A 57,671-nucleotide genomic window follows, 5' to 3' on the forward strand; every position below is an offset into this window, starting at 1 on the left:
CCGACACAGCGCCAACGGCCACCTCAGCCCGGAAGCGTTTGAGGCACAACAAGCTGCTTAAAAGCGTGTCCGAAAGTCCTGGGCAGGATCATTCTTTCACTGGCCCCATAGCCGCAATTTCAGCATAGATCATATTCACCAAGGTTCGAGCCACCCAGCCCCTCATTGAAGCGGGGATTCCCTGCATATGAAGACGCGCACCATTCTGTAAAAGATCATCAACCCTCAAGGGCGATTCATGCTCGAAAATAGCGCATGCAGCCAATACATCAACACGGTTTATCAAGCCATCAAAAATCTGCCTTTCCCTGCTGCTTTCGGCCTCGTCTTTCTTCTCAAGAAGAAGATCTCTCAAATCAGAAGGCCGAATACTCTTTGCAGCCGCAGCGGGGGAATCGGAAGCGCTTTCCGTAATCCCCAGGCGCCGCCACAACTCCATGATCGCTGATCGCAGAACGTTGATTTGACCATCTCCAAGCTTTCGCCTCCCCGTCGCTTCAATGGCTCTGACCGCGTTTTCCAGGCACCCTCTCAGACCAAAGACCTCCAATGCCAAGGGCGTTGGCTCCAGAAATCTGATCGAACATTCACCGGAAGCTCCATCTCCAAGATGCAGCGTCCTGATCCCTGATATAGCCAAGTCATCATGAAAATCGAAAATCACTACCGGCACCTTCGAACAGAACAGGTATGATGCGATAAATTTGGCTACGGTCGACTTCCCCATGCCAGATGATCCGGTGATCTCGACATGCCCGTTGGCACATAGTCCTGGAAAAAATCCCAACCCACGACCGGACAAAGCATCAATGCCGATATTAATAGGCGGAACCTGAATGGACCGAATCACCATTTCTCACCCCCACTATCGACAACGTTTGGCACAGTCTTAGCCAAGCGCCGAATTTGTGCCCCTTTAATTATCCTGATCTGCCGGTGCTTTTTCCCGTTACCATTTGCACGTAGTTTCTGGCTGAATTCAGCGAAGCGCGTAACAGCAGCTTCCAGGAGCTGCTGCCGGGCATGATCGCCCTGAACATCAACAGGAGAAGCAACATCTATGAAGTTCAACCCTGACCACTTCGATAATGTGGCAGCAAATGGCTTGTCGGTTGCGCACAGAAAACTACCTTCCCCATCCGTCACATTATCTCGCCAGTAGCAGCCAAGGTTAGTCGCCCGCTCCCCGGCTCCAGGTTTGAGCAACAGCATACCGCTGATATGGAATCCCTTGTGGTCGCTCAATTCCACAGAAAAGATAGCCACCAGAATGCAGTGAGATGCAGAGTGATGCCGAATCCCATTTGCAAACTTTTTATAAGCAGCGTCGGTATCAGCTAATGCCTTCCGCATCCTGAACTCCGGCTTCCATGACAAATCGATCAAGGCAATTTCGGCCTTATCGCACTGCCGAAAACACTGCCTGACAGGCTGCATCACGGAGTGATAACGCCGCTTGGCATTGCCCGCAGCGTTATAGCATCGCTTTCCATGAGCCTGGCTAATGACAGTCCTTCGGTAACAGTCAACGCATTCACTCATGTTGTCGACGACTTCTTTCGTCAGGGCATACCTACCTGGCCGAATATCTACCAATGCAGAAAATCTGGGACACTCAAGTAATTCCAACCATGCTTTCATGTCTGGCAGGAGGTCATACCGCCTTATGACACTGCGGTTTATTTTCAAGATCTTGACCACCGAAAAGTAATCCTTACCAGGGACCATCCGCTTACGGCCATTAGCTGACTGACTCTCTACCGCGATTTGGATATCTTCGCCGGCACGGATCTTGTCTGTTACCGCTTCCAAGTAGGAATATGCATCCAAAATTTCGCTCTGCCCATCTAGGCAAAAAGCGTTCTCCTTCGCGCTATCCCACATGTCTTGGATGGCAAGCAGCTTTCTTGCAGAACAAGCTGTCCGTCTCTGTAACGATGAGAAAACATGACTAATCACCATGATTATCTCCCGTGACGTCGGCCAAATAATCTGCCACATCTTGCGCCCGCCAGCGGGTACAGTTCCCTCCCAGCCTTATCGGCTGTGGAAATTCGGGAATAAAGTGCTTCCCGTTGCAATCAACCCAAGCCCACAGCGTGCTCACTCCGATCCCCAATTCCTCAGCCAGATCTTTGGCTGACAGCATAGTGAGGCCGGTTAGCGGCTTTGGTGCTTCACCTGCGCAAACAGATGGCGGCGCAGCAATCAATCGAGTATTCATTAAACCTCCAAAATACTGCGCCAAACGACACCATTCCCAAGGCAAAGTAATGCCATAAGAATTGTGCCTACGCTCAGCGCAGCGCAGCCAAATTCCTCAGAACGACCACAAGGTCGCAATCCAATATAATTTTGTGTTTGACTGGAAGTTCACGCTTCGCGTGAAACCAATACTAGGGAGGGCGACTTATTGCTGATGGATGCCACTTCCATTCAGGCTGCGCTGTTGAAAAGACATTAAATGTCTGTAGTGTTCTGCCAACACCGCGTTAATCAGGTGCAGGAGGACTTAGCTATCTGTGGCGATGCCAAGCCAAGAAAAAACTACTGCATTCCCAGCCACGACGTCAAGCCTTAAAAACAACGCACCCAAAAAAATCCTGAATTCAATGTACGATTTATGCAGATTCAATGATTTTTGGGGGAATTAGTTTTTTGCCGAGCGTTCATGGAAGTCTAGCCACAGCAAAATGCCTGCTCGTCTCCCTTCACAAGAAGACCAGCGGACGACTAGATAGAAAGCCGATATCACGTGATTGCTAGCACGGTCACAATGTAGTCATCTGATCGGCTAGGTGACACTCCCTGCTCTCCCACACCAAAGGGCCTGCCCCCCATCCTCTCAAAGCCATGCCCCTGGGTCGCTTATTCTGTGGATAAGCCCCTCGCCTCCCTGATCGAGCAGGTGGCACAAGGTGGCAAGAATGGTATGATCCACACCCTTCGCTGCTCTCCAAATTTGGATATAGTCAGCGAAAGAGGATTTAGGTGAATGACGACACCTTCATGCGTCAGAAATTTTACAAACCCGCTTGTTGGTACATGTGTTGGTATGAAGCAAAACCGAACTGGGATATCTTTATTTATATCAGACAGTTACGCACCCTATTTGAGTCCTCTCCTCGCACCAATTTCGAAAGGGCTCCCAAACGGGGGCCCTTTTTCGTTTCAGGCCTACCGTCACCCGTCGTTCGACACTGAGAGGTAGCTATGCTCATGACCACCGTTCGCAATCTGTTTGTCGCCAATATGCTGGCCCTGGGCCTTTTCCTGGCGCCGGTTCCCACCTATGCCGCGGATACAACCGCGAAAACGGCAGACAGCGAGATCCATCCGGCCATCGCCCAGGCCGAGGCCCAGCGGGAAAAGGAAGCCAAGCGAAAGCGTTACCTGCTCCTGTTCCCCGCCGCCGTCATCGCCATCACCGCCGGGCTGATTCTGGTCACCCGCAACAAACGCTGATCCCGCGATCCACTTACGGGGCCGCTTCTGCTGAAGCCGCTCCGTAAGCGCCGCGCCCGGCAACCCCCTGCGCGATCATCCTGCGCAAAAACGGATCCACTTCACTATCACCCACATCGGTAAAATCCGTACTGGGCCACTCCAACCAGCGCCCGAATGTCTCCGCCGCGGACCTTTTTTTCAGCGCCACCAGCTGCCAGACCTGCTCCCCGTCTGAGATTCTGGCCGGCAAGTCTGCCGCCTCCACCCACAAAACCCGGCTGACACCACGACCGTATTCAGTCACCGGACAGCCCTGCACAACCCCGGCCAGCTCGACTTCCACGGCATAACCCAGTGATGCCGGTTCCGGCCACCCAGCCACAGAGCGCCACGCCCTTGCAGTGCCCAACGCCTGCAGATCTTCGGCGGGATACCAGATGGAACGCTGAAAATGCGGAAAGGCTCGCAGCAGGGAGGCCCCACCCGCATCCCGGGACCAGACACTGATCACCGCATCCTGCTGCCATGCCACCTGCTGCGGGTCGCGATAGAAATCAACACTGTAACGCTGAGTCTGACCATAAACGTCATAGCGGGCATGCAACACCTCGCCCGAGCCCTCCAGGCAAGCAGCCTGAGCAGCTCCTGATAGCAGCAGGATGCACCCTCTGAGCAATACCGCCAACATCCCACCGCCTCCCTGACATCCAATCATTCCGACAAGCGCCCGGCCGACCGTGCCATCACAGGGCATATCAGCTTCCACAACTCACCCCGTAATAGTCGCCAGCAATAATGCGCTTGAACGAGTGAATACCCCATCGCACAGAACACCGAAACAAGGTGTCACTCAAAAAGCACAATGGATTCTTTTATCCCCACCAATTTGAACTGATCTTTTCGACAGTTTTATGTTAGCGCGCATCAATGCATTAATTGTCACTTGCCTGTCATCACTGCTCTCTAGCCTGCCTGCCAAACATTCTTGCCAGGAACCGATCATGAAGCATGCAGTCACGCCCCCCGTCGCAACCTTTCTACTTGCTCTTGTTGCAATTGCCAGCGTGAGCGGTTGCGACAATGATGGCGGCGACAGCCTGCTTCCCGAGGTAGCCGAAACACAGCGCATCGAGGTCACCAACAACGCCATTACCAATTTGGAAGCACCAATCCCTCCGCAGTGCTACACCAAAACCGAAGACCGCTTTAATCCCTGCTACACCTGCCACCAACGCTACCCGTCTGACGAGGAAAGAATGAACCGGCTGGACGATGGGGCCCTGCAGGGGGGGTATGCCTTCTCCGATGTCGGACTGAGCAACCACTGGTCCAACCTGTTTGTGGATCGTCAGCAATGGCTTGAACAAGTCAGTGATGAAGCCATCCTGGCCTGGATCAAGCAGGACAATTACCGCGACCTTCCCGCACGACTGAAAGCACAAGACTGGAAAGGCTTCGTACCGGATCTGAATAATTACGCCAACCCGCAACAAGCCTTTGATGCACAGGGTTTTGCCATGGATGGCAGTGACTGGGTCGCTTTCAACTACAAACCGTTCCCCGGCACCTTCTGGCCCACTAACGGTTCCACGGACGATGTCATCATCCGGCTACCCAAGGCATTTCGTGAATTGCGCGGCAAGGAAAATCGCGACATATATCTGCTCAATCTTTCCCTGCTGGAAATGGCTATCAAGCAGCTGGACCGCATCTCCATTCCTGCCATGGATGAAACCGTAATCAATACGGACCTGGACGGTGACGGCATGCTTGAGGAAGGCGTTCGCCAGCTACAAAAACGCGATCATTATCTGGGGGATGCCGCCGATGTCGCTCTGGCCAAACAGCAATACCCCACCGGGACAGAATTCATGCACTCGGTTCGCTATGTGGGCATCGACGACAGCGACAACATTGTCGTACCGCCGCGCATGAAGGAGCTGCGTTACATGCGAAAAATTCGTCAGCTGGATCCCTACGATGTGGACAGCCGTTATGCCCGTGAGCGCAAGGACAAGCGCCTGGGCATGCTGCCTACTTTCATCAACCATTTTGACGAAGGCATGGAAAATGGCATGGGCTGGATGGTAAGCGGCTTTATTGAAGATTATGACGGAGAGCTGCGCCCGCAGACGTTTGAAGAAAACATGCAATGCATGGGTTGCCATGCGGCAGTCGGCACCACCATCGACCAGACGTTCTCCTTTGCCCGCAAGGTCACCGGCGCAGATGGCTGGGGTTATATCAATACCCGAGACATGCAGGATGCTCCCAGCATCACCGAAACCGAGGGTGAGATTCTCAATTATCTGAAACGCGCCGGGGGCGGCAGTGAATTCCGGGAAAACCCGGAGATGTTACAGCGCTGGTACCATGCCGACGGCAGCGTCGATGTGGACAAGGTCAGGAGCGCCGATGTCTACACCCTTATTTCCCCATCACGGGAACGCGCCCTGAAACTGAACAAGGCCTATACCCATATTGTCCGCCACCAGAGCTATATCCGCGGCCGCGACGCCACCTGGCTTCCAGCGGAAAATGTGTTTGAAGAAGTGGATGCAGGTGAGCCGCCCCTACCGAGAGAGCACCAATATTATGGTTGGGATATACGCCTGAACTGGTCTGCTGGTAGTGAGACACACTCGCAAGCAGCGCCTTGAAACCGCAATAAGTCTATCGTCATTTTTTCATATTCGCTTCCCACAATCAGGGCTCTTAAATTCTCCAACCTGGTGGGAAGCCATGAACATGATGTTGAACAAGAAAGCCCTGGCGGTAGCCATCGCTGCAGCCACTCTGGCTGCCTGTGGCGGCAATGACAGCAACGATAATGCAGACAGCACCGCAGGTGCCAAAGTCACTCGCCTTGCTACTATTCCCAAAGGCGCCGAGCTGACCGGTATCGAAGTCAGCCCCAACGGTGAAGTCTTCTTTAACATCCAGCACCCCTCCGACACCTTGCCCAATGGCGAGGACAAGGCTGCAGTTGGCGCCTGGATCGGGGTAGACATCCAGAACCTGCCCACCGACCTTGAGCCGGTCAGCGTGCCCGATCCGGATTCCGTTGACGCCATGACCACACGGGTAGCCACTGGCCGCTATCAGGTTCTGGGGCGAGAGGGCGCCACCTTTGCCGGCGGCCTGCCGTTCGGTCTCGGCCACATTGTCAGTGGCGACGGCAGCAGCTCCATCAAGCAATCCAACAACCCCGACTTCAATGCCTTTATTGCCACCGATGAGGAAGGCAACAGCGGTTATCTGTTCACCGCCTGGGAAGATCGTCCCGGCGGCATGAGCCGCATGGAACTGAGCAAGGTAGACGAGGAGTGGTTCGTCAACAGTGCCATGGACATCGACTTCTCAGGGGTGAAGGGCACCATGATCAACTGTTTCGGTAGCGTCTCTCCCTGGGGCACTCCGCTGACCTCGGAAGAAAACTACGAGGCCGAAAACACCGCCCACTGGAACGACAGCAGCTACTCCGGCGGCTACCCCAGCTACGGCGATGTGCAGAAGATCCAGGACTACCTGGGCGGCACCTTCCCCAACCCATATGACTACGGCTACATCGTGGAAATCACCAACCCCACCGATGCCGCCCCGGTACCCGTGAAGCACTTCACGCTTGGCCGTGTTGCCCACGAAAACCCGATCATCATGCCCGACGAGAAGACTGTTTACCTGACGGATGACGGCGGTAACAAGGGGTTCTACAAGTTTGTTGCCGATACCGCTGGCGATCTGTCCTCGGGCACCATGTACGCCGCCAAGGCGACCCAGGACGACGAAACCGACAGCAGCATCGCCGGCTTCGATCTGGAATGGATCGAGCTTGGCTCCAGCACCAATGCCGCTCTGGAAGCCGCCATCGATGAGTACGACGGCATCGATGAAAGCGACTTCGTGACCGACGCCAACAGCTACATCACCGACCAACAGATCAACGACTGGGCCGAGAGCAAACTGGGTCAGGATCTGGACGGCATGAACGGCATTGCCGCCTCACCGTTCACCGATGACCGCGTGGCCTTCCTGGAAACCCTGAAAGCCGCCGAAGCGCTGGGCGCCACCGTCGAGTTCAACAAGATGGAAGGCATCAACATCAACTACGCAGGCGCCAAAGACGGCACCATCCCATACATGTACGTGGGGCTGACCGATATCACTGGTGCCATGACCGATGATACTGGTGATATTCAGGTCTCAAAAAACGCCTGCGGCATCATGTACCGCCTGCCGCTGGAAGCCGACTATGATGTCAGCCGCATGGACCCGGTGGTTGCCGGTGGCCCCTATGACAGCACAGCGACCGGCAGTCAGTGCTCCGACGACAATGTCTCCCGCCCGGACAACGTCTACGTACTGAACGACGGCCGTGTACTGATGGGCGAAGACACCAGCAAGCATGTCAACAACATGCTCTGGATCTACAACCCGGAAGGCGAATAACCCACGTCAAAAAGGGCGCCAGATTGGCGCCTTTTTTGGGCCGTTTTGCGGTAGCAACAGCAACATGCGCAAAGCAAAACCGGGAGAGCGGTACTGCGGGAGTGCTGCCAGCACACCAAAAACCTTGCCGCCCTTCCCACCCCGAAAACAAAAACGCCCCGCTATGCGGGGCGTTTTTGTTTTCGTGTCAGCCTCAAGCGAACGGATGACGCTTGATGATGGTCTCGACCCGATCCGGGCCGGTGGAAATGATGTCGATGGGTGCGCCAGTCACTTCCTCAATGCGCTTCAGGTAAGCCTGGGCATTGGCAGGCAAATCATCCACGGATTTCACGCCCAAGGTGGACTCACTCCAGCCCGGCAGGCTTTCGTACACCGGCTTCACTTCTTCGTAGCTGTCCGCATCCCAGGCGCAGGCCAGGGAGTTGCCATCGGCATCCTGATAACCCACGCAGATGTTTACCTCTTCCAGACCATCCAGCACGTCCAGCTTGGTCAGACACAGCCCGGAAATGGAATTAATCTGAATGGAACGCTTTAGCGCCACCGCATCAAACCAGCCACAACGACGGGCACGGCCGGTGGTGGAACCGAACTCGTGACCTTTCTCTGCCAGATAACGGCCATTCTCATCAAACAGCTCGGTGGGGAACGGGCCGCTGCCCACACGGGTGGTGTAGGCCTTGGTGATACCCAACACATAGTCCAGATACAGCGGGCCCACACCGGTACCCGTGGCAGTACCGCCAGCGGTGGTATTGGAGCTGGTCACATACGGATAGGTACCGTGGTCGATATCCAGCAGGGTGCCCTGGGCACCTTCGAACATGATGTTCTCACCACGCTCACGGGCCTCGTGCAGCACGGCGGTCACATCAGTCACCATGTCGCGCACGTCTTCACCAAATTTCAGGGTTTCATCCAGCGTCTGCTGGAAATCCACCGGCTCGGCATTGTAGTAATGGCGCAGCACAAAGTTGTGGTAATCCATCACTTCGCCCAGCTTGGCAGCAAAACGCTCACGGTGATAAATATCACCCAGACGCAGGCCGCGACGGGCGACCTTGTCTTCGTAAGCCGGACCGATACCACGACCGGTAGTGCCAATCTTTTTGGCACCACGGGCAGCTTCACGGGCCTGATCCAGTGCCACGTGCACAGGAAGAATCAGCGGGCATGACGCGGACAGGCGCAGGCGATCACGCACCGGTACACCATTCGCTTCCAGACCCGCGATTTCCTTGAGCAGGGCATCCAGGGCCAGCACCACACCGTTACCAATCAGGCATTGCACATCTTCGCGCAGAATCCCTGAAGGAATAAGGTGGAGAACGGTTTTCTTGCCGTCGATCACCAGGGTATGCCCGGCGTTGTGACCGCCCTGAAAGCGGGCCACCAGAGAAGCCTGATCGGTGAGCAGATCCACGATCTTGCCCTTGCCTTCATCACCCCACTGGGTGCCGAGAATGACTACGTTCTTACCCATGATTGCTAGCTGCCTGTCGAGTTAACGCTTACACGTGACACGTGCATTTTTCCTGACGTCAGACGGATCACTCCGCCCATGAATCAAATTTTTTGAATGACCCAGCCATTATCAGCCTGGACCAGCTTGCGCTGGCAACCGAGCACCCGCGGATCATTGTCCGCCCCCGGCAACGCCAGCACCACCCGTTCGCCCTGTTCACGCAGGGCCGCCACGGAAGCCGCAAAATCCGCATCACGCAGCGAACCTTCAGCCAGAATGCCATTGTTTTCTGCCGCCTGGACGTGGGCTGCCAGCATCTTCAGATCAGCACTGAAGCCTGTGGCGGCACGGGCCCGGCCAAACACTTCGCCGATATGATCATAGCGGCCGCCCTTGGCCAGCGGTTCACTCTGCCCCGGCAAATAGGCCGCAAAGACACAGCCGGTATGGTAGTGATAGCCACGCAGTTCACCCAGATCCAGATGCAGGTTAACGCCCTTCGCCGCCAACACCTCGACCAGTTCGGAAAGTTCAGACAGCGCCTCCAGGGCCACCGGGAAATCGCCCAGTAACGCCCGCGCCTGATCCAGCACTCGCGCATCACCGGCCAACCAGGGCAACGCCAGCAAGGCATCACCCGCCTTGGCCGGCAACTCGCATTCTTCCACGAAGCTTTCCAGTTCCACCCGCGCCTTGCGCACGTAGATATCTTCCAGCTGGTATTGCCGGGCCTCGCTCAGATCGCAGGCTTCCAGTAGTCCACGGAACAGGCCCACATGACCCAGATCCAGCACAAGGGTCTGATCAAGGCCCGCCAGTTCCAGAGTTTCCAGCAGCAGCGAGATCACTTCCAGATCGCTATCGGCACCTGCATGGCCGAACAGCTCCACACCGATCTGATAAGGAAGACGCGTGCCCCCAGCCACTGCCGGACGGGTACGCAAAGCGCTGGAGCAGTAGCACAGCCGGGTCGGTGCACTCTGGCGCAGGCTGTGGGCATCCATTCGTGCCACCTGGGGAGTAATGTCGGCACGTACCCCCATCAGACGACCGGTGAGCTGGTCAGTAATCTTGAAGGTTTCACGCTCCAGATCACGGCCTGCGCCATTGAGCAGGGATTCGAGAAACTCGATCAGCGGCGGGAATACCAGCTCGTAGCCCCAACGCTGATACAGGTCCAGCGTGCGACGACGCAATTGCTCAATCGCCCGGGCGCGGCCGGGAAGAACTTCTTCCACCCCATCGGGCAGCAGCCACTGTGCTTCCTGATTCATTCATTCACCATGTTCGGGTATTGAAAATGCCGTTGCCGGCCTTTCCACTTCGCCGTGAAGTCAGATCCTACAGACCTGCCAACAGGCCGGCGCCCAGCAACATCAGCACCAGCCCAAGAATTCTCAATGTTCGTCCGGACATTCCCGCCACCTGCAGGGCAGCCGCACGGGCACGCTCCGGGGCCAGAAACAGTGGAATGCCTTCAATGACCAACACCAGGCACAACGCCTTGATCAACAAGGAAAAATCCATCATTACTGCCAAAAACAGCCACAAAAAAACCGGGAGCATTGCCCCCGGTTGCGGCATTCTATCACGGGTTCCCGGCATCTGACAGGTTCAACATGCCTGTCCAAACCCATCGCTGACGTATCAGCAGATGGCACTTTCCGTGACTTTTCCGCGCCTCACGCTCCCGTCTTGTAGCTTGCCGCTGCTCTCTTCGCCTGTTGCGGCCGCGAAGCCGCCCATAAAAAAAGGTTCATCGCGGATTTGAGGGAATGGCTTGCAGCAAAGACCTTCCCGTAGGAGCGTCGCTCGCGGCGCGATTGCCAACGTCTTTAAATACCACAGAGAGCACATAACCCACTGAGGGGAAAAAGATTTTCTCTGTGCTTCTCTGTGGTGAAAACGCTTTTGGCCCTGGCCTCGAATCGCGCCGCGAGCGACGCTCCTACGGAAAGGGGCTGGGGGAATTAAATCGGGCTTTTCCCGCTAATCCGCGATGAACCATAAAAAAGCCCCGCAGTGCGGGGCTTTTTGTGTACCCGGGCCTGGTTACTGCCCTTTGGCACCCTTCATATAGCGGAAGAAGTCGCTGTCCGGCTCCAGAATCATCACATCTTCCGGATCCTTGAAGCTCTCCTTGTAGGCTTGCAGGCTGCGATAGAAGCGGAAGAACTCCTTGTCCTGATTGTACGCCCCGGCGTAGATGGACGCCGCGAGCGCATCACCTTCACCACGGATCGCCTGGGACTTGCGATAGGCATCCGCCAGGATCTCGGTGCGCTGACGATCGGCACCGGCGCGGATCTTCTCTGCTTCCTCGCGACCCTGGGAACGGTGTGCTGCTGCGTCACGCTGGCGCTCGGCACGCATACGGTCAAAGACTCGACCACGCACCTGTTCCGGCCAGTCCACCTGCTTCACACGGATATCCACCACTTCGATACCCAGATCTTCCATGGTGGACTTGTTAACTTCCTCCCGGACCTGATCCATCAGCGCTTCACGCTGATCAGAAGCTGAAGCGCTATCCGCAACGGCCTTGCCTTCTGCCGCATCCAGCACAGAAGCATCCAGTTTTTCGGTAGGCACCTCAGTGGTTTCACCCGTGGTGGGATCCCGGATGATAGCCTTGCCATCCTTCACCTCTTCCACATCACTTTCACCGGCGACCACCTGGAACACGGTGCGGGAAGCAAACTCGTTACGCAGCGCCTCATTCACTCGCGGATCCAGCAGCTGCCGAGCACGGTCTTCCATGATCTGCGGGTTGGAAGACCCGCCACCCACACTCACGATGTAGCGCTGAACATTGTTGATCCGCCATACCACGAAGGCATCCACGTTCAGCAGCTTTTTCTCTGCGGTCAGGAACGCCTGGGTAGGCACGTCATAAACCAGCGCCCGACCATCGACCTTGACTACCTCAGACACAAACGGCCATTTGAAATAAATGCCCGGATCCATATCGGCCAGCTTGATCCGGCTGAATTCCTTCAGCACAGCCTTCTCTGTCTGCTTCACGATATAGAAGGAGTCCAACGCCAGCAGCGCGACTACACCCACTGCCAGAAGCGCAAACCATCCACGATTATTCATTAGCGCAACCCCTGGTTCTGTGTGCTGTACAGGCTGCGGCTGCCACTGCGGCCACTGCCCCCGTCATCGGCCCCGGCACTGGAGGGCGCCCGGGAACCTGCGCTCTGCTCTGCACTTTCTGCCGCCTTGCCTGCATTCTTCTTCATCAGCTGCTCAAGCGGCAGGTAAATCAGGCTGTTGCCCTTTTCCACATCCACCAGCACCTTGCTGGTAGCGCCGAACACCTGCGTCATGGTTTCCAGATAGAGACGCTCACGGGTCACATCCGGCGCCTTGCGGTACTCGGTCAGCAGGTCGGTGAAACGATCCGCATCACCGCTGGCGCGATCCACCACCTGCTGCTTGTAGGCCTCAGCCTCTTCCGTGACCCGGCGTGCTTCGCCCCGGGCCTGGGGAATGACCGCATTGCGGTAAGCTTCGGCTTCATTGCGGAAGCGATCTTCATCTTCCTTGGCCTTGGACACATCATCAAAGGCATCACGCACGGCGTTCGGTGCCTCAGTCTTGTCGAGTACCACCTGACGCAGCACCAGACCGGTGTCGTAGCGGTTCAGGTATTCCGCCAGACGCTCGCGCACCTGCACGGGAATCGCTTCACGATTGTCCTTGAGCACATCATCCATGGACGACGCGCCCACCACATGGCGCAACGCTGAGCTGGTGGCGTGCTCCAGAATAGCTTCTGGCTGGGTCACCTTGAGCAGGAACGGACGCGGATCCAGTACCTGGTACTGCACCTGCAGGGTCACACTGACGATGTTGGTGTCTTTGGTGAGCATCTCTTCGGTGATCTCAAAGCGACGATTCTGGCCCACATCCACCTTTTCGTACTGTTCGAAAATCGGTGCCCGCCAGTTCAGGCCCGGCTCCACGATGCGATCGAACTTGCCGAAACGCAACACCACGGCGCGCTCACGCTGATCCACCTGGTACCAGCCGACAAAGCCATACACCAATGCAGCCACCACAATGGCAATCACCACTACCGGCCAGGGTGATCCTCCACCGGTACTGCCGCCGCTGCCACCGCCCTTGCTACCAAAGACGTTATTGATCTTGTCCTTGAGGTTCTTCAGGGCCTCATCAAGATCCGGCGGACCTTGGTCACCGCCACCACCCCAAGGGTCTTTCGGCTTGTTACCGCCGGGTTCATTCCACGCCATGTAGATCTCCAATCCGTTCGGGCCGCGTCGCCCTCCGGCATTTAAGTTAGCCCGCCTTCGGCGAGCGTTCTGAATTGTAGGAAGGGGCTCCTTCCCCTGCAACCAGGCCTGCTTCCTCCGCGGGCGCAGGCACAACCAATTCTTCTTCACTAAGGCCCTGCTCACGCAGCAGCCGCTCGAAATGCACACGGTTCACGTTGATACGCAGCAGCATGCTGCCATCCAATGCCGCCCGCTCGTCAAGCACCTCACCCGCTTCGTGCAGACGCGCGCGCAGGCGCCCCGCATGGGCGGGCAAGCGAACCCAGCAATCTACCCAGCCTGCCGCCAGCCGTTCGGCAATGGCGTCAAACAGCAGTTCAAATCCTGCTCCGGTTTGCGCTGAAATCCAGACCCGCCAGGGTTGACCGTGCTCATCTCGATCAATTCGCGGGGCTTCTCCCAGGTTGTCTACCTTGTTGTAGACATGCAGCACCGGCAATTGATCCCCACCAATTTCTTCCAGCACCTCGTTGACCGCTTCCACGTTGCTGTCCCGTTCTTCCGCGCTGCAGTCTGTCACATGCAGCAGCAAGGTGGCGTTAACGGTTTCTTCCAGGGTGGCACGGAAGGCCTGCACCAGGCGGTGCGGCAGATGACGGATGAACCCTACAGTATCCGCCAGAATTGCCGGGCCCACACCGGGCACCTTAACCTTGCGCAGGGTAGGATCCAGCGTAGCGAACAACTGGTCCGCCACATAGACATCGCCGGTGGTAATGGCATTGAAGAGCGTCGATTTGCCGGCATTGGTATAGCCGACCAAGGAAATCAGGGGTGTTTCCGAGCGCTGCCGCGCACGGCGGCCCTGGGCACGCTGCTTGCGGACCTTGTCCAGCCGCGATTCGATGGCGCGGATGCGATCACGCAACAGTCGCCGGTCAGTTTCCAGCTGGGTTTCACCGGGGCCACGCAGCCCGATACCGCCTTTCTGGCGTTCCAGGTGAGTCCAGCCACGCACCAGGCGAGTGGACAGGTGGCGCAGCTGCGCCAGTTCCACCTGCAACACCCCTTCATGGGTACGGGCGCGCTGGGCAAAGATATCCAGGATCAGGCCAGTGCGATCCAGCACCCGGCATTTCACCTTGCGCTCAAGATTGCGCTCCTGGGCAGGGCTCAGGGAGTGATTGAACAACACCACATCGGCATCGTGTTCCTCCACCAGCTGCGCCAGTTCATCAGTCTTGCCTGTACCGATAAACAGCGCGGGGTCGGGGCGCTCACGCTTGCCGGTAAGCTCTACCACTGGCTCCACACCACTGGAGGTCACCAGGTGGTGAAACTCGTCCAGATCTTCACGCCCCATGGCATCCGGCAAATCCAGATGCACCAGAATGGCCTTCTCTCCGGCGCCCGTGCGCGACTGTTCTGTACGATCAAATAAGTCCATAGAGACCTGATATGGGGATGAATGGGCTGATTGTAAACCAGCAAGGAGAAAAAGGCAGGAAATTGCACCTCTGATGCTTTTCACTGCGGGTGCTGGAGCCGGTCTACTGCCGTTGCGCCGCCGGGATCGGCATTGCATGTCTGTTGGCGATGTCTGCAGGCGATGCCACTCTATCAGGAGCCTGCCGCTACAGCATCATTGTCGATTCGCCCTGTTATCTGGCCCGTGCTGAACAGCAAATCCACCATAAAAAAGCCACCCGAAGGTGGCTTTTAAAGCAAAAGGGCTACGGCTTACTGATTACCGTAACTCTCTCCTGCCGGTGCAGCAGTGCCCGGGGTTCCCGCTGTCATGGCCGGGTTGCCACCTGCGCGGGGGTTACGGGCTGGCACTACGGTGGAAATCGCGTGCTTGTAGACCATCTGGCTGACGGCGTTCTTCAGCAGGACAACATATTGGTCGAACGACTCAATCTGGCCCTGCAGCTTGATGCCGTTGACCAGAAAGATTGAAACAGGAATCCGTTCCTTACGCAGTGCGTTGAGGAAAGGGTCTTGTAAAGAATGCCCCTTAGACATGGCAAGTCTCCTTGAAATAACAGTAAAAAGTGGTGCCCAGCACTTCGGGCAATCAGCGCGGTTTGGACAGTGAAACCGTCCCGAACGGTCACCGCCTGTCTGATCCGCAATCAGACAACGTTATTCGTCAACAACCCGGCATAATGGTTCCAGGTGCAGACGTATATGGGATGGCAACATCGCCTTAACAAGCCCCCACCCGTGATTCCTTGGCATTATAGACCAAATTAGCAGCAATTCGCTTCAACTAAACACAGATTTACAGATCTTCGCAAGCTGACCATACAGCGCATTGCGCTGTTGCTCATTATTACTGTCAAACCATTCCAGATTTGGCCATTTCCTTAGCCAGGTGTACTGCCTTTTAGCCAGTTGCCGGGTCGCGACCACACCTTTCTGGACCATTTCACCTTCATCATATTGGCCATCCAGGTAATCCCACACCTGCCTGTACCCCACCGCCTTGATCGCCGGCAGATCCCGGTGCACCCCAGGCAGCGTCGCCAGCATTTTCACTTCATCAACCAGACCCGTCTCCAGCATGAGGGCAAAGCGACGGGCAATCATGGCATGCAGCCAGCCACGGTCCTCAGGAGCCAGCGCCGCACTATAGACTGGCCAGGGCAAGCTGCTGAATCTGCTTAAACCATCCTCGCCCAATGTGACAGCCGTATGATGGTCAGCATGAAAGGCGGACAAAGGCCGACCTGTGAGCCGATAAACCTCCAGGGCTCGTTGCAGGCGCTGCTTGTCTGTGGGCTTAAGCCGGGCCGCCGTGTCCGGATCCACTTCCTGCAGGGCTGCATGCACCGCCGGCCAGCCTTCCCTGTCTGCCAGCGAGGCGATCTCTTCCCGCACGCCGGCATCGGCCTGCGGCAATGGCGCCAGTCCTTCCACCAACGCTTTGAAATACAGCATGGTGCCACCCACCAGCAGGGGCAGTTTGCCATTATCGTGAACTGCCTGGATCTCGCGAAGGGCATCGGCGCGAAAATCCGCCGCCGAATAGGGTTCGGTAATTTCCCGAAATCCCAGCAACCGGTGAGGGGCCAGAGCAAGTTCCTGGGGGGTTGGCCGGGCGGCACCGATATCCAGCTGCCGATAAACCAGGGCGGAATCCACATTGATGATTTCCACCGGCAGGGACTTCGCTGCCTCGATAGCCAGCGCGGTCTTGCCCGAACAGGTAGGCCCCATAAGAAGAAGGACCGGCAAGGCGCCGGCCGGCTTGCGACCGTTGTCCACCTACTGACCCCGCATGAACAGGCGATCCAGATCCTTGAGGCTCATCTGGGTCCAGGTCGGCCGGCCATGGTTGCACTGACCGGAGCGCTCGGTGGCTTCCATGTCGCGCAGCAGCGCGTTCATTTCCGGAACAGTCAGGCGACGATTGGCGCGCACGCTGCCATGACAGGCCATGGTCGACAGCAGTTCATCCAGCTTTTGCTCAATACGCTCACTGCTGCCCTGGGCCAGCAAATCCGATAACACATCGCGCACCATGCTTTCGCTGTCGCTGTTACGCAGCATGGCCGGCACTTCACGTACCACCAGGGTCTCGGGCCCGGCCCGCTCGACCACAAAGCCCAACCGGCTGAAGACCTCCGGCTGCTCCTCGGCAAAGTCCGCCTCCCGGGAGGACACCGCCAGGGACACCGGCACCAGCAGTGGCTGACTGCGTACCTTGTCATCGGACCAGCTCTGCTTGAGCCGCTCGTAGGTAATGCGCTCATGGGCGGCATGCATGTCCACCACCACCATGCCATGCTGATTTTCCGCAAGGATAAAGATGCCGTGCAGCTGCGCCACCGCATAGCCCAACGGTGGAATCGTTTCGTCTTCGCTTGCCGGAGGCATCACCGCAGGGGCCGTATCCTGCACCTGCCCCTGAACCAATGCACCATAGGCATCCGCCTGGCGCATCCCCTGCCCGTATCCGAAACTGCCAGCGGGCGGCGGCGTATAAGAACGTCCCGAGGGTGCAGACAACGACATGCTCCCCTGGCTGGGCTGAGTCATCGGCATGGAGAGATCGTCCTCCACCACCGCAGGCCCCTGATCCTGTCCGGGGCGCACTTCGGCTATGGCGCGATGCAGAGAGCTATAGAGAAAACCGTGCACCATGCGCTGCTCGCGGAAGCGGACCTCATGCTTGGTGGGATGCACGTTCACATCCACCATGGCCGGGTCCAGTTCCAGGAACAACACATACGCGGGATGACGGCCGTGGTATAGCACATCGGCGTAGGCCTGGCGCACCGCATGGCTGACCACCTTGTCGCGAATCACCCGGCCATTCACATAGAAATACTGCAGGTCCGCCTGGGAACGGGAGAACGTAGGCAGCCCCATCCAGCCATGCAGACGAATGCCGTCACGTTCCACATCCACCGGGATCGCCTGCTCCATGAACCCTTTACCACACAGCTTGGCCACGCGAGCGGCGCGCAGAGTGTCATCGAGACCGGCCGGTAGCTGATGGATCACCTTCTGGTTATGGGTCAGCCGGAAGGCAGTATTGAATTCGCTCAACGCAATGCGGCGAAACACCTCTTCCAGATGATTGAATTCGGTCTTTTCGGTACGCAGAAAACGTCGCCGGGCCGGAGTGTTGAAGAAGAGGTCACGCATGGTCACGGTGGTGCCGCGGGGATGCCCCGCCGGCGTGACAGTGGGCGCCATGTCACGCCCTTCCACCTGCACCTGCCAGCCCTCTGCTTCCCCTTCGATATTACTGGCCAAAGTCAGACGCGATACCGAACTGATGGCCGCCAGCGCTTCACCACGAAAACCCAGGGTGCCGATGGCCTCCAGATCTTCCAGACCGCGAATCTTGCTGGTGGCATGGCGCGAAAGGGCCAGAGGCAGATCATCACGCTCGATGCCGTGACCATTGTCCCTTACCCGCAACAGCTTCACCCCGCCCTGCTCCACATCCACCGTGATGGATTCGGAACCCGCGTCCAGGGCATTTTCCAATAACTCTTTCAGCACAGACGCCGGGCGCTCAACGACCTCACCGGCGGCGATCTGGTTGGCAAGGCGGGAATCCAGCAGTTGAATCTTGGACAAAACGAATCCTTTGCGACGTCATTGGGCGCCGGCACGGGTATGCCGGCGAGCCGCCTGGGGCGGGCGAAACAATCAGGAACGGGGAATCTTGAGAACCTGACCAACCATGATGCGGTCACCACGGATATCGTTGGCTGACCGTATGGATTGCTCGCTGACACTGTACAGGCGGGCGATTTCCGACAGTGTATCACCAGGCTGAATACGATACTCCTCACCGTTTTGGCGTCGTTGCGCGGCATACCAGCTGTTGGGCGCAGGGTGAGAACGAAAGTAATCATCGATCCCCGCCAGCACGGCTTTCGCCAGCTTGGTCTGGTGCGCTGAGGAGCGCAGGTTACGCTCTTCCGTGGGGTTGGAGATAAAGCCGGTTTCCACCAGGATGGAGACCATCTCCGGCTCCTTGAGCACCGCAAACCCGGCCTGTTCCACCTTGTCGCGATTACCGTGCAGCTTGGTCACCTTGCCCATTTCCTGCAGTACCTGACGCCCCAGATAGAGACTACCTGCCATGGAGCCGTTCATCTGCAGGTCCGCCAGTACACTTAACAGTGAGCTATCGTCTTCTTCCTCTTCATAGACCCCGGCAACCCGGTCTGATTCGTTGGCAATCTTTGCCAAATAGCGAGCCTTGGCACTGGTAGCACCGCGATTGGAGAGGGCAAACACCGAAGCACCATGAGCACGGGCATCGTTGAACGCATCTGCATGAATGGAAATGAACACATCCGCCTGATGGGTCTGGCGAGCGATCTTGCGACGTTCGGCCAGCGGTACGTAGTAGTCGCCGTCACGCACCATCACCGCTCGCATGCCAGCCTGATCGTTGACCAGCTTTTCCAGTTTCTTGGCGATTTGCAGCACCACGGTTTTTTCCCAGGTACCACTGGGGCCGCGGGCACCAGGATCTTCACCACCGTGACCGGCATCAATGGCCACGATCATCAGGCGCTGCTGATCCTGGGTTGTCTTTTTCACCTCCGCTGGCTTGCTCGGCTTGGTTGCCGCCGGTGCACTGGCCGTGGAGGAAGTGGAATCAGAAGAATTCGTCAATGCCTTGTCGAACAGATCGACCACCAGACGCCAACCGTGGGGCTCAATTGGCTTGAGCAGATTGGTACGCGTTCGCACACCTTCACGCATGTCAAACACGACCCGGGTCTTGTCCGCGTGTTCGCCAACCCGGATATTGGCAATGGGGCTGCTGGCGTAATCCAGTGAATTGATATCGAAATCCAGCTTGGCATCCTGCAGATCAAGCACGATACGATCCGGGTTAGCCAGTTTGTCGAGCTTGTGATCCACAGGTGCAGGCAGATCAAACACAATACGGGTGTGATCTGGAGCGCGGTGCAGACGCACCGATTCGATACTTTCTTTTGCCAGCAAGATCGGGCTGAGCAACCCGCCGGCCACCATCAGCAGCACGGGCAGAAAACATTTTTTATTGTCAGTGCGTCGCATCATAGCCCCATTCCAGGGTCGCTTTTCTTCCATGGCCGTCCACGGCCAGTGTAATGGTCAAATCCGGTGCTGGCACTATTCCTGCCCCGCGTTCCGGCCACTCCAGCAGACACAGGTCGCCAGAGGAAAAATAATCCCGCACCCCGATCAGCTCCAGTTCTTCCGGATCCGCCAGACGATACAGGTCAAAGTGATAGATATTGACGCCTTCCAGCTCGTAGGGTTCCACAATGGTATAAGTGGGACTCTTGACCGCGCCCTCATGCCCCATACCACGAAGAATACCGCGAACCAGCGTGGTTTTCCCGGCCCCCAGATCGCCTTCCAGGTACACACAGGCGCCATCCGCTTTTGTTGCAAGCAAACGGCGGGCCAGCTGGCCGCCCAGCGCCAGGGTGGCGGCTTCGTCCGGCAGATCAGCCTGTTCAACGGTCACAGGGCGTTCCTTCATTCAGATTCTCTCTACCTTCAGATTCTGTCTCAGCGCATCCATTAAATCCGTGGCCAGCAAACCACGCTCACCCTTGTCTCGGGCACAGGTATCAGCTGCACGGGCATGCACCATGGCACCATACCGGGCCGCATCATACCCGCTCAGACCCTGGGCGCGCAGCGCTGCAATCACTCCGGTCAGCACATCACCCATGCCACCGGTGGCCATGCCCGGATTGCCCTCGCGAATCAGGGCGCGACCGTCTTCACCTTGAACCAGGGTACCCAGCCCCTTGAGCAGCACCGTCCCGCCATAGCGCGCATGCAGGCTTTCCAATGCTGCAAAACGATCCTGCTGGATGCTCCCGGTATCGGCCTGCAACAAGCGCGCCGCCTCACCGGGATGCGGGGTCAGTACCCAGTCAGCCTCGCCCACGTCCTTCATTTCCGCCAGCAGATTCAGCGCATCCGCATCCACAACCAGCGGCTTGCCGCTGGCCAGAGCAAGATCCAGCAACCCCTGCCCCCAATCACTGCGGGCAAGACCGGGGCCGATGGCAATCACCGAGGCCGCTTCTATCAAAGACTGTGCCTCTTCAGGTTCGTTCACCCCCCGCGCCATCACTTCCGGCTGACGGGCAATCATCATGGCCACATGCTCTTGGCGGGTAATCAGGCTGACCTTGCCGGCCCCGCAACGTGCTGCGGCCTGTGCCGTCATAATCGGTGCGCCGGCAAAGCCGTGATCCCCGCCGATCACCAGTACATGACCAAAACGGCCCTTGTGACCATCCAGCTGTCGGGCAGGCAGGCAGGCGAACAGCCCCTGCGGTGTTGGAACATGACAACCCGCCGGCACCTGCTGATACACATCACGGGACACCTGCAGATCAAAAAACCGTACCTGCCCCGTATGGACTGGCCCCTGCCCTGTGAGCAGGCCACGTTTCAAACCGATAAAGGTGCACGTCATATCAGCCTGCAGCACCGCACCCAGCGGCATGCCGGAATCCGCACTGAGTCCGGAGGGAATATCCAGCGCCAGCCGTGGCAACGGCAGCCGATCCAGGGCAGCCAGCAGGTCCGCCGCATCGCCACGCAACGAACTTGCCAGCCCCGTGCCGAACAGCCCATCCACCAGCAGATCCACCTCCGAAGGCAAGGCCGCAAGCGACAGGGGCTGCATGGGAATCTGCAAAGCCTGGCAACGTCGTGCCATGGCCAGGGCATCGCCGCCCAGAGAGTCAGGGGCTTTGATGAAATGGATACTCGGCTGCAGCCCTGCCTCATGGGCCAGTGCCGCCACCACATAGCCATCGCCGCCGTTATTGCCGCCGCCGCACAGCACCGCAATGCGACGGGCTTCTGGCCAGCGTTCACACAGGGCATTAAAGGCGGCCTGACCGGCACGCTGCATCAACTCGGCACCGGGTGTGCCGGCAGCGATGGCCAGCCGGTCCAGCTCCCGGGTTTGCTCGGCGGTATAGAGCGCAGTTGGCAGTGCTGTCATGTTACCCTTCGCCTCTGACGTATCGCGGCACCGTTTTCACAACAGGCACCGCGTGTATTTTCCGCATTATACCCACGGCCACCCACCATTCAGAAACCCATGGACCTGCATCAGCTCAAGGACAAAATCCAGCAATGGGGCCGCGAACTCGGTTTCCAGCAGATTGGTATTGCCGATACGGACCTGCAGGCCGCCGAGGCAGATCTGAAAGCCTGGCTGAAAAAGGGCTATCAGGGCCAGATGGAATGGATGGCCGCCCATGGCAACAAACGCTATCGTCCTGCCGAGCTGGAGCCCGGCACGCTGAGAGTCATTTCCGCACGCATGGATTATCTGCCACCCGATACCGCGCCGGTAAAAATGCTGCAAGAGAAAGACAAGGCCTACGTTTCCCGTTACGCCCTTGGCCGTGATTACCACAAGCTGATCCGCAAGCGGCTGGCTACCCTGGCGGCAAGAATCCGCGCCGAAGTGGGGGACAGCGAGTTGGCCCGGGCCTTTGTGGACAGCGCGCCAGTGATGGAAAAACCGCTGGCGGCCAAAGCCGGGCTCGGCTGGCAGGGCAAGCATACCCTGGTACTGAATCGGGAAGCGGGAAGCTGGTTTTTCCTTGGCGAAATCTACACCGATATTCCCCTGCCCGTGGACGAGCCCGGTGAAGATCACTGCGGCAAGTGCAAGGCCTGCATCACCGTCTGCCCCACCGACGCCATCGTGGCACCCTATGAGCTGGATGCCCGCCGCTGCATTTCCTACCTGACCATTGAGCATGACGGCAGTATCCCTGAGGACCTGCGCCCCGGTATCGGCAATCGCATCTTCGGCTGCGACGACTGCCAACTGATGTGCCCCTGGAACCGCTACGCACGCCACACCGGGGAAGCGGATTTCCACCCTCGCCATGGACTGGGCGACAGTGATCTGGTGACACTGTTTGGCTGGAGTGAAGAAGCATTTCTGGAACGCACTGCCGGGTCGGCGATTCGTCGGGCAGGCTATGCAAAGTGGCTTAGGAATATCGCCGTGGCCCTGGGCAATACACCCACCTCAGACGACGTCATCGAGGCCTTGAAGGACAGACTCGATTACCCGGACGAGACCGTGCGCGAGCATGTGCAGTGGGCGCTGGAACAACACATCCCACCCCAACCGTAGGAGCGTCGCTCGCGGCGCGATCACCCACCCCCGGAAAAGCAGATTTACCCCAGAAGTCAAAGACCTCACCGAGGAAAAGAAAGGGTTTTCTCTGTGCCTCTGTGTGCTCTGTGGTGAAAGGACTTTTGATCCTGGTGTTTTATCGCGCCGCCAGCCACGCTCCTACGGCGAAGATTTTGCATGCCGCGTGTTGCGTATCGCGTGCAACCATTAGCAATCAATAAAATGCTCGCGGTAATACTTCAGCTCGGCAATGGATTCGCGAATGTCATCCAGCGCCAGGTGCTTGCCTTCCTTTTTGAAGCCAGCAAGGATTTCCGGCTTCCAGCGACGGGCCAGCTCCTTGAGGGTAGACACATCCAGGTTGCGGTAATGGAAGAAAGCTTCCAGCTCCTGCATGTAGTTGGCCAGGAAACGACGGTCCTGGCAGATGCTGTTGCCGCACATGGGCGACATGCCTGGCTCCACATATTCCTTGAGGAAATCCAGAGTCTGGGCCTGGGCCTGCATTTCACTGATTCGGCTTTCCTGCACCCGTTTCACCAGCCCGGAATTGTTGTGATGTTCCGTGTTCCACTCGTCCATGCCGTCCAGAAGCTCGTTACTCTGATGCACCGCCAGCATCGGCCCTTCCGCCAACACATTAAGCTGGGCATCGGTGACAATAGTGGCGATTTCGATAATGCGATCGTTCTCCGGACTCAGGCCGGTCATTTCCAGATCGATCCAGATCAGATTATTGCGCTTGTCGGTCATGGGCGGCTCATCTCTTCGCTACGCGGTGTGTATCAGCGCATGGTAGCATGATGACACCTGAATACCGGAAGATACCGACACCACTGTGGCCAAACGTAACCTGAACCGACGCCAGCGCTGGCGCATTGAAAAGATCCAGGCGGAAAAACGTGAGCGCGCCCAGCGCCGCAATGATCAGCTGGAAGACCTGGTAGCCGATGACCTGGGTGACGAACAGACCGGCATCATCACCGCCCACTTTGGCCAGCAGGTGCAGGTGGAAAGCGCCGATGGCGAAAACCGCCGCTGCCACTTCCGCGCCACCCTGGAACAGCTGGTGGTGGGCGACCGGGTGATCTGGCAACCGCCCAAGAGTGAAGGGCTGGGCGTGGTGGTTGCCATCGAGCCCCGTGACACCGTACTCAAACGCCCGGATCCCTATGGCAACCTGAAACCGGTGGCCGCCAACGTGGAGCAGATGCTGGTGGTATTTGCACCGCTACCCACCCCCTCCAGCACCCTGTTGGACCGCTATCTGGTGGCCGCGGAATTGTCCGACATCCCAGCCACCCTGGTGCTCAACAAGGCAGATCTGATCGACGACGAGTTGCGCCCTTTCATTAATGAAATGAAAGCCATGTATGAACATCTGAATTACCCGGTGCTGGAAGTAAGCGCCCATGACCGTGACGGACTGGCGCCGCTGCACGACATTCTCAAGGGCAAGATCAGTGTGTTCGTGGGGCAATCCGGGGTCGGCAAGTCTTCCCTGGTGAACGCCGTACTACCTGAAGCGGAGCTAGACGTGGGCGACCTGTCCGCCAACTCCGGTTTGGGCCAGCACACTACCGTCACCGCCCGCCTGTTTCACCTGCCCACCGGCGGCGAACTGATCGACTCCCCGGGCATCCGTGAATTTGGCCTCTGGCACATCAGTGAGGACGAACTGCTGCACGGCTACCGGGAGCTGTCGGAACTCGCTGGCCACTGCAAATTCCGCAACTGCTCACACCGTAACGAACCCGGCTGCGCCTTCCTGGAAGCCGCCGAGAGCGGCGCCATCAGTGAAGAACGGCTGGACAACTTCTACCAGATCGCGGATACGCTGGATGAGGAAGGGCGTGAGCGATACTCCTGACGACAATGGATAATTGATAATTGATAATTGATAATGAAGTCCGCCGACGACCACCGATGTGGTTATCCATTGTCAATTATCCATTATCAATTGCCTTTTATGCTGCCTCTACTGCTCGAACCCGCCGAACTCGCCAGGCACCTTGATGACGACAAGCTGCTGATCATTGATCTGAGCAAGCCCACCATCTACGTGCAGGCCCATGTGCCCGGCGCGATTCATCTGGATTTCAAGCGCCTGCAGAGTGGTGCACAGCCCGCGCCAGGCATGATCCCGGACGACGATGCGCTCAGCGACCTGTTTTCCAGCCTGGGGCTGACCCCAGACACCCATGTGGTGGCCTACGATGACGAAGGCGGCGGCTGGGCCGGGCGCCTGCTATGGACCCTGGATGCCATTGGCCACAAGAAGTACAGCTATCTGAACGGTGGCATCCATGCCTGGCTGGCGGAAGGCCACCCCACCAGCAGCGAGGCCCCGCAACCGGAGCCCAGCGATTATGAGGTGGGCGAACACGACCCGCTCACTGAAGTAGACCTGGACTATCTGCTGGCTCACTACCAGGACAGCGACCTGGCCCTGTGGGATTCGCGCTCCGAAGAGGAGTTCGCCGGGGTGCGAGCCTTTGCCCAGAAAGCTGGCCATATTCCCGGCGCCATCCATTATGAATGGACCGATGCCATGGATCGCGGCAACAACCTGCGCCTGCGACCTCTGGACGAGATCCGTGCCGAACTGGAGGCCCGTGGCATCACTCCGGACAAGGAAGTGATCTGTCACTGCCAGACCCATCACCGCTCCAGCTTTTCCTGGCTGGTGGGCAAGATTCTCGGCTACCCTCGCCTGCGCGGCTATGCAGGCTCCTGGGCTGAATGGGGCAACCACCCGGACACCCCTGTAGCAAAACCGGACGCGTGAGGTTTACGCGTCGGACGTCTGACGCGTAAATTCAGCCGCCAAAAAGGTACCGCTTCCGCCCCAATCCACTAACCACACGAGACTTCACCCGTGAGCCTACGCGACAAGCTTTTCGTCATTCTCCAGTATCTGGTGCCCCAGCACGGCCTCTCCCGTCTGGTGGGCATGCTGGCGCGCAGTGAAGTGCCATGGATCAAAACCACCTTCATTAATGTGTTCATGAAACGGTTCGGTATTGATCTGTCTGAAGCCGAAATCCAGGACCCGGATCAGTTCCCCACCTTCAACGCCTTCTTTACCCGTGCACTGAAAGGCGATGCCCGCCCGCTGGAAGCAGATGCGGTAAACGACATTGCCGGACCAGCCGATGGCGCCGTCAGCCAGCTGGGGGCAATCCGCGCCAATCAGGTCTTCCAGGCCAAGGGGCATGACTACTCCCTGTACGATCTGGTGGGCGGCGACAGCGCTTTGGCCAGCGAATTCACTAACGGCCAGTTCGCCACCATTTATCTGTCTCCTCGGGATTATCACCGCGTGCACATGCCATTTACCGGCACCCTGCGCGAAACCCGCTACGTACCCGGCGACCTGTTCTCCGTGAACGAAGCGACGGCCAATGGCGTGCCCAATTTGTTCGCCCGCAACGAACGCCTCGTCTGCATCTTCGATACCGACAACGGCCCCATGGCGGTGATTCTGGTGGGCGCCATGATCGTGGCCGGCATCGAAACCGTGTTCTCTGGCCAGGTCTGCCCCCTGCCCCGTGAAGTCCAGACCACCGACTACCAGCGCACCCAACCGATTACCCTGCAAAAGGGCGACGAGCTCGGCCGCTTCCTGCTCGGATCCACCGTGGTATTGTTGTTCCCGGAAGGTAAGGCCAACTTCGAGAGCGAGCTCAAAGCCGGCAGCGTCGTGCGAGTCAAAGGCAAACTGGGCAGCTATATCTAAGCGCCACAACATCCCGCTACAGGGCAATGACCTGTCCTGCAGCGGGTATCTTCTACGCCGTCAGCCAATGTCGATACGGCGACTGCGTCACACTTTTTCTTGCATACAATGACCGGCCAATTGGACAACGCCGGTATGCCCCATGCTGACCGAGACCCTGCAGCAGAAAACCCGCCCCTGGCGACAGCGCCTGAGAAACGGTCACGCCCGCCTGTTCGCCTCCGAGCAACTGAGCCAGGCGGAGCAGACGCCTTACGACACTCTGTTCGACGACGATCTGGTCAAGCTGCGCTACTACCCGCCCCTGCAGGAAAAGGCCATTCCGCTCAGCGATGGCACCATCATGCCGGTGAACCAGACCAGCCAGCGCACTCCGCTGGTGCTGGTGGCACCGCTGGCTGTGAACATGCTGATCTACGACCTGTTCCCGCAACGCAGCCTGGTGCGCTACCTGCGTGCCAGAGGCTTCGAGCTGTACATGGTGGATTGGGGTCGCCCCGGCAAGCATCACAACCACCTGAGCCTGAGCAGCTACTTTGCCGACTACCTGCCCAAGCTGCTGGTGCAGGTCCGCCAGCACAGCGGCAAACAGAAGCTTAGCCTCCATGGCTGGAGCTTCGGCGGGCTGTTCAGTCTGTGCTACACCGCCGTGAGCAATGACCCTGACATCGAGAATCTGGTTCTGGTCGGTACTCCCTGTGACTACCATCGCAATGGTGCCCTCGGTGCCCAGTACCGCCGTCTGAGTCGTCAAGCCAAATGGATTCGCAACAACACCGGCCTGCGTATTCACGATGTGCCGGCCAGGCTGTTGCGCTCTCCAGGCTGGATGAACAGCCTCGCCTTCAAGCTGACCAACCCGGTGGGTAGCCTGCAGGGCTACATGAATCTGGTGAAGAATCTGCATGACCGCGAATTCGTCACCGCCCACGCCACCAACGGCGCCTTCCTGGATGACATGGTTGCCTACCCCGGCGGCGTGATTCAGGACATCGTGCGCTACCTGTGGACGGATAATGTGGTGGCCAGTGGCAACCTGCCCATGGAAAACAGCGAGGGACACCTGAGCCAGGTCACCGCCAATGTACTCAACATCACCGGCGCCAACGACCCCATCGTGACCCGCGACTGCAGCCACGCCATGGATGCACTGATCCGCAGCAAGGACAAAACCTTCATCACCATCGACGGCGGTCACATGGGCATTCTCGGCAGTACCACGGCCCAGAAACAGAGTTGGGGAAGTATTGCAGACTGGTTGATCGCGAGAGACTAGCTGCAACGTGGATCTGTGCCCGAAGCAGCCAGCACAAAAAAGCCGCGCCCAGACATGGGCGCGGCTTTTTTGTGGTTTTCGCGACGGCGGCGCGAAAGACGGATCTCTCCATACCTTGCACTTCCAGGCTGAGAAAGCGAGTGACGAGAACCTGATCCCTCTCCCAGGCTCGAATCGCTTGTGGGCAAGCTCCTTCAGCGGGACCAGCTGATGCCGCCTTCATTGTCATCTGTCCGTCACACCTGAAATCTAGGCTGATCCTTCATGTTATGGATAACAGCCCAGAACGGACATGTCTCGCCATCTGATTCTTTTTCCCTGCAGTCATATGGGCAATCTGCTGATCGCATTGCCACATCTCAAAGCCATGCTGGATGCACACCCTCAGGCCCTGCTGGTCACCAATATCCGCTACCGCGAGCTGGTGGAGCAGAGTCTGCCCGAGGAAGAACGACTCCTGTTTTACCCGGAGCCTGCGCTGGCGGCCTCGCAACCCCTTCTGCGGCGCGCCATCAGCTATCTCGGTTTTGTTCGCGCACTGAGACGGTTTTCAGCAGAGGTGGTGGTGGATATAGAAGGAGAGCAAAAGTCCGCAACTTTGACACGGCTGAGCGGTGCGCCAAAACGCATCGGGCCACCCCGTCGTCATGGCCGCTGGTTTTATAACGTCCTTTGCGAAACCAACTGGTCCGCACATCGCTGGCTTGGCTATGCAAGCCTGAGCCAACCAGCAGCCCAAGCGCCTGCCAGCTACCTCCCACTCACCACCAGTGATGCCGGAGAGGAAGAAATGCGCCAGGCCACGGTTTCGCTACCCGCAGGGCCGCGCGTGCTGATTCATGCGGGCGCCACCAAGACTTACAAGATGTGGCACCCGGAACAATTTGCCAGCCTCTGCCAGCGCCTGCGCCGCATGGATTGCATTCCCATACTGATCGGCGCGGGACGGAAAGACCGTGCCCAGATTGATCGCGTGCAGAGTTTTCTGTGCGAACCCGTGAGCGACCTCTGCGACCAACTCAGCCTGTCAGCCATGGTGGCATTAATGAAAAGCAGCCAGGGCTATGTGGGAAACGACAGCGGCCCCATGCACCTTGCCGCCGCCTGTGGACTACCCACCGTGGCCCTGTTCGGCCCCACCGATGATACGCTCTGGGCCCCGCTCTGCGACACCGCCCGGGTGCTGCGCTGGCAAGCTTGCAACCCGGCCTGCGAACGCAACAGCTGTGCCCTGGACAGCTACCCCTGCCTGCAAAGCATCACGGTAGATCAGATACTGGACCAGCTGGCTGAACTGGGAGTCCTGCCTGAGCCCACCATAATACCGATCCACAGAGCACGGTTTTAGGAATCGCCCCCTCTTTCACGCTGACAGGACCACCCCTTTCCGCAGGAGCCTGGCTGCAGGCAAGGACCCACTGCAGCAGAAACCCTGTTTTCAGGCGAAAAAAGGCCGCAAGGTTTCCCTTGCGGCCTCCCTGACAGTCCGGACCAGTTCAGAACAGGTCCAGCAGCCCGGCCAGCAATCCAGTGATTGGCGAGAGCAGATCCAGCAGCGGATCCAGAGGACTGAGAACACGCTCATCCAGCTGCTGGGTCACTTCACGCACCACCACCAGCAAGGTCGATGAGAGGGCATCACCTGGCAGTGTCACGTAGTCTTCGGCACCAGGAATCTGGTTTAGCAGCAGAACATCCCCCACCAGAGCCTGCAGAGTGGCGGCCACGGTACCGACCAATTGCTCGCCGGTGGCAGAGGTGTCCAGCAACACCAGTTGCTCAAGGGTATTGGCAAGGCCAAGGGTGACAGTAGACAGTACCGTGGTCAGGCCAGCAAAGACCGGCACCTCTTCTGGCACCTGCTCTTCAATGCCGTCCACGATGTTATCCAGATTACGGGCCAGCGCCACCAGCGGCGCCGCAATAAAGGCAATATCCGCTGTGGTATCACCCTGGCCGGCACCAATCCCCCCGTTGCCGAAACCGTCCGCGAACGCATCAAAGGCATCCCCCAACTGGTTGAAGGGCTCCGGCAGGTCGCTGGTGTCGATGGCCTGCAATTGCTCGGAGGCCGCCAGCACAGCTTCCACGGACTGGCTCATGTCACTGGTGTTTCCGGACAGAATGGCGGCGGTTGCCGCATCCAGCGCATTGAAGAGGATGTCAGTACCCGCCAGCATCTGGTCGAATACCTGCCGCTGATCTTCCGGCAGGCCAGCCCCAGCTTCAGTAAAGCCGGCGACCAGCGTTTCCCGCAGCTCCTTGAGCGGGCCGGTGAAGCCGGCATCGAACCCTTCCGGCAGAGGCAACGGCAAGGCATACCCCCCTAGGTTCTGGCCGGAGAAATCGTTACCGCCGGCCATCATTGTCATCAGCTGCTTTTCAAAGCAGTGCGAAAATGCTGGCTGAAGCTGGCCATCCACCATGACACCCAGGCCTTCCGCCTCGGGGTCCACGGTATAGGCCTCCACGCACAGCCTGGCCGGCGCCATGGTTACCGGGTTGGCCTCGGCGGCTTTCATCCAGAAGAAGCCGTACGTGTCACCTTGCTGATAACGGGCAGCGTTGCGTTCGGTATCGGCCAGCGAGCGGGTCTTGCCGGCTGCACCGCTGATGATGAATTCGGTGCGGCCACAGGACGGTACTGCATTCAGTACTTGCAGGTCGTGGTCGTGGCCGGCGAACAGGAAGTCCGCCTGATCACACACCGCCTCCTCCATGAATGCCTTCCAGCGCTCACCGGCAAGCACTGGCAGCAACTCACCAGGGACACCGTCATAGTTGCCCGCATTGCCGTGGGAACCGTTGGACAGATACGGGTGATGGGACATGGCAATCTTGAAGACTGCATCGGAGCTGCCCAGTGCATTCACCGCCCAGTTGCGCTGATCAATCCCGTAGGTGTGATAGGCATAGGCCAGATCGGGGTCGGCAAAACCACCTGCGATGGGGTTGGAATCCAGCGCAAAGAAATCCACCAGCGGACGCGGATTGGTAGTCGTGGTTCCGGCACTATGCTGATAGTAACGATCCGGCATGTTCCAGCGGCTGGACAACTTGCCGTCGAAGTAGGTGTAGTCCACCTGGAATTCACCACGGGCATTACCGGCACCGTCACCGCCCACATAGGCGGTGTTGTCGTGGTTGCCCAGCACCATGTAGAAAGGCAACTGTACCGGCTCAAATGGTTTCTCGAATTTTTCCTCGAACTGGGGATCATCCACGCTGGTCACGCCGGACTCGTAGATATTATCCCCCAGGCCCACTACCAGATCGCAGCCCGGGAAGGCCATGTCATCAAAGAATTCATCCTTGTTTTCGCAGACCAGGGCAATGGCTTCACCTACCGCATACTGACCCGCAGAGCCGCTGCCGGAATCACCGATAACCACAAAGCGAAGCGCCGCCGGGGGATTGACGCCTTCATTACCCCCATCCGGATCGACCGGTTGATTCGGGGTCGGGGTATTACCGGAAGACGCAGCTCCCCCGGATGAACTGCCACTGCCGCCACCACAGGCGGTCAACGTGATCGCCGCAACCAGCGGCAATAATTTCCAGGGGGACATCATGACAATACCTCGTTACCGGATACGGAATTCAGGGGAAGGGCTGGATTGTTAAGGGCGGTGCGCAGCGTTCTTGGCCATGACACTGGGCCGTCTTCAACAATGCGACTGTCGCCGCTGTTCACGGCCACCACCTTGGTCTTGCTGGTATCAATCTGGCCGCGCAAATCATAGGACTCGATGCTCTGGGCATAGTAGAACTCGGCCTGGGTGCGCTGGCGGGTCACATCCACCAGGATGAAACCGCGGGACTTGGCTTCCACATAACGAATATGCGGATTCACTACCGGAATCAGAACGCCAGCCAGTTCTGCTGCGCCGTCAGGAAAACCCGGACTGGTCACTGCCGGGGTCACGAATTCGGCCGCCAACGGCTTGTCGAACAGGTCGCCCAACAGGGAGGAGGGGTTGCGATAGATTTCCGTGGCCCAGGAGGTGTGGATATCACCGGTCAGCACCACCACGTTATCGATATCGTTATCGTCAATGTGATTGAGTATCTTCAGACGATCCGCCGCGTAGCCATCCCACTGATCCATGTTGATGGCGGACAAATTGCTGCGCAGCTGTGCCTGATCTTCAGTGAGGCTGGGCAGTTCGGCAATGTTGAGCTGCCCAAACATGACCTGCTGACCAATGAAGCGCCACTGCGCCGTGGACTGACTGAGGGAATCGAGCAGGAAGTCCATTTGTTCGGCACTGATCAGATGGCGATTTTCGCTGTTGCGCGCAGGATCCAGCGGTACGCCTAGCTGCTCATCACGGCCTTCCAGGCGAGTATCCAGCATGGTGAGATCGATCAGATCGCCGAACTGGAATTGCCGGTAAATCACACTGAAATTTCCCGGCTCACGGGGACGGATCGGCAGCCACTCGAAATAGGCCTGCTGGGCCACCGCCTTGCGCGCCTCCCAGTCACCCTCGGTGAGCGGCTGATGGTTCCCGGCACCATCACGATAACTGTTGTCCGTAGACTCATGATCATCCCAGACCGCAATCATTGGAAACTGCTGATGTACGGCCTGCAGATCTTCGTCGGTCTTGTACTGGGCATGACGCAGCCGGTAATCCGTGAGGGAAACCATTTCCTGGGGTGGCAGCGGATCGCGCTCGGGGAAATCACCGTATTCGCCCGGACCGTACTCATACAGATAGTCCCCAAGGTGAAGGACAAAATCCAGGTCGGAACGCTGGGCCACCGCGCGATACACGGAGAAAAAACCATAGGGATAGTTGGCGCAGGACACCACCGCGAAGCGTGCCCGATCGATAAAGTTGTCTGACTCGGGGAAGGTGCGGGTCCGCCCCACCGGTGAGGTCTGGGTACCGACAGAGAACTGATAGTAATACCAGCGATCCGCTTGCAGACCCTCGGCATCCACTTTCACGCAGTAGTCGCGCGCGGCGGTTGCCGTTGCTGTGTAGACCGCCACCGTTTGTGACATGGCCTGATCCGTTGCCACAGTGAGCCGCACCGGAATGTCACCGTCTTCCGCCGGGGTAACTCGGGTCCAGAGTATCACCCGGTCCGACAATGGATCACCGGAGGCCACTCCATGGACAAAAGTCACCGAGGGCACCACAGATTCTGGCAGATCATCAGGTAGGTTGGGGGTTCGCACTGCAGGTGTACCAGCTGGTGCGGCAGAAGAGCTGCTGCCACCGCAGCCCGCCAGCGCCAGGCCTCCCCCAACACCCAGAGCCTTGATCAGCCCCCGTCGTTTGCTGTCCATGAATTCCCCCTGAAAATTAAACGCCATGCTTATGCATGGGTTTTAATTTTGAGCAGGAAATTGCACTCGGACAGTGGGGCTTGAGTAGTGGCACTGTAGTGCTATGTTGCCGCCTGTAACCGCCCAGTTAAAGATGACGACCGCATGACGCTACGATGAAACGCTCTTGTTATTTTCTGCAGCAAACGGCTCAGATAATGGCAAAGGCCCCCGGGAGATGCCGGCGCAACGTCAGCAGGTTCTCTTCCTTTACCTCCATCTGCCCAAAACAGTTGGCCATGGTGCCCGCATACCGCAGGCCATCCTTTTCAATGGCTTCCGCCGTCAACAGTGCATGATTGATACAGCCAAGCTTCATGCCCACCACCTGAATCACCGGCACATCCAGTTCCTTGGCAAGGGCTGACAGCATCTCACGATCGTTCAACGGCACCCGCCAGCCCCCCGCCCCTTCGATAAGGATCAAATCTGCCGGGTGGGCATTCAGCGCCCCGCGCACATAACCCGTCAGACGCGCCAGGGTAATCGTCCTGCCTTCCTGCTCGGCCGCAATATGCGGCGCCACCGGCGCTTTCAGCGCTACCGGATTCACCACGTCATAAGGCAACGTCACTGAACTCGCTGCCATCAACTGCAGGGCATCATCGTTACGCCACCCCTCAGCAGTTTCCTCACAGCCCGCGGCAACCGGTTTGAGTCCGTAACAGCTCAACCCGGCTTCCCGGGCCCGCTCCAGCAAACGACAACTGACCCAGGTCTTGCCGACTTCGGTGTCGGTACCGGTGACGAAGAAGATACCTTTCAGGGCGGGGAGTTGGGGTTTCTGTTCTGTCATGTTTGCATCGTCGTTGTTGCGGGGGTCATACCCCCTTTGTCATCAGTGCGTTTCGAGTGACGAGTTACTGTGTTTTTTCCGCTTCCAGGAACAACACATTCCACGTAAGCGGCAATCCCTGTTCCGTTCTTTTCTTCTCGTATTCTTCCACCATCGCCTGCCATGCGTTCTTGCCGGTAAGGCCTGACGCACCACTGACATGATCGGCACCCGTGGCTTTAAGCCGTCGGGCAATGGCTTTGACGGAATCGTAATACTCCACCATTACCTGCTGCTGCAGCTCGGCATCCACGAAGCCGACTTGCAGCGCCGCGTCCTGCCACTCCGTAAAGGAAGGCAGTGCATTCACATGGGGGCGGCGGTTCACTGCCTGCCAGCTCTGCTGCAACTCTTTCAGGGACCCTGCCAGTGGCAGCGCGAGAAGCAATCGACCGCCAGGACTCAGCACCCGGGCAATTTCTTTCAGCACCGTACGCGGGTCACACCACTGCAAGGCAAAACAACTGAATACCAGCCCCTGACTCCCGTCGGCCAAGGGCAGCTGCTCCGCGTCCGCACATAAAGGCCGATAATCCTGGTTCAACCTGCCGCGCTCAGCGGCTTCACTCAACATGGCGCGGGACAAATCCACGGCCTGCCACTGTGCATTCGGCAACGCCTGCTGCTGGGCACGGGCGAAGGGCGCCGTGGCACAGCCCAGATCCAGCGCCGCACTCACTGGCAGCGTCTGCGGCAACCGCTGCACCAGAGAACGGCCCACCGCCAGCTGCAGGAGGGCATGCTCATCATAGCTCCGTGCGGCGCGACTGAAATGGTCGCTGACGGCATGCTTGTCGGGCGAGGGGCTTACCATCTCAGCCGACCAGCTGATGTTCGCGATAGAAGTCATAGACTGCTCGGGTAAAGGTCTCCGGGGCCGACAGGAAAGGCACATGGGCCACCTGTTCAATCAGGGCAGTGCGACCGTTTTGGATCAAAGGCTCGCTGGCGGCCATGGCCGCCGCCGGGACAATATGATCGTTCTCACCAAACACCATCAGCACCGGCATGGCCAATGTCGACAGCACAACGCGCAGATCCGCATCACGGAGAATGTTGAGCCCACCACGCAGCGCTTTCGGTGCCGGCAGTCCGCAAAAATAGAGAATCTCCTTGAGACGAGCGGTGTCCTCGCGCATGGCCGCACTCCCTTTACAGTTCAACGCCAGAAAACGCACCAGGGTGCCCTCCTGGTCTTCATCAAACATTTCGGCAAACTTGCCAAGAATTTCCGGTTTCATGGCGGCGTCCCAGTTCTCCCCCGTGGTAAAACGTGGCGAGGCAGCCACCGTCACCACAGACTTCACCCTTTCAGGGGCTTTCCCGGCCATGGCCAGCGCCACCAGCCCTCCCAGGGACCAGCCCAGCAAGTGGGCGTGCCCGGGCATGATCGACAGCACTTCATCGGCAAGAAAATCCAGAGAGTAATCCGCCCCCGGTAACGGACTCTGGCCCATACCCGGCAGGTCCACCACCGTTACCCGGAAGCGCTCCAGCAAGGCAGGCACGATGTCATCGAAGACAATGGCATGCAGGCCCCAGCCATGAATCAGAACGATGTCCTGCGCCTCGGCATCATCGACACCAGTGGCTTTATAGGTGTTGTGAAAGGGGATCAACTTAGGCATTCGGGTTCCCTTGATCAGACCTCTGACATCAGAGGCCTGATGACAAAAACAAACAACATAATCGGGCTCTAGTGGCTGGCGTCAGACGTTTGAGTTCCTGTTTCTGATCGCAGCCAAGGCCGCCAGCAACGCATCCACATCGTCAGGATCATGGGCCGCCGACAATGTCACCCGCAAACGCGCTTCGCCTTCCGGAACGGTAGGCGGGCGAATGGCAGTAATCAGAAAACCTTTTTCCCTGAGCGCCCCGCTGAGCGCCATGGCATCCTCATCGCGGCCAATCAGCAGTGGCTGAATAGGCGTCTGAGATGGCATCAGGCTGTAGCCAAGTTCACTGGCCCCATGGCGAAAATGCTTGATCAAATCTGCCAGTTTTTCCCGGCGCCCATTTTCCTGCTGTGCCTTTTTCAGGCTCACCAGAGTGGCCGCTGCCACAGCTGCCGGCATGGCGGTGGTGTAAATAAAGGTACGGGCGAACTGTATCAGGGTTTCGATCAACTCAGTGCTGCCGGCCACAAAGGCACCGCCGGTGCCAAGGCCTTTACCGAGGGTCCCCATAAGAATCTGCGTTCGATCGTTCACGCCCTGGGCGAACAGGGAACCGCGGCCCTTTTCATCCAACACCCCAATGCCATGGGCATCATCCACCATCAGCCAGGCATCGTTGTGCTCGCACACATCCGCAAGCGCCGCCAGCGGGGCCTCATCGCCATCCATGCTGAAGACCCCATCGACCACTACCAGCTTGCGGCGGGCATCGCTGCGTTGCAGCAGGCGATGCAGGGAGTCGGCATCGTTATGGGCAAAACGCCGGAAGCGGGCACCGCTGAGCAGACCACCATCCAGCAGAGAGGCATGATTGAGGCGATCTTCAAATACCGCATCCGCCTTTCCCAGCAACGCGGACATGACGCCCAGGTTGGCCATGTACCCGGTGGAAAACAGCAACGCCCGTTCCCGACCGGTATGCTCGGCAAGTGCCTCTTCCAGGTCTTGATGAGGACGCTGATGGCCGCACACCAGATGGGAGGCACCACTGCCTGCCCCCCACTCACCGGCGGCCTTCTGAAAGGCCTCAATGACGTCACCGTCATTGGCCAGGCCCAGATAGTCATTACTGCAGAAGTTCAGATAATTCCTGCCATCAAGACGCGCATGGCGGCCACAGGGGCTGTCCATGACCAGCGGCTGGCGAAAACGATGCTGGCGGCGACGCGCCGCCAGATCCTCGGTCAGATCAAAGCCCATGAGCCATCAATGCTCGGTGGTAGCAGGACGACCCGTATCCTTGTCGAGCACGTGTTTGGCAGAACGCTTGTCCATCGCGTTATAGAACAGGCCTGCTTCCTCGGCTTCCTGCTCGGCCACCTGAGCCTTGATAGCTTCCTCATGGGCTTCATCGGACGCCTCGTGACGAGGATCCAGCGGGTGGATTCCCAAACGCTTGAACAGCAACTGGTCGTGGTTGGCTTCCGGGTTGTCGGTGGTCAGCAAACGCTCGCCATAGAAGATGGAGTTTGCACCCGCCATGAAACACAGGGCCTGGGCTTCGTCGTTCATTTCCTGACGACCCGCAGAGAGACGCACGTAGGACTCCGGCATGAGGATACGGGCCACGGCCACGGTACGGACAAACTCGAAGGGATCAAGATCGTCCACATCGGCCAGCGGAGTACCTTCGATCTTCACCAGCATGTTGATGGGCACGGATTCAGGGTGATGCGGCAGGTTGGCCAGCTGCTGCAGCAGGCCGACACGGTCATCACGTTCCTCACCCATGCCGACAATGCCGCCACAGCACACTTTCATGCCCGCATCGCGCACATTGGACAGGGTACTCAGTCGATCGTTATAGGTACGGGTGGTGATCACCTTGCCGTAGTATTCCGGCGAGGTATCCAGGTTGTGGTTGTAGTAATCGAGACCGGCATCGGCCAGGGCGTCCGCCTGGCCTTTGTCGAGCATGCCCAGAGTCATGCAGGTTTCCATGCCCAGCCCTTTCACCTGCCGAATCATGTCCAGCACATAGGGCATGTCGCGGTCGCGGGGGCTGCGCCAGGCGGCGCCCATGCAGAAGCGGGATGCGCCCTTGTCACGGGCCGCCTTGGCCTCTTCCACCACCCGCGCGACTTCCAGCAGCTTTTCCTTTTCCAGCTCGGTGTTGTAATGGCCGGACTGGGAGCAATACTTGCAGTCTTCCGGGCAGGCACCGGTCTTAATGGACAGCAGCGTACTCACCTGCACCGCATTGGGATCGAAATGGGCCCGATGAATGCTGGCAGCCTGAAACAGCAAGTCGTTGAACGGCAATGCGAACAGCGCTTCGATCTCACTGCGTTTCCAGTCATGGCGTACAGCCATTTCAGCCTGAAGCGATTGGGCGGTGCTGGCGGTGGCGGGCATGCTTGTCTCCTTGATTCGAGCCTAGAAGGCTAGGGAGCACCATGCCACCTGTCAACCTCAGCAAAGCAACAAAAGTTTACCGATGCCTATTTTTTGATCAACCCGAGCAATGCCTGCTGTGCGGCTCCCGCCACGGCAACCTGGTTTGCCTCCCCTGCCAGACCCTGCTCCAGCCCATACAGGAAGCCCAATGCCGCTGCGGCCTGCCCTTCAGTGGCGCCGATCCGCAACGCCACCAGCCCGATGACCCGCCGCTTTGCGGCCGCTGCATCCGCCAACCACCTGGCTTCTCTGCCAGCACAGCCCTGTATCCGTATCAGTTTCCGCTGAACCTGCTGATTCAGGGCTTTAAACATCATGGCAAGCTGGTCAACGAGAGAGCCCTGCAGCAGCTGATCGGCGCGGCCTCCCTACCCTGGCCGGACTGCGATCAACTGTGTCCGCTGCCAGTACACTGGCAACGCCGCTGGCGCAGGGGGTTTGATCAGAGCGAACGCCTGGCCAACCTGCTTGGTCGCCGCTGGCAGCGACCGGTGATCCGTGCCCTGGTACGTCACCGGGCAACCCCGCACCAACAAGGACTGACCCGCAAGCAGCGCCAGCGCAATCTGCGCCACGCCTTTCGATGCCAGGCAGACGTACAAGACCTCAACCTGGTGCTGGTGGATGATGTCATGACCACTGGCAGCACCGCCCGGGCAGCCAGCCAGGCGTTGCTGGATGCAGGAGCAGCCTCCGTCAGGGTGTGGTGCCTTGCAAGAACCCTGTAGTTTCGTATGCCGCCAAACAGGCCATTGCGCATCACGAGTGATGAAAGCCTCACTCACTGTAGGCATAATGGCGACTTGTTCACGGAGGGATACCCATGAAAACAATAATAACCATGATACTCACACTCGCCCTGCTCAGCAGCGGCGCACAGGCAGAAGATCTCTACAAGGGCGTTAACCTGATCCGGGGCACGGTTGTGTCCGTGGGCCGCGTTGATCCCACCGAAGACATTGATACCGGTTTTTTTGTAGATGCCAACTACAGCAGTGTGGCCCTGAACGGTGGCGTTTCCACCAAGAAATTTGGTGACTCACCACTGCGTGCGGACAGCCGCGATGACTTTTCCGAGGCCGACGGAGAAAGGGTGAACAACGCCTACTTCGGTATCGGGTTCAGCCGCATCATTCAGATTCAATACGGCTACGGCAACCATGGTGATCTGATTCGCTTCCGCTCCGATTTCAATTTCCGCTCGGTGATGGACTTCCTGTCCGGAACACATACCCCCAAGGACAGACTGACGCTGGGCGATCGCATCACCTTTACCATCGCCGCCGAGCAATACCAGGACAGCGAAGAAGAAATCTTCGACAATGCCACCTGGGGCATTGGCCTGCTGTTTTAAACGGCCTCAAGACTGCCCCGCAAGGAGTTTTATGGATATTCATATTGCCCAGGGGCACAATCCGCCGCATAACCTCCATGGCATCACCGTGGTGATCGACGTGATCCGCGCCTTCACCACCAGTCACCATGCCTTTCGCAAGGGGCTGCGCTGCATCTGGCCAGTGGCCAGTGCCGAGCAGGCCTTTGCCCTGCGCGATGAACACTTGCCCGAGGCCCTGCTCGCGGGGGAAGTGGACGCCCTGCCCATCAAGGGCTTCGACTTCGGCAATTCCCCCTGGGAAATGGATCATGCGGATCTGACGGACCGGGAGATGATCCTGCGCACCACCAACGGGGTTGCCGCCACCCTGAGGGCGAAGGACAGCCGCGAGGTATTGGTGGCGGGACTGGTCAACGCCGAAGCCACCGCCAACTACTTGCGCAAGCTGAACCCACCCACCGTGGTATTGGTGGCGTCACACCCCACCGGGGACGAGGATGTGGCCTGTGCCGAGTATATTCGCCATTTGCTGGGCGGAGATGGCATCACCTATGAGGCAGCCCGGGCGCGCACCCTAAATGCCAGTGCCGCAGAGAAGTTTTTCAATGGCAGCCACCCGCGCCTGCGCCCCGACGACATCGAAGCCGCGGCCTGCAGTGAAGGCCCCGATGCACTGGTCATGCGCGTCCGCTTCGACCCCTTCCCCTGTATCACCGCCCTGTAACATCGCGCCAGCCCAGTGGCGTCAGACCTCCAACTTCTGACGTCCGACTTGTCGCCCATTGATCTCGAACGTCAATGATTCCGTCCGTTATGATCAATGCGGGAGCCGGAAGGATGTTGTTACTGTTGATCCAATCCAAAATTAACAGGACAACCCCATGATTCAGTGGTCAGAACAGCAACAGATGATCCAGAAGATGGTGCGCGACTTCGTAGAAAAGGAAGTAGTACCGCAACTGGATGATATCGAGTACAACGGCGTTCCTCCGTACGACATTCTGCGCAAGCTGATCAAGACGTTTGGCATGGATGTGATGGCCCAGCAAAACTTTGAAAAACAGCTGGCCCGGGAAAAAGCCATCGCAGCTGGCGAGACCGTGGAAGAAAAGAAAAAGGATGGCCCCTCCGCCATGGCCGGCGAGGAAGCGGCCATGCGCATGATTCCCATCATCGAGATCTGCCGCCATGCCCAGGGACTGGTAACCGCCATGGGGGTGTCCATGGGACTGGCCGGCGGCGCCATCATGAGCAAGGGCACCATCGAGCAGAAAGAACGCTGGGCCCTGCCTCTGCTCACCCTTGAAAAGGTGGGTGCCTGGGCGATCTCCGAACCCAACGCCGGCTCCGATGCCTTTGGCCAGATGAAAACCCTGGCACGCCGCGACGGCAATGGCGGCTATATCATCAACGGCAGCAAGACCTGGATCACCAACGGCCCCTTCGCCGACACCATCATCCTGATCTGCAAACTTGATGAGGAAGGCGTCGCCCCGGAGCAGCGCAAGATTGTTTCCTTCATCCTCGACAGCGGCATGGAAGGCCTCGAGCAATCCAAACCCTTCAAGAAGATGGGCATTGGCTCCTCCCCCACCGGCGAGCTGTTTCTCAGCGACGTGAAAGTGGGCGCAGACCGCCTGCTGGGTGGCAGCGAGGACAGTTACGGGCGCAGTGGCGCCAAAGGCACCTTCATGCAGGAACGTGCCGGCGTGGCCGCCATGGCCCTGGGCATGGTGGAACGGGCCATGGAACTGTCGGTTCAGTACGCCAATGATCGCAGCCAGTTTGGCCGCCCCATCGGCCAGAACCAGCTGATCCAGCTTAAACTCGCGAAAATGGAAGTGGCGCGCACCAATCTGCAGAACATGGTGTTCCGCTATATCGAGATGACCGCCGAAGGCAAGCAGATGACACTGGCGGAAGCCTCTGCCATGAAGCTGTACGCCGCCCAGACGGCCATGGAGGTGGCTACAGAAGCGGTGCAGATCCATGGCGGCTATGGCTACATGCGTGAATCCCGCGTAGAGCAACTCATGCGCGATGCCAAGATTCTGCAGATCTATGCCGGCACTGACGAGATGCAGATCATCGCCATTGCCAGGGACCTGCTCAGCCGCGTCTGATCCCCCACCTCGAACCATTGACCAGCGCGCTACCCGCGCTGGTCAATGTGGTCTTATTCACCCGGAAGGATAACCATTAGACTCATCTCTTATTCGTAGTCAGGGTCATTCATTGACCTGGGTGGATGAGATGTTAGTACGCTATAGGGCTGATCGTGCCGCTGTTGCCCTGGTGTTGGCGGTGTTTTCAATTCAACTTGCACTGTTCTTCTTCAGTGAAGGCCTGACCACCTGGCTAGCCATGCTGGCGTTGCTACCGGTTCAGGTGTCCTGTGGCGCCATCTGCCACAACCATCATCATGTGAATACCTTTCGCAAGCGCCCCCTCAATCGGCTGTTTGAATGCATCCTTTACCTGCAGACCGGCACCAGTCCGTTCAGCTGGACCCTGCATCACAATATCGGCCACCACAAACTGTATCTGGACCCGCAAAAGGACCCATCCCCCTGGCAGCAACCCGATGGCAGCCTGATGCCACGCTGGCGCTATGTGCTGGTCAACACCCTGATGATCTATCCGGAAATACACCGTATCGGGCAGCAGCACAGGCAGCTCTATCGACGCTTTCTCAGAATGTTAGTAATTGCCAACATACCCCTTGTGGCAGCTTTGACCTACGACCCCCGCAATGCGCTGATCCTGTTCGTGATCCCAATGATCACCATGCTGTTTCTGCTGCTGGACAATACTTACGGGCAACATGCCGACACAGGATTTGAGGACCATTTCCACGCCTCCCGTAATGTTGAGCTGAAACGTTACAATCTGCCCTCCTGGAATCTGGGCTACCACACCGCTCACCACATGCTACCGGGGCTGCACTGGAGCAAGCTCCCCGAGCTTCACGCGAATATTCGCCACCGCATTCCTGATCATCTGATCGCCGATCACATCTTCCTGCAGTGGGAACCCGGGCGCCCACAACGGGAGGCGACGCCATGATCCGCCTGCTTGTCGGCATGCTTATTCTGGTCAGTACCTCACTGGCACGCGCAGAGGACTGTTACTACTTCTGGACCCATCAGTGCGTGGAAGTCATTGATGCCAGCAAGCGACAGCTTAAGCAAAGCGTGCTGATTTCCCCTTCCATCAACTACTTCAGCAGTGCACAGCAAAGCTGCGATGCCGGCGCAACAGAACGCCAAAACACAGTGAAGGCGCAATTGCTGGAAGCCTTCAACGCTGGCGCAGCAAAGATCCGGGCCTGCGACACCCCGCTCAGTGAAGTGTCGCTGAGGGTCTTCAACAATCCCCAGAAAGCCACCTGGCACTACAACCGCGCCATCCGGGCCACCGACAGCAAGACCGTCATACGACTGGATAATCTGCCGCTGCTCTAATCCGGTTGGCTGCAAGGCTGGCAGCATCCCTTCAGGATTATGCTATGATCAGCGAGCGCCTTTTTCGGCCAGCCGGCACCGTTCTTGCCGCCTGCAACAAAAAGGTGTCTTGCAGCTTTTTTATATTCGGGGCGAATAATGAAAATAACCAAAACAGCCGCGTTGCTCTTCATGACATTCATGCTCTCACTGCTGGCAGGCTGCCAGGGGTTACAGGGTGAACGTGAAGGGGACTACTACTTCTCTCCCGCCGGGGCCTATATTCTCGATCTGAGCATCAACACTTTCCGTGGCGAAGTGGTGCTGGACGAGCGCTGTGACCGCAACGGTGGCTCGACCACTTTCTGGGATGGCAGTGGACGCCTGTTCCGGGCCGATTACCTTAACGTCCAGAACCACCCGATGATCGAAGCCCCACGCTTTGCATCAGACCTGACCCTGCTCAACCTGACGCTGAACAGTTATCTGCGGGATGTAGTGGCCAAGGCACCGATGATCACCAGCGCCGAAGCCTCCTACCGGGAATTCCTGGAGGACGCTGACCCCAAGGCCCTGTTCGCCATCATAGGCATCAATATCGATGCCGCCCAGGTAAAGGATATTGACGCGGAAAGTGGCACCTACTACTACGGATTCCTGCTCTTCAAGCGTGGCGACCTGATCTATGTCTTGCAGCATCGCCAGCCGGTACTCATGCCCGAAAAGATGAAGGCGGTACTGCTGAATCTGGCCGAAGGCATGGAAATTCCAGGCCGTGTACGTGATGACACCGACCTGGAAAAGCTGCGCCGCATTCTCAAGAAAATGGCCCCCGGCGGCACCGATGGCGACCCGGTTCGTCTGTGTGAGCCCAGCCAGTAAATTGCCAACTCGACATGGATCACTGACAATGGAAGCGCTATCCCATTGTCAGTGCGAGACGGGTAATCGTCATGAATACGCTGAATAACCAACCCTGCGAGGCCTGTCGGGCTGACGCCCCCGAGGTGTCAGAACAGGAAAAGGAATCGCTGTTTCCTCAGATCCCCGAGTGGATCCAGGTGGAAGAAGACGGCGTGGAAAAACTCCAGCGCCACTTCAGCTTCCGCAATTTTGAACAGGCCCTGGCTTTCACCAACCAGGTTGGCCAACTGGCCGAACGCGAAGGACACCATCCAGCCATCCTCACCGAATACGGCAAGGTGACCGTTACCTGGTGGACCCACAAGATCAACGGCCTGCACCGTAACGATTTTATTTGCGCCGCCAAGACGGACACCCTGCTCGACCAGTAAGCCCCTCTTTGGCCCCGACTGACCGTTTACGCCAGGGAACTGATCTAAACGGCTTCACGGAGCCGGCCACGGCTTTGTTAGCATCCCGATAACTGAGGAGAACTGACATGGCCCTGACCGAAGAACAGAAGAACCTGATCAAACTTGCCAGCGACAAGACCTTCCCGTTTGTGGAGCGCTGCGAAGTCCAGACCCTGGACGTGGACCGTGGCTACTGCAAGATGCTGATGCCGTTCAAGCCCAACATCAACCACGTTGGGATCATGTACGCCGGTGCGCTGTACACCATCGCCGAACTCCCCGGTGGCACCATCTACCTCACCTCTTTCGACACCAAGAAGTTCTATCCCATCGTCAAGGACATGTCGATCCGCTTCCGCCGCCCGGCCACCACTGACGTGACTGTGGAAGTCACCCTGAGCGAAGAAGAAATTCAGCGCATCGAAAGCACCACGGAAGAAGTGGGCAAGTGCGATTTCGAGTGGGATGTGGAATTGAAAGACGCCAATGGCGAGGTGGTTGCCATCTCGCACAACGTCTACCAGATGCGCAAGATTGGCGCGTAAAGCGACGCAACAACGCGGATGATGACGCAATCGACTCAACCGAAAGAGGCCGCACCCAATCCCCGGGCGCGGCCTCTTTTCGCTTTTCGCTTTTCGCTTTTCGCTTTTCGCTTTTCGTAGCTCGTAGCTCGTAGCTCGTAGCGAATTATTCCACTTGCTCACAGAAACTGTTCGGCCCCATATTTACCGTGGTTGTACATTGCCATTCCACCCCTCGCACGCTACCGGCATCCATAGGCCAGGTACTCAGGGAATGGCCCTCCAGCCGGCCAGCCAGTTCCAGTTTCAACAGCCCATCCTGTAGCAGGTAAGCACGCTTGATTCGCTCACCCACCACCTGCTCCGGTGCCACCCCAATACTGGAAAGGTCCTCCGGCCAATCACCGGTCATGGCGTAATATTCGACAATACGCATCCGCAGCGCAGCAACCGTACCGAAAACCTGTGAAAGTTCTGCACGGTCACGACTGCTGCTGAACAGTTCCCAGGTCTTCGGGTCAACCCCTGGTGGCGGCGGGTTATCGGATTCAGCAACCGGCGCCGGATTGCCGGCAGGCATGGGAACTCGCAGCGCCAGAGCATCAATATCAGCGTCATAGCGTGCCCGTACCGAGCAACGGGAGCCTGTCCACCGGCGCCCCTGCACATCGGGCTTTTCTGCGAACAACTGACTCCGGTAGGCATCATCCAGTACAGCCTGCTCCAGCCCCTGATCCTTATAAGCCAGGCGACGCTGCTCATAGGCATCGGTGGCGGAGATCACACTGAGCAGACTGACATGCAGCTCTTCGGTCATCTTTGTCAACGCACGATCACAGACCTGGCGCTCAGTCTCCCCGTCCTCGGCGCGCTCCACCTTTGCCAGCGCCAAAGACATGGAAAGCGCAGGTAGCGACCACCCCAGCAACAGCACTACAACCACTATCCTCATCACGCCCCCATTATGATTCATCATGGCCCCAGCCCCAGGAGCAGGGTCGCCCCTGACTTTTTAAAGTCCGAAAGCACCGGCGACTGAATGCCTGGATCTCATCTCGTTCATGCACATCTCCCGAGCCCTGCTGCTTGGGTATTTGCGCTGCATTTCAGATTGGTACTTTTCCCTGAATGCCTCAAAGTCGGAGGAAACGTTCTCATCGAAGACCGCTGCATAATGCTTTATACAAGGCTCCGCCTGGGCATAATCCGCCGCCAGGGTTTCGCGGCATACCCCCACCTTTCTCCGACCAAAGTTGTGCACCAACGCATCCAGGTTCACGTCGATGATCAGTTCAGCCCGGTCACTGTCACTCAAATTCGGCCCTCTGCTCTCCCGGACTTTCTGGTGGATCAGGTGTTCGCAGGATGATTCCGGATACGGATTCGCAGAGACCATGTTGCTACTGACTGAGAGCAGCAATAACGCGCCCCATACCACTACAGACTTTGCCCGCATAAAACGTCCTCCCTCATTGGCCGGGACGTGTCTGACATCAGCAGACCGGATCCGCTCAGCCGCCCCCTTTTCTATTTGGTACCGAACTCGTGTACCGCTTCGATAAATACCCGGGCATGTTCCGGGTCCACCTGCGGTGTAATCCCGTGCCCCAGATTGAAGATATGCCCCGGGTGATCCCCGAAATCGTCCAGGATACGTTTCACTTCTGCTCGGATGGCATCCGGTGAGGCATAGAGTACCGCAGGGTCCATATTGCCCTGCAACGCAACCTTGTGCCCGACACGGCGACGGGCTTCGCCGATATTGATGGTCCAGTCCAGCCCCAGGGCATCACAGCCGGTCTCCGCCATGGATTCCAGCCACAGTCCGCCGTTCTTGGTGAACAGGATGACCGGCACCTTGCGGCCATCGTGATCGCGAATCAGGCCATCCACAATCTGCTTCATGTACTTCAGTGAGAACTGCTGATACGCCTCGGCGGACAGCGCCCCACCCCAGGTATCAAAAATCTGGACAGCCTGGGCCCCGGCACGAATCTGGGCATTCAGATAGGACGTCACCGACTGCGCCAGCTTGTCCAGCATGGCGTGGGCCAGTTCCGGCTGGCTGTAAACCATGCCCTTGAGATGACGGAAGTCCTTGCTGGAGCCGCCCTCAACCATATAAGTGGCCAGGGTCCAGGGACTGCCCGAAAAGCCGATCAATGGCACACGGCCATTCAGGGCACCACGGATAGTGCTGACGGCATTCATCACATAGCCCAGGTCGGTCTCGGGGTCGGGGATCGGCAGGGCCGCCACATCCGCCTCGGTACGCACCACCTTCTTGAATTTGGGACCTTCACCGGTCTCGAAATACAACCCCAGCCCCATGGCATCAGGAATCGTGAGAATATCGGAGAACAGAATGGCCGCATCCAGCGGGTAGCGCTCCAGCGGCTGCAACGTCACCTCGCAGGCCAGATCTGCATTCTTGCAAAGATCCATGAACGATCCCGCATGCTCACGGCTGGCCCGGTATTCCGGCAGATAACGCCCGGCCTGTCGCATCATCCAAATGGGCGTGCGTTCGACGGATTCGCGATTAAGGGCGCGGAGAAACAGGTCGTTCTGGAGAGGAGCGAAAGTCATTGTTGGTCCTATCAGTCTGACGTCGGACGTCTGACGCCGGACGCCCTGAAACAAATTACAGAATTCAGCACTTTACCTTATTCCCGGCTCTGTGCGCATAACAAAAAGGCCCGCAATGCGGGCCTTTTGCATCCGACGTCAGACATCAGTTCCGACGTCCGACCGGACTTATACGTCCAGGTAATCCAGAATCCCCTTGGCGGCTTCGCGACCTTCCCAGATGGCGGTTACCACCAGGTCTGAACCACGCACCATGTCGCCACCGGCAAAGATTTTCTCGTTGCTGGTCTGGAACGGGAACTCCTGCTTTTCAGCAGCCGTTACGCGGCCGGAGTCATCCGTGGCCACGCTCTTCTCGGCGAACCAGTCCGCCGGGCTGGGGCGGAAACCAAAGGCGATGATGACCGCATCCGCCGGCAGAATTTCTTCACTGCCCGGAATCGGCTCAGGGCGACGGCGACCGTTGTTATCCGGTTCGCCGAGCTTGGTTTCAACAACCTTCACGCCTACCACCTTGCCATTCTCACCGACCACTTCAATGGGCTGGCGGTTGAAGAGGAACTGAACCCCCTCTTCCTTGGCATTGGCCACTTCCTTGCGCGAACCTGGCATGTTTTCTTCATCACGACGATAGGCACAGCTAACGGACTCGGCACCCTGACGGATGGAAGTACGGTTACAGTCCATGGCGGTGTCACCACCACCGAGCACAACCACACGCTTGCCGGCCATGTCGATGAAGTCCGCTTCGTCTTTTTCAAAGCCAAGATTGCGGTTGGCATTGGAAATCAGGAACGGCAGCGCTTCGAACACGCCATCGAGATCCTCACCGGGGAAACCGCCTTTCATGTAAGTATAGGTACCCATGCCCATGAAGACCGCATCATACTCGCTCAGCAGTTCATCAATGGTGACGTCCTTGCCCACTTCCACGCCCAGCCGGAATTCCACGCCCATGCCTTCAAACACTTCACGACGCTTGGCCATGACAGGCTTTTCCAGCTTGAACTCGGGAATACCAAAGGTCAGCAGACCACCGATTTCCTCATAGCGATCGAATACCACCGGCTTCACGCCATTGCGCACCAGCACGTCGGCACAGCCGATACCGGCCGGACCGGCACCGATTACGGCCACTTTCTTGTCGGTCCATACCACCTTTGACATATCCGGGCGCCAGCCCATGGCCAGGGCGGTATCGGTAATGTATTTCTCGGTAGCACCGATGGTTACCGCACCAAAACCGTCGTTCAGGGTACAGGCCCCTTCACAGAGGCGATCCTGCGGGCACACACGACCACAGACTTCCGGCAGGGAGTTGGTCTGATGACTCAACTCCACCGCTTCCATCAGGTTCCCTTCACTGATCAGCTTCAGCCAGTTGGGAATGTAGTTGTGTACCGGACACTTCCACTCGCAATACGGGTTTCCGCAATGCAGACAGCGGTGCGCCTGGTGCTCCACCTCCCGGGTTTCGAACGGGTAGTAGATTTCCTCGTACTTGTGCTTGCGGTCTTCAATGTCCTTTTTCTTCGGATCGTGCCGGGGCACATCGAGAAACTGGAAATTGTTGTTCAAACGCTCAGCCATGTTCTCTCCAACCTCTTTTATGCCGGATTGGCACGCGTGGTGTTCAGCAGGCTGTCCAGGCTCGCGGCCTTGGGCTTCACCAGCCAGAACTTGCGGCTCATGGCATCAAAGTTATCCAGAATGTACTGGCCCCATTCGCTGCCGGTCTCTGTAACGTATTCGCTGATCACGCCACGCAGGTGGCTGCGATGAGACTCGGTAGCTTCGGAGCTGATGCGATGCAATTCGATCAGTTCCGGGTTGATGCGGTCGAAGAAGTCGTTGTCTTCATCCAGCACAAAGGCGAAGCCACCGGTCATGCCTGCACCGAAGTTATGCCCGGTCTGACCCAGCACGGTAATACAGCCGCCAGTCATGTATTCACAGCAGTGATCCCCCGCACCTTCCACCACCGCGTGAGCACCGGAGTTACGCACCCCGAAACGCTCGCCGGCAGTGCCTGCGGCAAACAGCTTGCCGCCGGTGGCGCCGTACAGACAGGTGTTGCCAATGATGGCCGTTTCCTGGCTCTTGAACGGGCTACCCTGGGGCGGACGGATCACCAGCTTGCCACCGGCCATTCCCTTGCCCACGTAATCGTTGGCATCACCTTCGATATACATGTGCAGGCCACCGGCGTTGAACACACCGAAGCTCTGCCCGGCCGTACCGGTGAAGCGAACCTTGATGGGCGCGCTTTCCATACCCAGGTTGCCGTATTGCTTGGCAATTTCACCAGAGACGCGGGCACCGATAGAGCGGTCACAGTTGGTAATTTCGTAGTTGAAAGAGCCTCCGGACTTGTTGTCGATGGCTACCTTCATGTCCTCAGCCATTTTCTGGCTAAGTACCGCCTTGTCGAACGGCTCGTTTCGCTCAACCTGGCAATGGGTCGGCTTGTCCGCCGGTACCAGGTCATTGCGCAGGATCGGAGTAAGATCCAGCTTGCCCTGACGCGCAGTCTCACCTTCCAGCACCTTGAGCAGATCGGTACGACCGATCAGATCAGGGATACTCTTAACGCCCAGCAGGGCAAGCAACTCACGCACTTCCTGAGCCACAAAGGTGAAGTAGTTGATCAGCAATTCCGGACCACCGATAAAGTGTTCCTTGCGCAGATCTTCACGCTGGGTAGCCACGCCGGTGGCGCAGTTGTTCAGGTGACAGATACGCAGGTACTTACAGCCCAAGACGATCATCGGCACAGTACCGAAACCGAAGGACTCGGCACCCAGGATGGCCGCCTTGACCACATCCAGACCGGTCTTCAGACCGCCATCGGTCTGCAGACGGATCTTGTCACGCAGGTCGTTGCCACGCAGCGCCTGATGGGCTTCCGCCAGACCCAGCTCCCAGGGAGAGCCGGCATAGCGGATGGAGGTCAACGGGCTGGCCGCGGTACCGCCGTCGTAACCGGAAATGGTGATCAGGTCGGCATAGGCCTTGGCCACACCTGAAGCCACGGTACCCACACCAGGCTCGGACACCAGCTTCACGGACACCTGGGCATCCGGGTTGACCTGCTTGAGGTCAAAGATCAGCTGGGCCAGATCCTCAATGGAGTAGATGTCGTGGTGCGGCGGCGGTGAAATCAGGGTCACACCGGGCACGGAGTGACGCAGCCGGGCAATCAGGCTGTTCACCTTGCCGCCAGGCAGCTGACCACCTTCACCGGGCTTGGCGCCCTGGGCCACCTTGATCTGCAGCACTTCGGCGTTGACCAGATAATGCGGGGTCACACCGAAACGGCCGGAGGCAATCTGCTTGATCTTGGAGACGCGCTCGGTGCCGTAACGGGCCGGGTCTTCACCGCCCTCACCAGAGTTGGAACGGCCACCAATACGGTTCATAGCGGTGGCGATGGCTTCGTGGGCTTCCGGGCTCAATGCGCCCAGTGACATGCCCGCGGAGTCAAAGCGCAGCAGGATGTTCTGCAGCGGCTCCACGTCGTCTACGCTGATGCCATCCACGTCATCGCGCAGGGCAAACAGGTCACGCAGGGTGGCCACCGGACGCTTGTTGACCAGCTCGGCATACTCGCGGTACGCGTCGTAGTCGTTGTCCTGGGTAGCACGATGCAGGGCATGGATCACGTCCGGGTTAAAGGCGTGGTATTCCTTGCCGTGGATAAACTTGAGAATGCCGCCCGCATCAATCGGCTTGCGCTGCTTCCAGGCATCCTTGGCCAGATTCAGCTGATCGGCTTCGAAATCCACGAAGCCCGCCCCCTGGATGCGGCTTGCCACACCCCGGAAACACAGGTCGACCACTTCACTGTCGATACCGACAGCCTCAAACAGCTGGGCACCACGGTAGGAGGTGATGGTGGAGATCCCCATCTTGGAAAGGATCTTCATCAAGCCCTTGTTGATGCCCTTGCGGAAGTTCTTCTGCAATTCCACCGCATCGCCCAGCAGCTCACCGGAGCGCACCATGTCGGCGATTACATCGTAGGCCAGGTACGGATAAACCGCCGTGGCACCAAACCCGAACAGCACGGCGAAGTGATGGGAGTCACGGGCAGTAGCGGTTTCCACGATGATGTTGGCATCGGAGCGCAGGCCCACTTCGGTCAGTGAGTGGTGCACAGCACCGGTGGCCATCAACGCCGGAATGGTAAGAGTATCCTGGCTGATCCCGTGGTCGGTCAGCACCAGCACCACCTTCCCGTCCCGCACTGCCTTTGCAGCAGCGTCACAGACATCCAGCACCGCCTGCTTCAGACCCACCTGCGGATCGTAGTGCAGGCTGAGCTTGGCCACATCATAGCCTGGGCGGTCGATGTTCAGCAGGTTGGTAAACTTGGAGTGGGACAGCACCGGGGTGGACAGGATGGCGCGATCCGCATGATCAGCGGTTTCCTCGAATACGTTACGCTCGGCACCCACACAGGTTTCCAGGCTCATGACGATCGCTTCACGGAGCGGGTCGATGGGCGGATTGGTTACCTGGGCAAATTGCTGCCGGAAATAATCGGACAGCTGGCGCTCACGACGGGACAGCACCGCCATGGGCGTATCATCCCCCATGGAACCGGTAGCTTCCTGGCCGGATTCCGCCAGCGGACGCAGCACCTGATCACGCTCTTCAAAGCTGATCTGGAAGAATTTCTGGTAGCTGAGCAGGTCCTGCGGATCCACTTCATCGGTACGACCTACTTCATGGTCGTAATCCGCTTCGATACGCAGGGCATTGCTCTTCAGCCAGTCCCGGTAGGGATGGCGTACTTTCAGACGATTATCGATATCCCTGGTGTGCAGCACTTCACCGGTTTCGGTATCCACAGCCAGAATCTGGCCCGGTCCGACCCGGCCCTTGGCAACCACGTCTTCCGGCTTGTAGCCGTAGACGCCGATCTCGGAGGCCAGAGTGATGAAACCGTTCTTGGTGACAACCCAGCGCGCCGGACGCAGACCGTTACGGTCGAGCATACATACCGCATAACGGCCATCGGTCATTACCAGGCCGGCAGGTCCATCCCAAGGCTCCATGTGCATGGAGTTATATTCGTAAAAAGCACGCAGGTCTGCGTCCATGGTGTCCACGTTCTGCCAGGCAGGCGGGATCATCATGCGCACGGCGCGGAACAGATCCATGCCGCCGGACAACAGGATTTCCAGCATGTTATCCATGCTGGAGGAGTCGGAACCGGTACGGTTGACCAGCGGGCTCAACTCTTCCAGGCCGGGCAGCAGTTCATTGGCGAACTTGCTTTCCCGTGCCAGCGCCCAGTTACGGTTACCCTGCACGGTGTTGATCTCACCATTGTGCGCAAGGTACCGGAACGGCTGGGCCAGCGGCCACTGCGGCAAGGTATTGGTGGAGAAGCGCTGATGGAACACCACGATAGCGGTTTCCATGGCTTCGTCACCCAAGTCCGGGAAGAATGTCGGTAGATCCACCGGCATCATCAGACCTTTGTAGGAGATCACCGAAGCAGACAGGGAACAGACGTAGAAGTAGCCGTCGCTTTCGATGGCCTTCTCCGCATGGCGGCGGGCAAAGAACAAACGACGGTTCAGTTCCTGCTCGGTGTTGCCATCGGCGGCCACCAGCACCTGCCAGAATCCCGGCAGAGAGGCACGCGCCAATTCACCGAGACAGGCGTCGTCCGTGGGAACTTCACGCCAGCCCAGCACCTGCACATCCTGGGCGGCCAGGGCCGCATCGATAGCGGCTTTCTGCTTGTCCGCTTCAGCGCTGTCAGGATGAGTAAAGACCATCCCCACGCCGTAGTTGTCAGGCAAAGTAATGGACTGTTCTTGCGCAACCTTGCGGAAGAAAGAGTCGGGTTTCTTGAGCAACAGACCGCAGCCATCACCGGTTTTTCCGTCGGCATTAATGCCGCCCCGGTGAGTCATACATGTCAGTGCTTCAATGGCGGTTTGCAAAAGCTCGTGGCTGGCATTGCCCTCCATATGGGCAATCAGACCAAATCCACAGTTGTCCCGGAATTCTCCGGGCTCAGTGAGCCCCCGCACCAGCGTTGAGTTCTGCTGCATCAAAACCTTTTCCTCTTGAAATTCAGAGACTTACAGAAGGCAAATGGCGTCAGACTAGAGGTGACGGCAAAAAAGGGATATGCATTCTACACATTGCAGGGTTGGGCGACAAATTGAACACGCGCCCAACCCTTATTCTGGCCTGCCTGGGCGGCAGCGAACATCCTAAAGTTCGCTGCGAATGTCGCCCATCTTGCGGGGAAAAGGCCCGGCCTGCTGCAACTTTGCAGGAAGAGAAGACTTGGCATCCAGAGCAGCCTGACGGCTGGAATAATCCCCGGAAAGTACCAACCAGACCACTTTACCATTGCGCTGAGCCTCGTAGTAGGCCCCTTTTCGGGCCACCTGATCCAGCACCCTTCTGGCGCCCTCCTGCTGGCCGGTGGCGGTGATTTGCAGGAACCAGCGATCGTCATCCACCGTGGCCAACCAGCCCGCATGGCGATAGCCTTGCGCATCCACAAGCGGCGCAGGCTCCCGGGCAGCCTGCTCTTCCGGCTCGGTTACCGCAGGCTCTTGCTGAACAGGAACCTCTGGCTCTTCCGGCAGGGTCATGACGGTATCTTTTGGCGGCGGATCAGACTGCATGACCGGATCAGCCACCGGCTCAAGGATAACGTCTCCTTCATCGCGGGCTTCCGGCGCCGGATTTTGCAGGTCTTCCAATCGGGCCACAGGCTTCATGGTCGGTGCAAGCGGCTGGACCTCACCATCGCCCTCAGGCACTTCTTCCTCAACCTCGGAAGCTGCCGGCACAGGCAGCGCAATGGCTCGGGTGGCGTCCTCCTGTTCAGGGCCTGAAGACAAGGCAACCCACAACAGCACTACCACAACCAGCAAGCCTGCCACCGCAGCAATATGGCGCCAGGGCGGCGGCGCTTTCACCGCCCGCACAGCCTCATCTTCTGCGTCATACTCATCTTCATCTGCATCCTCATCGACTGCAGATTCATCAAACTCATCGCCGGCATCATGAGCGGCAAAGCGCATATCGTCATCACCGGCAAGCACTCCTGACCCCGGAGCGGACCTAGTGGAAAGCGCCTCGAGCAGCGCCCCCAGATTGCCCGCCGCCTGCTGGCACTGCGCCTCCGACTCGGCATCGTCCAGCTCGAGCCCCAACACAAACCAGGCGAGATCCTGCACATCTTCCGCCGCCAGCACCGGCAACGTAAGTACATCATCAATTCCCAATCCAGCCGCTCTGACCTGTTCCACCACGCCAGGCAAACCGCCAAAGAAATACCCCAGACGACCCGCCAGCTTTTGCTTCAGTGAGGCCATGGTAGACAGCGCCTCGGCAGACAGCTGCTCACTGTTATCCACCACTACCACGATGCGCCCATCCACCAGGGTGCGCCGCAGGGTTTCCGGTAATGCTGCACGGTCAATATCAAAATGGCGCAGCAGGGCATCCACGACAACATTACCGTCATGCTCATCACTGCCATCAATGCGCACCACTTCCAGATCATCAAGCAGCGCCATGACAGCCTGACCCAGCAAGGTAGAAACTCCACTACCCGCCTCGCCATCCAGCACCACCACAGACCCCAGTCCGGCATGGGCCGTTAGCGCATCCAGATAATCGCCGCGGGAGGCACCACTGAAAAAACGATCGTCATCAAACTCCACAAAACGCCTCCAGGGTCCGATCCAGCGCACCCTTGTCATAATCTGCCGTGACCACAGCCTGCCCCAGCGCTTTGAGCAACACCAGGCGAAGCTGCCCGTTGTGCACCTTCTTATCCATGGACATCAAATCGAGAAACTGATCCGGTGTCATGCCTTCGGGCACTGACACCGGCAACTCCCAGCGGGCCAGCAGTGCCGTCAAAGCCGACTCCAGATCCGGGTCGAGCCAGCCAAGCTCGCAGGACATTCGCACTGCCATGATCATTCCCATGGCCACAGCCTCACCATGTAGCCAGCGGGTGTAGCCCGTTGCTGTTTCCATGGCATGACCAAAGGTATGACCCAGATTGAGCAACGCGCGATTACCCTGTTCGGTCTCGTCATCCACTACTACCTGCGCCTTGTTTTCACAGCTTCGATAGATGGCTTCTGCAAGCAGGCTTGCCTCTCTGGACAACAACTTGTCGTTGTTGGTTTCCAGCCAGTGGTAAAAGTCAGGATCACGAATCAGCCCATACTTGACCACTTCGGCATAACCTGCTGCCAGTTCACGGGCAGGTAACGTATCAAGCACCCGGGTATCAATCAGCACGAGCCGAGGCTGATAGAAGGCGCCAATCATATTTTTGCCACAGGGATGATTGACCGCGGTCTTTCCTCCAACCGAGGAGTCCACCTGGGCCAGCAGTGTCGTGGGCACCTGAATAAAATCCACCCCACGCTGATAGCAGGCGGCCGCAAAACCCACCATATCCCCGATCACCCCACCGCCCAGCGCAATAAGGGTCGTGGTGCGCGAGTGACGCTTGCTCATTAGCGCATCGAAGATGGTTTCCAGGGTTTCAAGGGTCTTGTACTTCTCTCCGTCAGGGAGAATCAGGGTGTCACACTGAATACCGTCAAACTGGCGGGTCAGTTTATCGAGATAGAGAGGGCCTACGGTTTCATTGGTGACAATCATCACCTGATTGCCACTGACCTGCTCCGCCAGCGGAAAGCTGTCGAGCAACCCTTCACCGATGTGAATGGGGTAACTGCGCTCGGCAAGAGCCACCTGAAGTGTGCGCATCATCTCTCCGCAATTTGAATTATCGACCCAGCCAGGCGAGAGCCGCCTGCTGGCTTGCGGGTATTATCCTTGCCGATGGGAGGCCAAACAAGCCAACACGTCATCCGCCACTTTTTTGAGATTACCCGATGCCGTGGACACCACATGATGGGCCACTTCGCGATAAAGCGGATCTCGCTCTGCGAACAGGGCTTCAAGACGGGCCTGAGGATCCGCCGTCTGCAGCAGCGGACGATTGCGGTCATTGCGGGTACGGGACAGTTGCACCTCTACCGGGGTCCACAGGTAAACGACACAGCCGCGATCATGCAGCAGCGTCCGATTCTCCGGCGTCACCACCACACCGCCACCGGTTGCCAGCACAATACCATCAAGCGCCGTCAGCTCTTCGATAACCTCATGCTCGCGACGACGAAAGCCGGTCTCCCCTTCCATATCAAAAATCCAGGGAATATCAGCACCGGTCTTTTCTTCGATGACCCGGTCAGAGTCGTAGAAAGGGTAATCCAGAATCTGGGAAAGGTGTCGGCCCAGGGTGCTTTTACCTGCACCCATGGGTCCGACCAGTATCAAGGAAGGGTTACTTGTTTCTATCACCGAGTCGCCAACGCATCCTTCATCAAGCGTGGCGTAATGAAGATCAGCAATTCCTGCTTGCTATCACGCTTGACGGTCTTCTTGAACAGGTTTCCGATCCACGGCAAATCACCCAGAAAGGGAGTCTTGGTAACCGCGTTGATCTTTTCCTGCTGGAAGATACCACCAAGCACTACGGTTTCGCCATCATTTACCAGCACCGAGGTTTCCACCCGGTTGGTATCAATGGCTGCAGAGCCATCAGAGCTGAAAGAGTCATTATTCACCTTCAATGCCATGATGATATTGCCATCGGGAGTAATATGCGGAGTCACTTCCAGCCGCAATTCGGCCTCGACAAAGTCGATCGCTGTCGCACCCGCATTGGTCGCTGTCTCGAAAGGCACCTGCTGGCCCGACGCAATCACGGCAGGCTGCTGGTCTGCGGTCAGTACCTTGGGCGTTGCCACCAGCTCACCATGGCCTTCCGCTTCCAGGGCAGACAGTTCCAGCTCGATCAGGCCGGAAGCCAGCGATGTGAAGCCCACCGCAAAGCGGGAAGCATCGGCTGAGTCCACA

At 58.1% G+C, this 57,671-nt stretch carries 51 protein-coding genes (1 of these 51 running past the window's edge); 18 read left to right on the forward strand and 33 right to left on the reverse strand.

Features of this window, described 5'->3' with window-relative positions; genetic code table 11:
- Window positions 1-88: 88 nt before the first annotated feature.
- Genes GQF00_RS06395 through GQF00_RS06405 form a run of 3 tightly spaced genes read right to left on the reverse strand, consistent with a single transcriptional unit; the run spans window position 89 to window position 2,224 of the window.
- A complete protein-coding gene (locus tag GQF00_RS06395) occupies window positions 89-853 on the reverse strand; it encodes a helicase HerA domain-containing protein (protein ID WP_161318348.1) in 765 nt (254 codons plus the stop codon).
- Window positions 847-1,962: a hypothetical protein gene (locus tag GQF00_RS06400; protein WP_161318349.1), complete on the reverse strand. Its 1,116-nt coding sequence runs from the start codon at window positions 1,960-1,962 to the stop codon at window positions 847-849. The genes GQF00_RS06395 and GQF00_RS06400 overlap by 7 nt, the downstream gene beginning before the upstream one ends.
- Window positions 1,952-2,224 (reverse strand): AlpA family transcriptional regulator, encoded by a 273-nt coding sequence (locus tag GQF00_RS06405; RefSeq protein WP_035233505.1) that lies wholly within the window; start codon window positions 2,222-2,224, stop codon window positions 1,952-1,954. The genes GQF00_RS06400 and GQF00_RS06405 overlap by 11 nt, the downstream gene beginning before the upstream one ends.
- A gap of 989 nt (window positions 2,225-3,213) precedes the next feature.
- Between GQF00_RS06405 and GQF00_RS06410 the strand changes: the two genes are divergently transcribed.
- Window positions 3,214-3,465, forward strand: coding sequence for a hypothetical protein (locus GQF00_RS06410; RefSeq protein WP_237440426.1), 252 nt, complete (start codon window positions 3,214-3,216; stop codon window positions 3,463-3,465).
- A gap of 13 nt (window positions 3,466-3,478) precedes the next feature.
- Here GQF00_RS06410 and GQF00_RS06415 read toward each other — a convergent pair whose 3' ends face one another.
- Window positions 3,479-4,135: a hypothetical protein gene (locus GQF00_RS06415; RefSeq protein WP_161318350.1), complete on the reverse strand. Its 657-nt coding sequence runs from the start codon at window positions 4,133-4,135 to the stop codon at window positions 3,479-3,481.
- Between the two features lie 313 nt (window positions 4,136-4,448).
- Between GQF00_RS06415 and GQF00_RS06420 the strand changes: the two genes are divergently transcribed.
- Both GQF00_RS06420 and GQF00_RS06425 read left to right on the forward strand, forming a co-directional pair.
- The gene (locus GQF00_RS06420; RefSeq protein WP_161318351.1) at window positions 4,449-6,107 is read left to right on the forward strand and encodes a hypothetical protein; all 1,659 of its coding nucleotides are present in this window, start codon (window positions 4,449-4,451) and stop codon (window positions 6,105-6,107) included.
- An 82-nt stretch (window positions 6,108-6,189) separates the two neighbouring features.
- Window positions 6,190-7,896 carry a PhoX family phosphatase gene (locus GQF00_RS06425; protein WP_237440427.1) on the forward strand — a complete coding sequence of 569 codons (1,707 nt, stop codon included), beginning with the start codon at window positions 6,190-6,192 and terminating at the stop codon, window positions 7,894-7,896.
- Window positions 7,897-8,089: 193 nt separating this feature from the next.
- Here GQF00_RS06425 and GQF00_RS06430 read toward each other — a convergent pair whose 3' ends face one another.
- From GQF00_RS06430 to GQF00_RS06485, 12 genes are all read right to left on the reverse strand, one after another.
- On the reverse strand, window positions 8,090-9,382 hold the full coding sequence (locus GQF00_RS06430; RefSeq protein WP_161318352.1) for an adenylosuccinate synthase: 1,293 nt from the start codon (window positions 9,380-9,382) through the stop codon (window positions 8,090-8,092).
- Between the two features lie 83 nt (window positions 9,383-9,465).
- A complete protein-coding gene (locus GQF00_RS06435; RefSeq protein WP_161318353.1) occupies window positions 9,466-10,638 on the reverse strand; it encodes an ATP phosphoribosyltransferase regulatory subunit in 1,173 nt (390 codons plus the stop codon).
- Between the two features lie 67 nt (window positions 10,639-10,705).
- On the reverse strand, window positions 10,706-10,891 hold the full coding sequence (locus GQF00_RS06440; protein ID WP_161318354.1) for a DUF2065 domain-containing protein: 186 nt from the start codon (window positions 10,889-10,891) through the stop codon (window positions 10,706-10,708).
- 525 nt (window positions 10,892-11,416) lie between these two features.
- Window positions 11,417-12,463, reverse strand: a complete 1,047-nt coding sequence (gene hflC, locus GQF00_RS06445; RefSeq protein ID WP_161318355.1) for a protease modulator HflC — start codon at window positions 12,461-12,463, stop codon at window positions 11,417-11,419.
- Window positions 12,463-13,626, reverse strand: a complete 1,164-nt coding sequence (gene hflK / locus GQF00_RS06450; RefSeq protein ID WP_161318356.1) for an FtsH protease activity modulator HflK — start codon at window positions 13,624-13,626, stop codon at window positions 12,463-12,465. The genes hflC and hflK overlap by 1 nt, the downstream gene beginning before the upstream one ends.
- 46 nt (window positions 13,627-13,672) lie before the next feature.
- Window positions 13,673-15,055: a ribosome rescue GTPase HflX gene (gene hflX / locus GQF00_RS06455; RefSeq protein WP_161318357.1), complete on the reverse strand. Its 1,383-nt coding sequence runs from the start codon at window positions 15,053-15,055 to the stop codon at window positions 13,673-13,675.
- Between the two features lie 293 nt (window positions 15,056-15,348).
- Window positions 15,349-15,633, reverse strand: a complete 285-nt coding sequence (hfq, locus tag GQF00_RS06460; RefSeq protein ID WP_161318358.1) for an RNA chaperone Hfq — start codon at window positions 15,631-15,633, stop codon at window positions 15,349-15,351.
- 243 nt (window positions 15,634-15,876) lie between these two features.
- Window positions 15,877-16,830, reverse strand: a complete 954-nt coding sequence (gene miaA, locus GQF00_RS06465) for a tRNA (adenosine(37)-N6)-dimethylallyltransferase MiaA (protein ID WP_161319172.1) — start codon at window positions 16,828-16,830, stop codon at window positions 15,877-15,879.
- 48 nt (window positions 16,831-16,878) lie between these two features.
- Complete coding sequence (gene mutL, locus GQF00_RS06470; RefSeq protein WP_161318359.1) at window positions 16,879-18,705, reverse strand: DNA mismatch repair endonuclease MutL; 1,827 nt, start codon at window positions 18,703-18,705, stop codon at window positions 16,879-16,881.
- Between the two features lie 72 nt (window positions 18,706-18,777).
- On the reverse strand, window positions 18,778-20,172 hold the full coding sequence (locus GQF00_RS06475; RefSeq protein WP_161318360.1) for an N-acetylmuramoyl-L-alanine amidase: 1,395 nt from the start codon (window positions 20,170-20,172) through the stop codon (window positions 18,778-18,780).
- Window positions 20,156-20,620 carry a tRNA (adenosine(37)-N6)-threonylcarbamoyltransferase complex ATPase subunit type 1 TsaE gene (gene tsaE / locus GQF00_RS06480; protein ID WP_161318361.1) on the reverse strand — a complete coding sequence of 155 codons (465 nt, stop codon included), beginning with the start codon at window positions 20,618-20,620 and terminating at the stop codon, window positions 20,156-20,158. Before tsaE ends, GQF00_RS06475 begins: the two co-directional genes overlap by 17 nt.
- Window positions 20,621-22,111 carry an NAD(P)H-hydrate dehydratase gene (locus GQF00_RS06485; RefSeq protein ID WP_161318362.1) on the reverse strand — a complete coding sequence of 497 codons (1,491 nt, stop codon included), beginning with the start codon at window positions 22,109-22,111 and terminating at the stop codon, window positions 20,621-20,623.
- 99 nt (window positions 22,112-22,210) lie between these two features.
- On the opposite strand from GQF00_RS06485, the gene queG reads away from it, so the two are divergent.
- Window positions 22,211-23,266 (forward strand): tRNA epoxyqueuosine(34) reductase QueG, encoded by a 1,056-nt coding sequence (gene queG / locus GQF00_RS06490; RefSeq protein ID WP_161318363.1) that lies wholly within the window; start codon window positions 22,211-22,213, stop codon window positions 23,264-23,266.
- Between the two features lie 210 nt (window positions 23,267-23,476).
- On the opposite strand, the gene orn is transcribed toward queG, so the two are convergent.
- Complete coding sequence (orn, locus tag GQF00_RS06495; protein ID WP_161318364.1) at window positions 23,477-24,022, reverse strand: oligoribonuclease; 546 nt, start codon at window positions 24,020-24,022, stop codon at window positions 23,477-23,479.
- An 85-nt stretch (window positions 24,023-24,107) separates the two neighbouring features.
- On the opposite strand from orn, the gene rsgA reads away from it, so the two are divergent.
- The 5 genes from rsgA to GQF00_RS06520 all read left to right on the forward strand — a co-directional run bounded on the left by rsgA (window position 24,108) and on the right by GQF00_RS06520 (window position 29,632).
- Window positions 24,108-25,139, forward strand: coding sequence for a small ribosomal subunit biogenesis GTPase RsgA (gene rsgA / locus GQF00_RS06500; protein ID WP_161318365.1), 1,032 nt, complete (start codon window positions 24,108-24,110; stop codon window positions 25,137-25,139).
- Between the two features lie 99 nt (window positions 25,140-25,238).
- A complete protein-coding gene (locus tag GQF00_RS06505) occupies window positions 25,239-26,057 on the forward strand; it encodes a sulfurtransferase (RefSeq protein WP_161319173.1) in 819 nt (272 codons plus the stop codon).
- Window positions 26,058-26,147: 90 nt separating this feature from the next.
- Entirely contained in the window at window positions 26,148-27,008 is an 861-nt protein-coding gene (gene asd / locus GQF00_RS06510) for an archaetidylserine decarboxylase (protein ID WP_161318366.1), read from the forward strand.
- Window positions 27,009-27,150: 142 nt separating this feature from the next.
- Window positions 27,151-28,284 carry an alpha/beta fold hydrolase gene (locus GQF00_RS06515; RefSeq protein ID WP_161318367.1) on the forward strand — a complete coding sequence of 378 codons (1,134 nt, stop codon included), beginning with the start codon at window positions 27,151-27,153 and terminating at the stop codon, window positions 28,282-28,284.
- 292 nt (window positions 28,285-28,576) lie between these two features.
- On the forward strand, window positions 28,577-29,632 hold the full coding sequence (locus GQF00_RS06520) for a glycosyltransferase family 9 protein (protein ID WP_161318368.1): 1,056 nt from the start codon (window positions 28,577-28,579) through the stop codon (window positions 29,630-29,632).
- Window positions 29,633-29,780: 148 nt separating this feature from the next.
- On the opposite strand, the gene GQF00_RS06525 is transcribed toward GQF00_RS06520, so the two are convergent.
- The 7 genes from GQF00_RS06525 to bioB form a co-directional block, all read right to left on the reverse strand.
- Window positions 29,781-31,856: a metallophosphoesterase gene (locus tag GQF00_RS06525; protein ID WP_161318369.1), complete on the reverse strand. Its 2,076-nt coding sequence runs from the start codon at window positions 31,854-31,856 to the stop codon at window positions 29,781-29,783.
- Entirely contained in the window at window positions 31,853-33,586 is a 1,734-nt protein-coding gene (locus GQF00_RS06530) for an alkaline phosphatase (RefSeq protein WP_161318370.1), read from the reverse strand. Before GQF00_RS06530 ends, GQF00_RS06525 begins: the two co-directional genes overlap by 4 nt.
- A gap of 190 nt (window positions 33,587-33,776) precedes the next feature.
- Window positions 33,777-34,421 carry a dethiobiotin synthase gene (bioD, locus tag GQF00_RS06535; RefSeq protein WP_161318371.1) on the reverse strand — a complete coding sequence of 215 codons (645 nt, stop codon included), beginning with the start codon at window positions 34,419-34,421 and terminating at the stop codon, window positions 33,777-33,779.
- A 64-nt stretch (window positions 34,422-34,485) separates the two neighbouring features.
- Window positions 34,486-35,310, reverse strand: coding sequence for a malonyl-ACP O-methyltransferase BioC (gene bioC, locus GQF00_RS06540; protein WP_237440428.1), 825 nt, complete (start codon window positions 35,308-35,310; stop codon window positions 34,486-34,488).
- Entirely contained in the window at window positions 35,276-36,088 is an 813-nt protein-coding gene (gene bioH, locus GQF00_RS06545; RefSeq protein WP_161318373.1) for a pimeloyl-ACP methyl ester esterase BioH, read from the reverse strand. Before bioH ends, bioC begins: the two co-directional genes overlap by 35 nt.
- A gap of 81 nt (window positions 36,089-36,169) precedes the next feature.
- On the reverse strand, window positions 36,170-37,336 hold the full coding sequence (gene bioF / locus GQF00_RS06550; protein ID WP_161318374.1) for an 8-amino-7-oxononanoate synthase: 1,167 nt from the start codon (window positions 37,334-37,336) through the stop codon (window positions 36,170-36,172).
- A gap of 6 nt (window positions 37,337-37,342) precedes the next feature.
- Complete coding sequence (bioB, locus tag GQF00_RS06555; protein ID WP_161318375.1) at window positions 37,343-38,491, reverse strand: biotin synthase BioB; 1,149 nt, start codon at window positions 38,489-38,491, stop codon at window positions 37,343-37,345.
- A gap of 41 nt (window positions 38,492-38,532) precedes the next feature.
- Between bioB and GQF00_RS06560 the strand changes: the two genes are divergently transcribed.
- The 9 genes from GQF00_RS06560 (at window position 38,533) to GQF00_RS06600 (ending at window position 45,173) form a co-directional block, all read left to right on the forward strand.
- Window positions 38,533-39,261, forward strand: a complete 729-nt coding sequence (locus GQF00_RS06560; RefSeq protein ID WP_161318376.1) for a ComF family protein — start codon at window positions 38,533-38,535, stop codon at window positions 39,259-39,261.
- A gap of 95 nt (window positions 39,262-39,356) precedes the next feature.
- Window positions 39,357-39,887 carry a hypothetical protein gene (locus GQF00_RS06565; RefSeq protein WP_161318377.1) on the forward strand — a complete coding sequence of 177 codons (531 nt, stop codon included), beginning with the start codon at window positions 39,357-39,359 and terminating at the stop codon, window positions 39,885-39,887.
- Window positions 39,888-39,918: 31 nt separating this feature from the next.
- Entirely contained in the window at window positions 39,919-40,593 is a 675-nt protein-coding gene (locus GQF00_RS06570; RefSeq protein ID WP_161318378.1) for a 2-phosphosulfolactate phosphatase, read from the forward strand.
- A gap of 157 nt (window positions 40,594-40,750) precedes the next feature.
- Window positions 40,751-41,992: an acyl-CoA dehydrogenase family protein gene (locus GQF00_RS06575; RefSeq protein WP_161318379.1), complete on the forward strand. Its 1,242-nt coding sequence runs from the start codon at window positions 40,751-40,753 to the stop codon at window positions 41,990-41,992.
- A gap of 130 nt (window positions 41,993-42,122) precedes the next feature.
- Window positions 42,123-42,935: a fatty acid desaturase gene (locus tag GQF00_RS06580; RefSeq protein ID WP_202560413.1), complete on the forward strand. Its 813-nt coding sequence runs from the start codon at window positions 42,123-42,125 to the stop codon at window positions 42,933-42,935.
- Complete coding sequence (locus GQF00_RS06585) at window positions 42,932-43,333, forward strand: hypothetical protein (protein ID WP_161318380.1); 402 nt, start codon at window positions 42,932-42,934, stop codon at window positions 43,331-43,333. Before GQF00_RS06580 ends, GQF00_RS06585 begins: the two co-directional genes overlap by 4 nt.
- A gap of 138 nt (window positions 43,334-43,471) precedes the next feature.
- Window positions 43,472-44,194 (forward strand): hypothetical protein, encoded by a 723-nt coding sequence (locus GQF00_RS06590; protein ID WP_161318381.1) that lies wholly within the window; start codon window positions 43,472-43,474, stop codon window positions 44,192-44,194.
- A 71-nt stretch (window positions 44,195-44,265) separates the two neighbouring features.
- Window positions 44,266-44,607: a 4a-hydroxytetrahydrobiopterin dehydratase gene (locus tag GQF00_RS06595; RefSeq protein ID WP_161318382.1), complete on the forward strand. Its 342-nt coding sequence runs from the start codon at window positions 44,266-44,268 to the stop codon at window positions 44,605-44,607.
- A 107-nt stretch (window positions 44,608-44,714) separates the two neighbouring features.
- Complete coding sequence (locus GQF00_RS06600) at window positions 44,715-45,173, forward strand: YiiD C-terminal domain-containing protein (RefSeq protein ID WP_161318383.1); 459 nt, start codon at window positions 44,715-44,717, stop codon at window positions 45,171-45,173.
- A 145-nt stretch (window positions 45,174-45,318) separates the two neighbouring features.
- Here the strand turns inward: GQF00_RS06600 and GQF00_RS06605 are convergent, their stop codons facing one another.
- The 9 genes from GQF00_RS06605 to pilQ form a co-directional block, all read right to left on the reverse strand.
- Window positions 45,319-46,104: a pilin gene (locus tag GQF00_RS06605; protein ID WP_161318384.1), complete on the reverse strand. Its 786-nt coding sequence runs from the start codon at window positions 46,102-46,104 to the stop codon at window positions 45,319-45,321.
- A gap of 60 nt (window positions 46,105-46,164) precedes the next feature.
- Window positions 46,165-46,608, reverse strand: a complete 444-nt coding sequence (locus GQF00_RS06610) for a hypothetical protein (RefSeq protein ID WP_161318385.1) — start codon at window positions 46,606-46,608, stop codon at window positions 46,165-46,167.
- Between the two features lie 71 nt (window positions 46,609-46,679).
- Window positions 46,680-47,741 (reverse strand): uroporphyrinogen decarboxylase, encoded by a 1,062-nt coding sequence (gene hemE / locus GQF00_RS06615; protein ID WP_161318386.1) that lies wholly within the window; start codon window positions 47,739-47,741, stop codon window positions 46,680-46,682.
- A 168-nt stretch (window positions 47,742-47,909) separates the two neighbouring features.
- Window positions 47,910-49,331 (reverse strand): FAD-dependent oxidoreductase, encoded by a 1,422-nt coding sequence (locus GQF00_RS06620; RefSeq protein WP_161318387.1) that lies wholly within the window; start codon window positions 49,329-49,331, stop codon window positions 47,910-47,912.
- Between the two features lie 17 nt (window positions 49,332-49,348).
- Window positions 49,349-53,812, reverse strand: a complete 4,464-nt coding sequence (gltB, locus tag GQF00_RS06625; protein WP_161318388.1) for a glutamate synthase large subunit — start codon at window positions 53,810-53,812, stop codon at window positions 49,349-49,351.
- 165 nt (window positions 53,813-53,977) lie between these two features.
- Window positions 53,978-55,447, reverse strand: a complete 1,470-nt coding sequence (locus GQF00_RS06630; RefSeq protein ID WP_161318389.1) for an SPOR domain-containing protein — start codon at window positions 55,445-55,447, stop codon at window positions 53,978-53,980.
- The gene (gene aroB / locus GQF00_RS06635; protein ID WP_161318390.1) at window positions 55,437-56,516 is read right to left on the reverse strand and encodes a 3-dehydroquinate synthase; all 1,080 of its coding nucleotides are present in this window, start codon (window positions 56,514-56,516) and stop codon (window positions 55,437-55,439) included. Before aroB ends, GQF00_RS06630 begins: the two co-directional genes overlap by 11 nt.
- A gap of 63 nt (window positions 56,517-56,579) precedes the next feature.
- Window positions 56,580-57,113: a shikimate kinase AroK gene (gene aroK, locus GQF00_RS06640; protein WP_161318391.1), complete on the reverse strand. Its 534-nt coding sequence runs from the start codon at window positions 57,111-57,113 to the stop codon at window positions 56,580-56,582.
- On the reverse strand, window positions 57,110-57,671 hold the 3' end of the coding sequence (pilQ, locus tag GQF00_RS06645) for a type IV pilus secretin PilQ family protein (protein ID WP_202560416.1). The gene runs 1,595 nt beyond the window's last position; the window shows 562 of its 2,157 coding nt (coding positions 1,596-2,157); the start codon falls outside the window, past its right edge — the gene reads right to left on this strand; its stop codon occupies window positions 57,110-57,112. The genes aroK and pilQ overlap by 4 nt, the downstream gene beginning before the upstream one ends.

This window comes from Alcanivorax sp. DP30, from assembly GCF_009882945.1.
Classification (GTDB): domain Bacteria; phylum Pseudomonadota; class Gammaproteobacteria; order Pseudomonadales; family Alcanivoracaceae; genus Alcanivorax.

What these genes read in the sequence shown, in the direction of transcription:
- GQF00_RS06400 (WP_161318349.1), bottom strand. Translation starts at nt 1,962, where the DNA reads ATGGTGATTAGTCATGTTTTCTCATCGTTACAGAGACGGACAGCTTGT.
- GQF00_RS06420 (WP_161318351.1), top strand. Translation starts at nt 4,449, where the DNA reads ATGAAGCATGCAGTCACGCCCCCCGTCGCAACCTTTCTACTTGCTCTT.
- hemE (WP_161318386.1), bottom strand. Translation starts at nt 47,741, where the DNA reads ATGACTTTCGCTCCTCTCCAGAACGACCTGTTTCTCCGCGCCCTTAAT.
- GQF00_RS06610 (WP_161318385.1), bottom strand. Translation starts at nt 46,608, where the DNA reads ATGCGGGCAAAGTCTGTAGTGGTATGGGGCGCGTTATTGCTGCTCTCA.
- GQF00_RS06435 (WP_161318353.1), bottom strand. Translation starts at nt 10,638, where the DNA reads ATGAATCAGGAAGCACAGTGGCTGCTGCCCGATGGGGTGGAAGAAGTT.
- GQF00_RS06425 (WP_237440427.1), top strand. Translation starts at nt 6,190, where the DNA reads ATGAACATGATGTTGAACAAGAAAGCCCTGGCGGTAGCCATCGCTGCA.
- aroB (WP_161318390.1), bottom strand. Translation starts at nt 56,516, where the DNA reads ATGCGCACACTTCAGGTGGCTCTTGCCGAGCGCAGTTACCCCATTCAC.
- hfq (WP_161318358.1), bottom strand. Translation starts at nt 15,633, where the DNA reads ATGTCTAAGGGGCATTCTTTACAAGACCCTTTCCTCAACGCACTGCGT.
- bioF (WP_161318374.1), bottom strand. Translation starts at nt 37,336, where the DNA reads ATGGGCTTTGATCTGACCGAGGATCTGGCGGCGCGTCGCCGCCAGCAT.
- GQF00_RS06560 (WP_161318376.1), top strand. Translation starts at nt 38,533, where the DNA reads ATGCCACCTGTCAACCTCAGCAAAGCAACAAAAGTTTACCGATGCCTA.
- GQF00_RS06605 (WP_161318384.1), bottom strand. Translation starts at nt 46,104, where the DNA reads ATGAGGATAGTGGTTGTAGTGCTGTTGCTGGGGTGGTCGCTACCTGCG.
- GQF00_RS06440 (WP_161318354.1), bottom strand. Translation starts at nt 10,891, where the DNA reads ATGGATTTTTCCTTGTTGATCAAGGCGTTGTGCCTGGTGTTGGTCATT.
- bioC (WP_237440428.1), bottom strand. Translation starts at nt 35,310, where the DNA reads ATGACTTCTATCGCGAACATCAGCTGGTCGGCTGAGATGGTAAGCCCC.
- GQF00_RS06595 (WP_161318382.1), top strand. Translation starts at nt 44,266, where the DNA reads ATGAATACGCTGAATAACCAACCCTGCGAGGCCTGTCGGGCTGACGCC.
- GQF00_RS06395 (WP_161318348.1), bottom strand. Translation starts at nt 853, where the DNA reads ATGGTGATTCGGTCCATTCAGGTTCCGCCTATTAATATCGGCATTGAT.
- GQF00_RS06580 (WP_202560413.1), top strand. Translation starts at nt 42,123, where the DNA reads ATGTTAGTACGCTATAGGGCTGATCGTGCCGCTGTTGCCCTGGTGTTG.
- GQF00_RS06600 (WP_161318383.1), top strand. Translation starts at nt 44,715, where the DNA reads ATGGCCCTGACCGAAGAACAGAAGAACCTGATCAAACTTGCCAGCGAC.
- GQF00_RS06590 (WP_161318381.1), top strand. Translation starts at nt 43,472, where the DNA reads ATGAAAATAACCAAAACAGCCGCGTTGCTCTTCATGACATTCATGCTC.
- GQF00_RS06515 (WP_161318367.1), top strand. Translation starts at nt 27,151, where the DNA reads ATGCTGACCGAGACCCTGCAGCAGAAAACCCGCCCCTGGCGACAGCGC.
- GQF00_RS06485 (WP_161318362.1), bottom strand. Translation starts at nt 22,111, where the DNA reads ATGACAGCACTGCCAACTGCGCTCTATACCGCCGAGCAAACCCGGGAG.
- GQF00_RS06530 (WP_161318370.1), bottom strand. Translation starts at nt 33,586, where the DNA reads ATGGACAGCAAACGACGGGGGCTGATCAAGGCTCTGGGTGTTGGGGGA.
- hflC (WP_161318355.1), bottom strand. Translation starts at nt 12,463, where the DNA reads ATGAATAATCGTGGATGGTTTGCGCTTCTGGCAGTGGGTGTAGTCGCG.
- tsaE (WP_161318361.1), bottom strand. Translation starts at nt 20,620, where the DNA reads ATGAAGGAACGCCCTGTGACCGTTGAACAGGCTGATCTGCCGGACGAA.
- GQF00_RS06505 (WP_161319173.1), top strand. Translation starts at nt 25,239, where the DNA reads ATGCTGCCTCTACTGCTCGAACCCGCCGAACTCGCCAGGCACCTTGAT.
- GQF00_RS06405 (WP_035233505.1), bottom strand. Translation starts at nt 2,224, where the DNA reads ATGAATACTCGATTGATTGCTGCGCCGCCATCTGTTTGCGCAGGTGAA.
- orn (WP_161318364.1), bottom strand. Translation starts at nt 24,022, where the DNA reads ATGACCGACAAGCGCAATAATCTGATCTGGATCGATCTGGAAATGACC.
- GQF00_RS06565 (WP_161318377.1), top strand. Translation starts at nt 39,357, where the DNA reads ATGAAAACAATAATAACCATGATACTCACACTCGCCCTGCTCAGCAGC.
- GQF00_RS06620 (WP_161318387.1), bottom strand. Translation starts at nt 49,331, where the DNA reads ATGGCTGAGCGTTTGAACAACAATTTCCAGTTTCTCGATGTGCCCCGG.
- GQF00_RS06575 (WP_161318379.1), top strand. Translation starts at nt 40,751, where the DNA reads ATGATTCAGTGGTCAGAACAGCAACAGATGATCCAGAAGATGGTGCGC.
- gltB (WP_161318388.1), bottom strand. Translation starts at nt 53,812, where the DNA reads ATGCAGCAGAACTCAACGCTGGTGCGGGGGCTCACTGAGCCCGGAGAA.
- hflX (WP_161318357.1), bottom strand. Translation starts at nt 15,055, where the DNA reads ATGGACTTATTTGATCGTACAGAACAGTCGCGCACGGGCGCCGGAGAG.
- GQF00_RS06430 (WP_161318352.1), bottom strand. Translation starts at nt 9,382, where the DNA reads ATGGGTAAGAACGTAGTCATTCTCGGCACCCAGTGGGGTGATGAAGGC.
- GQF00_RS06520 (WP_161318368.1), top strand. Translation starts at nt 28,577, where the DNA reads ATGTCTCGCCATCTGATTCTTTTTCCCTGCAGTCATATGGGCAATCTG.
- hflK (WP_161318356.1), bottom strand. Translation starts at nt 13,626, where the DNA reads ATGGCGTGGAATGAACCCGGCGGTAACAAGCCGAAAGACCCTTGGGGT.
- bioB (WP_161318375.1), bottom strand. Translation starts at nt 38,491, where the DNA reads ATGCCCGCCACCGCCAGCACCGCCCAATCGCTTCAGGCTGAAATGGCT.
- GQF00_RS06585 (WP_161318380.1), top strand. Translation starts at nt 42,932, where the DNA reads ATGATCCGCCTGCTTGTCGGCATGCTTATTCTGGTCAGTACCTCACTG.
- GQF00_RS06415 (WP_161318350.1), bottom strand. Translation starts at nt 4,135, where the DNA reads ATGTTGGCGGTATTGCTCAGAGGGTGCATCCTGCTGCTATCAGGAGCT.
- miaA (WP_161319172.1), bottom strand. Translation starts at nt 16,830, where the DNA reads ATGGGGCCTACCTGTTCGGGCAAGACCGCGCTGGCTATCGAGGCAGCG.
- queG (WP_161318363.1), top strand. Translation starts at nt 22,211, where the DNA reads ATGGACCTGCATCAGCTCAAGGACAAAATCCAGCAATGGGGCCGCGAA.
- GQF00_RS06525 (WP_161318369.1), bottom strand. Translation starts at nt 31,856, where the DNA reads ATGATGTCCCCCTGGAAATTATTGCCGCTGGTTGCGGCGATCACGTTG.
- GQF00_RS06410 (WP_237440426.1), top strand. Translation starts at nt 3,214, where the DNA reads ATGCTCATGACCACCGTTCGCAATCTGTTTGTCGCCAATATGCTGGCC.
- bioH (WP_161318373.1), bottom strand. Translation starts at nt 36,088, where the DNA reads ATGCCTAAGTTGATCCCCTTTCACAACACCTATAAAGCCACTGGTGTC.
- GQF00_RS06570 (WP_161318378.1), top strand. Translation starts at nt 39,919, where the DNA reads ATGGATATTCATATTGCCCAGGGGCACAATCCGCCGCATAACCTCCAT.
- GQF00_RS06475 (WP_161318360.1), bottom strand. Translation starts at nt 20,172, where the DNA reads ATGATGCGACGCACTGACAATAAAAAATGTTTTCTGCCCGTGCTGCTG.
- bioD (WP_161318371.1), bottom strand. Translation starts at nt 34,421, where the DNA reads ATGACAGAACAGAAACCCCAACTCCCCGCCCTGAAAGGTATCTTCTTC.